Raw genomic sequence first — 43,822 nt, 5'->3', positions numbered from 1 at the left:
GCCGAGACGCCATCGATGGCGTCTCGGCCTGTAATGAAAAAAGGGGCCAAGGCCCCCTTCTCTGTTATTCCGCCTTGGCGGATGCGTCTTCGGTGCGATACAGGTGCACGTCCATCTGCGGGAACGGAATGCCGATGTTGTGGGCATCCAGCGCGCGCTTGAAGTTTTCCATCAGATCGAAGTACACGTTCCAGTATTCCGCGTTGGTGGTCCAGGAACGGGTCACGAAGTTCAGGGATGACGGCGCCATCTCGTTCAGACGCACGGTCACGCCTTTGGCGTGCATGATGCGCTTGTCGGCGGCGATCACATCGCCCAGCACCTTCTTCACCACGTCGATGTCGGCGTTGTAGGCCACGCCCACCACGATATCCACGCGGCGGTTCGGTTCACGGGAGTAGTTGATGATGTTGCCGGCGATGATTTTACCGTTCGGCACCACGATGGTCTTGTTGTCGGAAGTACGCAGGGTGGTGGAGAAAATCTGCACCTGATCGACGGTACCGGCCACGCCACCCAGATCGACATATTCACCCACGCGCAGTGGACGGAAGATCACCAGCAGCACGCCGGCGGCGAAGTTGGACAGTGAGCCTTGCAGCGCCAGGCCGACGGCCAAACCGGCGGCACCCAGCACGGCGATCACCGAGGTGGTCTGCACGCCGACGCGCCCCAGCACGGCGATGAAGGTGAACGCCAGCACGCCATAACGCACGATCGCCGACAGGAAGTCTGCCACCGTGGCGTCGATGCCGCGCAGTTTCATCACGCGGTTCAACGCATTGCCGACCACGCGGGCCACGATCGAACCGATGATCAGGATAACGATGGCGGCGACGATATTCACCGCGTACTGGATCAACAGATCCTGGTTCTTCACCAACCAGTCGCCGGCACCGTTGATGCCGTCTACTACATTCAAATCTTTCATTCGTGTCGTCCTAACTCAGTCCCTAACGGGAGAAACTCGCAAAAATACACTGGCCTCGGCAGCCAGTAGGAAACCACCGCCTAAGGGTAACCAACATTAAAGGCCCATGCCAACCATCAGCGTTAAAAATAGCCGAAACCGCCCGCCGCTTCTTCTATGCTGAGAACAGCGCGTTGGCCATTTCACGACAAGGGATCCGTTAATCATGCACATTCGCTCTTCGCTCAAACACTATTGGCAAGTGCGGCCCAGGCTGCTGTTTTCCGTCGGCGCCGGGCTGCTGTGCTTTCTGCTGCTGCCCGCCCAGCTCTCGCTACTGCAGCGCCTGATGATCGGCTGGAATACGCTGGCCTGGCTCTACCTGCTGTTTCTCTGGCGGCTGATGCTGATCAGCACGCCGCAGCACATTCGCCAGATCGCCCGGCGGCAGGACGAAAGCGCCAGCATGGTGCTGACGCTGGTCAGCCTCGGTTGCCTGGTCAGCTTGTTGGCGATCCTGTTTGAACTGAGCAGCGCCAAACAGGTGGCCGGCTCTCTGAAGACGCTGCATTTGCTGCTGACCGGCGCCACGCTGGTGGTCTCCTGGCTGTTGCTGCCGACCGCCTTCACCATGCACTATGCCCACCAATTTTATCGCCAGGGCGCGCAGCAGGATCCTTTGCCGCTGCTGTTCCCCGGCAACCTCACCGATCCGACCTATCTGGATTTCGCCTACTTCTCCTTCACCATCGCGGTGGCGTCGCAGACCGCCGATGTGGCGGTCGGGGCGGCGGAGGTGCGGAAGGTCACCCTGCTGCAGTCGGTGATCTCCTTCGCGTTCAACATGCTGATCCTGGGCCTGTCTATCAACGTCGGCGCCGGCCTGCTGGGCTGAAAACGAAAAAGGCTCCCCCGCAGGGAGCCTTTAACTCACAAACAAAGGAGGAAAAAACGTGGTTTTTCCTCCTTTGTGGTCATCAGCCGAAAATCAATTTATTGATTTTCCTTATTTTTTATATTTTGCCAACGGCAAGCCAGGCAACGCCATCAGGCTTGTCATAAACAAAAAGGCTCCCTGCTGGGAGCCTTTTGCATCGTGCAACAGGTGCCGAAGATTACAGAACGTCTACCGCGTTCAGATCTTTGAAGGCCTGCTCCAGACGCGTCACCATGCTGGTCTGCGCTGCGCGCAGCCATACGCGTGGATCGTAGTATTTCTTGTTCGGCTGATCGGCGCCTTTCGGGTTGCCCAGCTGGCCCTGCAGGTAAGCTTCGTTCGCTTTGTAGTACTGCAGGATGCCGTCCCAGGTTGCCCATTGGGTATCGGTGTCGATGTTCATCTTGATCACGCCGTAGCCCACAGACTCTTTGATCTCTGCGTCGGTAGAACCGGAACCGCCGTGGAACACGAAGTTCAGGCTGTTGTGCGGCAGGTTGAATTTCTTGGACACATAGTCCTGAGAATCACGCAGGATGGTCGGGGTCAGCTTGACGTTGCCTGGCTTGTACACGCCGTGCACGTTACCGAAGGAGGCAGCGATAGTGAAGCGCGGGCTGATGGCGTTCAGTTTTTCGTACGCGTAAGCCACGTCTTCCGGCTGGGTGTACAGAGCGGAAGCGTCCATATGGCTGTTGTCCACGCCATCTTCTTCACCGCCGGTGCAGCCCAGTTCGATTTCCAGCGTCATGCCGATTTTGGCCATGCGCTTCAGGTAGGCGCTGCAGATCTCGATGTTTTCTTCCAGAGATTCTTCAGACAGATCGATCATGTGGGAAGAGAACAGCGGTTTGCCGGTAGCGGCGAAGTGCTTCTCGCCGGCGTCCAGCAGGCCGTCCAGCCATGGCAGCAGTTTCTTCGCACAGTGGTCGGTGTGCAGGATCACCGGCACGCCGTAGTGTTCAGCCATCTGGTGAACGTGGTGTGCGCCAGAGATAGCGCCCAGAATCGCTGCGCCCTGAGGCACATCGGTCTTCACGCCTTTGCCGGCGATAAACGCGGCGCCGCCGTTGGAGAACTGAACGATAACCGGCGCGCGCACTTTAGCCGCGGCTTCCAGCACTGCGTTGATGGAGTCGGTACCCACACAGTTTACCGCTGGCAGCGCAAAGTTGTTCTCTTTAGCAACTGCGAAGACTTTCTGAACGTCATCACCCGTGATGACACCCGGTTTTACGAAATCAAAAATTTTAGACATGTTACTTTGTCCTGTTTCGTCGGCCGTAGATGGATGTAAATCGATGTTTTCACGCCGCGCAGCATTAGCCGCGCGGTATAAAACAAACGGGCGGCTTTCGCCTCCCGTTGTCTGAATTACTGCTTAGCGCGCTCTTCCAGCATCACGACTGCAGGCAGCGGTTTCCCTTCAACGAATTCCAGGAATGCGCCACCGCCGGTGGAGATGTAGGAAATTTTGTCAGCGATACCGAACAGATCGATGGCTGCCAGAGTGTCGCCGCCGCCAGCGATAGAGAAAGCGTCGCTATCGGCGATCGCGCGGGCGACAATTTCGGTGCCCTTACGGAAGTTAGGGAACTCGAATACGCCAACCGGGCCATTCCACAGAATGGTCTTGGCGTTCTTCAGGATAACGGCCAGACGCTCGGCAGAGACGTCGCCCATATCCAGAATTTGCTCGTTGTCCTGGATCTCGTTGGCCTGCTTCACGGTTGCGGTCGCGGTTTCGGAGAACTCGGTCGCGACGCGCACGTCGGTCGGAACCGGGATGTCGCAGGTTTCCAGCAGTTTTTGCGCGTTCGGGATCAGGTCAGGTTCGTACAGGGACTGGCCCACGTTGTTGCCCTGCGCCGCCACGAAGGTGTTGGCGATGCCGCCGCCGACGATCAGCTGATCGGCGATTTTGGACAGGGAATCCAGCACGGTCAGTTTGGTGGACACTTTAGAACCGCCCACGATGGCGACCATCGGACGGGCCGGGTTGCCCAGGGCCTTGCCCAGCGCTTCCAACTCGGCGGACAGCAGCGGGCCGGCACAGGCGACAGGCGCGAACTTGCCCACGCCGTGGGTGGAAGCCTGCGCGCGGTGCGCGGTGCCGAACGCGTCCATCACGTACACGTCGCACAGCGCCGCGTATTTCTTGGACAGGGTTTCGTCGTCTTTCTTCTCGCCCTTGTTGAAACGGACGTTTTCCAGCACCACCAGTTCGCCTTCGGCGACGTCGACGCCATCCAGATAATCTTTCGCCAGACGCACTGGAGATTTCAGGTGATCTTTCAGGTAGTTGACCACAGGCAGCAGGGAGAATTCTTCGTTGTACTCGCCTTCGGTAGGACGACCCAGGTGGGAGGTTACCATCACGCGGGCGCCTTGCTTCAGCGCAGCTTCGATAGTTGGCAGGGAAGCGCGGATACGCGCGTCGGAAGTCACTTTACCGTCTTTTACCGGCACGTTCAGATCGGAGCGGATCAGTACGCGTTTACCCGCCAGATCCAGATCGGTCATCTTAATTACAGACATGGTGAACCCTCTTTATTGAATCTCTATAAAATTGCCTGAGCAGCGCGCCCGTCACGCCGGCGCCGCCGTACTAGAAACCGCTGGCGGCCATTGCCCGTGTGGTATCCAACATCCGATTGGCAAAGCCCCATTCATTATCGCACCAGACCAAGGTTTTTATCAGGTGCTGCCCGCTGACCCGGGTCTGCGTACCGTCGACGATAGCGCTGTGCGGGTCATGGTTAAAATCGATCGAGACCAATGGTAATTCCGTGTAGTCAACTATACCACGAAATGATTCCCGTGCGGCCTTTTGCAACAGCTGGTTGACCTCTGCCACCTTCACCGCGGCGCTCACGCTGACGCTAAGATCGATAGCCGTCACGTTGATGGTCGGCACGCGCACCGAGATAGCCTCGAAGCGATCGCAAAACTGCGGGAAGATACGGGTGATGCCCGCGGCCAGCTTGGTGTCGACCGGAATGATCGACTGGCTCGCCGCGCGGGTGCGCCGCAAATCCGCGTGATACGCGTCGATCACCGGCTGATCGTTCATCGCCGAGTGAATGGTGGTCACGGTGCCGGATTCGATGCTGTAGGCGTCGTCCAGCAGCTTGATCACCGGAATAATGCAGTTGGTGGTGCACGAGGCGTTGGACACGATGCGATGTTCCGCCAGCAGCGTCTGATGGTTGACGCCGAACACGATGGTGGCGTCCAGATCGTTGCCGCCCGGATGGGCGAACAGCACTTTCTTCGCCCCTGCCGCCAGATGGGCTTCGCCATCCGCCCGGCTGCCGTACACGCCGCTGCAGTCCAGCACCACGTCGACGCCCAGCTCGCCCCAGGGCAACTGCTCCACCGCCGGCTGGTGCAACAGGCGAATCGCGTCGTCTCCGACGCTCAGCGTGTCGCACTCTTGCCGCACATCCCACGCAAAGCGGCCGTGGCTGGAATCATACTTCAACAGATGGGCCATGCCTTCGGCGTTCGCCAGCTCGTTGATCGCCACCACGGAGATTTCCGCCCGTCGTCCCGATTCGTACAGTGCGCGCAATACGCTGCGGCCGATGCGGCCAAAGCCGTTTATCGCTATGCGGATGGTCATGCTGCTCCTGAAAAAGGGCCGTCCCCGCCGGGCTGACTCACCGGCGCCGGGCCGGCGCTGACTGGTTGTCTCACTAACCCGCATAGAGTAGTGGATCGCACCGCCCGCTGTGAATCGCCGCGTTTGCATTATTCCCGCGCTTCAGCGGCTTTTCGCCGCCGTCACATCGGCATTTCTGTCGAAGAGTGCTTCAACTGAAACGCTTCAGCTGAGCATAAACCAAAGTTTTGGCAAAAGGAACAGGTGCAACAGTTCCACAAGTAACGGAGGGGAGTTTTACGAGCATAAGATGATCTGGCGCACATTTTTGGCCTCAAGGCCGCGGCGGATTTTCGCTCGCCGGCCCCGTTTCGCCGTAGTGCTCACGGAAATAGTCGCGCAAAAATTCGACCGTCACCCGCACTTTCGCCGACGTTGCCAGCCGGGAAACGTACACCGCCCAGATGTTGGCCGGCTGATAATACTCCGGCAGGATGTGCACCAATCTGCCGCTGTCGATGTTCTCTTTTACGTCCCAGGCGGAACGCAGCGCAACGCCCTGCCCGTCCAGACACCACTGGTGCACGATCTCGCCGTGGTTCGACGCCAGCGCCCCCGTCACCTTCACCGTCTCTTCGCCGCCCGGCCCCTGCAGCCGCCACAGCCCGAACGGGTGATCGCGTTCCTTGATCACCAAACAGGTGCGGCCCGCCAGCTCCGCCGGGTTTTTCGGCACGCCGTGGCGCTGCAGGTACGCCGGCGAAGCGCACAGGATGCGCTGATTGTCCGCCAGCTTGCGCGCAATCAGATTGGGAGCGATATCGTCGCCGATGCGGATATCCAGATCGAACCCTTCGCTGACCAGATCCACCAGCCGATCGGACACGTCGAGCCGCAGCTCCAGCTGCGGATACTCCCGCGCCAGCGCCGACAGCGCCGGCGCCACGAAACGCCGGCCGAAGCCGAAGCTGCTGACCACGCGCAGCATGCCCTGCGGCGCCTGGCGCACCTCGGACAGCTCGTCCATCATCTGATCGACGTCGTTGAGAATGCGCTGCGCCCATTCGTAGATGCGTTCGCCGTCTTCGGTGATCGCCACCCGCCGCGTGGTGCGGTGCAGCAACGACACGTCCAGCGCCTTTTCCAGCAACGCAATGCGTTTGCTGATGAAGGCCGGCGACACGCCCAGCTCTTCGGCGGCGGCGGCAAACCCGGCGCGGCGCGCCACCAGCACGAACACCCGCAGGTCACTCAGGATCGGCATATTGTTCATGATTCGTGTTTTATGTTTCACCGTTTTCGAGATTGATTAACAGTTAGTCAATTATAGGATAACAGTGTTGTCAATCTCCTCTACCTACAAATGAGACCTCTGTATGAGCAAAACATATAAAATTGCCGCTATCCCCGGGGACGGTATCGGGCGGGAAGTGTTGCCAGAAGGCATACGGGTATTGCAGGCGGCGGCGGCGCGCTGGGATCTGTCGCTGGAATTCGACACTTTCGAGTGGGCCAGCTGCGACTACTACCAGCACCACGGCCAGATGATGCCGGACGATTGGTTTGAGCAGCTCAAGGGCTTCGACGCCATCTACTTCGGCGCCGTCGGCTGGCCGGATACGGTGCCCGATCACATTTCGCTGTGGGGGTCGCTGCTGAAATTCCGCCGCGACTTCGAGCAGTACGTCAATCTGCGCCCGGTACGGCTGTTTCCCGGCGTGCCCTGCCCGCTGGCGAACAAACAGCCGGGCGATATCGATTTCTACGTGGTGCGCGAAAATACCGAAGGGGAATACTCCTCGCTCGGCGGGCGAATGTTCGAAGGCACCGATCGCGAGATGGTGATCCAGGAATCGGTCTTCACCCGTCAGGGCGTGGACCGCATCCTGAAGTACGCCTTCGAGCTGGCGCAGCAGCGCCCGCGCAAACGCCTGACCGCCGCCACCAAGTCCAACGGCATGGCCATCAGCATGCCGTACTGGGATGAGCGCGTGGCGGAGATGGCGCGCCAATACCCCGATATCGCCTGGGACAAGCAGCACATCGATATTCTGTGCGCGCGCTTCGTGCTGAACCCCGAACGCTTCGACGTGGTGGTGGCCTCCAACCTGTTCGGCGATATTTTGTCGGACCTCGGCCCGGCCTGCACCGGCACCATCGGCATTGCGCCGTCGGCCAACCTGAACCCGGAGCGCAACTTCCCGTCGCTGTTCGAACCGGTGCACGGCTCCGCGCCGGACATTTTCGGCAAGAACATCGCCAACCCGATCGCCATGATCTGGAGCGGCGCGATGATGCTGGACTTCCTCGGCGACGGCGATGCCCGTTACCGCCAGGCGCACGACGGCATCCTGCAAGCGATCGAGCGCATCATCGCCGACGGGCCGCGCACGCCGGATATGCGCGGCGATGCCTCCACTCAGCAAGTCGGCCAGGCGATCGCCGCCCTGCTGCAACGCTAAACGCCGCTGATTTTCCTGCGCAGGGCGCGTTTTCGCGCCCTGCTTTGCCACGTCCGCTTTTCCGCTTCGATCGCCGCCGCAAATCCGTTGAAAACCACCGCAGAAAGCACGCCAATATCCCGGTCAAGATCACAACAAATTGTTTACATACTGTGTTTTATCCTTTTACAGATGCCCCAATTGTGGCCCTCCTGTAATTTGTGCACACTCAAAAATGTTAATGAAGAGTAAAAATTTCCGGTGACGTTCCGCCGGGGCGTTTGCTCCTCGCGGTGTAACAAAACAAAGGGTTCAAACCAATAAGGCCCGGGCGCACCCTACGCTTCGCGCACCGGCCCACCACCGATAACAGGAGTTCACTCCCATGCAGAGCACCCCTAAAAAGGATGTCACGCTCATTGCCATCAGCCTGTGCAGTATTGCGCTGATCGCCATTTGCCTGATGCTCTTTCCGGCTCAATCCGCGCTTATCGCCAACACCATTTTCAACGGCGTCACTCGGCTGTTCGGCTCAACCATTCAAATTCTGGTGCTGATCGCCCTGCTGGTGGTGCTGTATCTGGCGTTGAGCAAATACGGCAACATCCGCCTCGGCGAAGGCAAACCGCAATACTCCACGCTGGCCTGGCTGTTCATGTTCATCTGCGCCGGCCTGGGCTCGTCCACCCTGTACTGGGGGGTGATGGAATGGGCGTATTACTACCAGACGCCGGGGCTGAACATCGCGCCGCGCACCCCGAAGGCGCTGGAATACAGCATCAGCTACTCCTTCTTCCACTGGGGCCTGAGCGCCTGGGCGACCTATGCCCTCGCCTCGCTGATCATGGCCTACCACTTCCACGTGCGTAAGAACAAAGGGCTCAGCCTGTCGGGGATCATTTCCGCCATCACCGGCGTGCGCGCCAACGGCCCGATCGGGCGGTTGGTGGATCTGATCTTCCTGGTCGCCACCGTCGGCGCCCTCACCATTTCACTGGTGCTGACGGCCTCCACCTTTACCCGTGGGCTGACGGCGCTGACCGGCATCCCGGACAATTTCGTGGTGCAGGCGACGGTGATCCTGCTGGCCGCGGTGATCTTCTGTCTCAGCTCTTACATCGGCATCGACGGCGGCATGCAGCGCCTGAGCAAAATGGTCGGCTGGGGTGCATTCGCCTTCGCCGGGCTGGTGCTGCTGGTCGGCCCGACCGAGTTCACCATCAACAACACCATCAACGCCATCGGCCTGACGGCGCAAAACTTCCTGCAGATGAGTCTGTTCACCGATCCGATGGGCGACGGCAGCTTCAGCCGCAGCTGGACGGTGTTCTACTGGCTGTGGTGGATCTCTTACACCCCGGGCGTGGCGATGTTCGTCACCCGCGTCTCGCGCGGCCGCAAGATTAAAGAGGTGATCTGGGCCTTGTTGCTCGGCAGCACCCTCGGTTGCTGGTTCTTCTTCGGCTCGTTGGAAAGCTACGCCATGCACCAGTTCATCAGCGGGCAGCTCAACGTGCCTGAGATCCTCAGCACCCAGGGTGGCGAAACCGCCGTGCAGATGCTGCTGACGGCGCTACCGCTCGGCAAGCTGTTCCTGGCCGCCTATCTGTTCATCATGATCATTTTCCTGGCCTCGCACATGGACGCGGTGGCCTACACCATGGCCGCCACCAGCACCCGCAACCTGCAGGAGGGGCAAGATCCCAGCCCGATGCTGCGCCTGTTCTGGTGCGTGGTGATCACCCTGATCCCGCTGTCGATCCTGTTTACCGGCGCCTCGCTGGACACCATGAAAACCACGGTGATCCTGACCGCGCTGCCGTTCCTGCTGGTGCTGCTGGTGAAAACCTACGGCTTTGCCCGCTGGCTGAAGCAGGACTACGCGGCCATCCCGGCGCACCTGATCGAAAGCAGCCCGCCGGCGCTGCCCGAGGCGCCGGCGGCCGCCGAACTCTCCGCTCCATCGTCGTATCAACCGCGCCCTATGGCGAAATGACAATAAGAAAAGAGGAAGGTTAACTTATGAGCACTCTGATCCCTGAATTTACCTTACCGAAAGATTTCTGCGCCGACGCCCGCGAGGCTTACACCATTCCGGCCCGGTTCTATACCCACCAGGCGGCGTTCGAGCACGAAAAAGAGCAGGTGTTCGCCACCAGCTGGATTTGCGTGGCGCACCGCAGCGAGCTCGCCGAACCGAACGACTACATCACCCGCGAGATCATCGGTGAAAACATTCTGGTGGTACGCGGCCGCGACAACGTGCTGCGCGCCTTTTACAACGTCTGCCCGCACCGCGGCCACCAGCTGTTGGCGGGCGACGGCCGGGCGAAAAACGTCATCACCTGCCCTTATCACGCCTGGGCGTTCAAGCTGGACGGCGAACTGGCGCACGCGCGCAACTGCGAAAACGTGCAGAACTTTGATAAGGAAAACTCGCACCTGATGCCGGTGCGGGTCGAAGAGTACGCCGGGTTTATTTACGTCAATCTGGACTCGCAGGCCGGCACGGTGGAAGACCAGCTGCCGGGCCTCGGCGCCAAAGTGCGCGAAGCCTGCCCGCAGGTCGACGACCTCAAGCTGGCGGCACGCTTCGTCACCCGCACCCCGGCCAACTGGAAGAACATCGTCGATAACTACCTCGAGTGCTACCACTGCGGCCCGGCGCACCCCGGCTTCGCCGACTCGGTGCAGGTCGACCGCTACTGGCACACCCTGCACGGCAACTGGACGCTGCAGTTCGGCTACGCCCGCCCTTCCGAGCAGTCGTTCAAGTTTGAAGAGGGTAAAGAAGCCAGCTTCCACGGCATCTGGCTGTGGCCGTGCACCATGTTCAACATGCCGCCGCTGGAAGGCATGATGACGGTGATCTATGAGTTCCCGGTCGATGCAGAAACCACCCTGCAGCACTACGACATCTACTTCACCAACGCCGATTTGAGCGACGAGCAGCTCAAACTGATCGACTGGTACCGCGACGTGTTCCGCCCGGAAGATTTGCGGCTGGTGGAGAGCGTGCAAAAAGGCCTCAAATCGCGCGGCTATCGCGGCCAGGGGCGCATCATGGCCGACGGCGCCGGCAGCGGCGTCAGCGAACACGGCATCGCCCACTTCCACAACCTGCTGGCGCAGGTTTATCAACCTTGATGCGACGGGGCCCACGGGCCCCCTCCCCCTGACTTGTGAGGTTCTTTGTGAATATTTCCGATCGGGCGCTATTCCGCCAACAGGCCTACATCAACGGCCAATGGCGCGACGCCGACAACCAGGAAACCCTGCCGGTGAGCGATCCCGCCACCGGCCAACTCATCGGCAGCGTGCCCAACATGGCGGTGGCCGAAACCCAACGGGCGATCGACGCCGCCCAGCAGGCGCTGGAAGGCTGGCGCGCGCTGCCGGCACAGCAACGCGCGCAGCTGCTGCGCCGCTGGTTCGAACTGATGCTGGAACACCAGCAGGATCTGGCCAGCCTGATGACGTTGGAGCAAGGCAAACCGCTGGCGGAGTCGCTGGGCGAGATCCGCTACGCCGCCTCTTTTATCGAATGGTTCGCCGAACAGGCCAAGCGCACCAATGGCGACATCATTCCCTCGCCGAGCAGCGATAAACGCCTGATGGTGCTGAAGCAGGGCATCGGCGTGTGCGCGGCGATCACGCCCTGGAACTTCCCGGCGGCGATGATCACCCGCAAGGCCGCGCCGGCGCTGGCGGCCGGCTGCACGCTGGTGGTCAAACCCGCCAACGAAACCCCTTACTCGGCGCTGGCGATGGCCGAGCTGGCCGAGCGCGCCGGCATTCCCGCCGGGGTGTTCAACGTGGTGACCGGCAACTCACAGGCGATCGGCGCCGAGCTGACCCGTCACCCGCTGGTGCGCAAGCTGAGCTTTACCGGCTCCACGCCGGTGGGCAGGCTGCTGATGCGCCAGAGCTCGGACACCATCAAGAAAGTGTCGCTGGAACTGGGCGGCAACGCGCCGTTCATCGTGTTTGACGATGCAGACATCGATGCCGCAGTGGAAGGCGCGCTGATCGCCAAATACCGCAACGCCGGGCAGACCTGCGTCTGCGTCAACCGGTTCTACGTGCAGCGTGGCGTTTACCCGCAGTTCGCCGAGAAGTTTGTCGCCCGCGTGGCGGCGCTGCAGGTCGGCAACGGCTTCGAACCCGGCGTGCAGATCGGCCCGCTGATCAACCGCAAGGCGCGCGACAAGGTGCTGGAGCTGCTCGATGACGCGCTGAGCAAAGGCGCTCAGGTGCTGACCGGCGCCACGCCGCACGCGCTGGGCGGCAATTTCTTCACGCCGACGGTGCTGGGCGACGTGCAGCCCGGCTCGCTGCTGCTGGAAGAGGAAATCTTCGGCCCGGTCGCGCCGCTGGTGGTGTTCGATGACGAAGCCGAGGCGATCCGTCAGGCCAACGACACCATCTACGGCTTGGCCGCCTACTTCTACACCCGCGATGCGGCGCGCATCTGGCGCGTTTCGGAACGGCTGGAGTACGGCATGGTCGGCATCAATACCGGGCTTATCTCCAACGAGGTGGCGCCTTTCGGCGGGGTGAAACAGTCGGGGCTGGGGCGCGAAGGCTCCGAATACGGCATCGAAGACTATCTGGAGCTCAAATACCTGTGCCAGGCGGTATAACTTTTTCATGCGCGGGGACGCCCGCGCTTTGGAGCCAATGAATGACCAGCTATCAGATGCTTGATGTTCGCGTCGTCGACATCGAAACCGTCACCGCACAGGTCAAGCGCTTTACCCTGGCGGATCCGCAAGGCCGCCCGCTGCCCGCCTTCAGCGGCGGCAGCCACATCATCGTGCAAATGCAGGACGGCGAGCAACGCTACAGCAATGCCTATTCGCTGCTGAGCTCACCGTTCGAGCTCGACCGTTACCAGATCGCCGTGCGCCGTGAGTCCCCTTCCAAAGGCGGTTCCGACTTCATGCACGATCGGCTGGCGATCGGCGATACGCTGACCATCAGCACCCCGAATAACCTGTTCGCGCTGGCGCCGGAGGCGCAGCATCACGTGCTGATCGCCGGCGGCATCGGCATCACGCCGTTTATGGCCCATCTGCACGAGCTGCAGCACAGCGGGCAACGCTATCATCTGCACTATTGCTTCCACAGCGAGGAACACAACGCCTTCCAGCAGCAGCTGACGCAAGCGCCGTTCGCAGACAACGTCAGTTGCCATGTCTCCAGCCTTAACGGCCGGTTGGATCTGGCGCGCACGCTGGCCGACGTGGAGCCCGGCACCCATATCTATGTCTGCGGCCCGGCGGCGCTGAACGAAGCGGTTTATCGGATCGCCGCCGAACGGGGCATCGACGCCGGTCGCTTGCACAGTGAAGCCTTCGCCGCCGAAGACACGGCGGGCGGCGCCTTTACGCTGGTGCTGGCTCGGTCGGGCATTGAGCTTGAAGTGGCGGAAGACATGACCATCCTGCAGGCGCTGGAAAACAGCAAGGCGGCCAGGGTCGAGTGCCTGTGCCGCGAAGGCATTTGCGGCACCTGCGAAACCCGCATCGTCGAGGGGGAAGCCGATCACCGCGATCAGTATCTCAGTGACGAAGAGCGCGCGGCGCAGCAAACCCTGTTGATCTGCTGCTCGCGCGCCAAAGGCAACCGGCTGGTACTGGATCTGTAAACGGAGCGCCCGCGCCTGCGGGCGTCCTGATTAGGCTTTCGGGAATATCCACAGATGCTCGGCCGGCAGGGAGAGCCGGCACAGCGCCCGATCGCGCGCCTCGTGGCCATAGGCACGCACCACGAAATCTTCGGCCACGGTGCGGAACAGGTATTCCCAGCGATCGCCGAGATACATGCTGGTCAGCAACGGCAGCTCAAGCTGGTTGCCCTGCGGATCTTCGCCCAACCGCACGCGCTCCACGCGGATCACCGCCGTGCCCTCCTGCCCGACCTGCACGCCTTCGCCCGCTTTGCCCCACAGCGCCCAATCCTTGCCTTCGATGCGCGCCCGATCGCCTTCCAGCGCGACGACCTTGCCCGGCAACCGGTTGTTGCTACCCATGAACTCGGCGGTGAACAGCGTGGTGGGCGAGCCGTACATCTCCTGTGGCGTGCCCTGCTGTTCGATTTTGCCGTTATTGAGCAGCAGGATGCGATCGGAGATGGCCATCGCCTCGTTCTGATCGTGAGTCACCATCAGCGCCGACAGGCCGAGCTTGATGATCAACTCGCGCAGGAATACCCGCGCCTCTTCGCGCAGTTTGGCGTCGAGGTTGGACAGCGGCTCATCCAACAGGATCACCGGCGGGTTGTAGACCAGCGCACGCCCGATCGCCACGCGCTGCTGCTGGCCGCCCGAGAGCTGGTGCGGATGGCGCTTGGCCAGATGCCCCAGCCCGAGCTGATCCAGCACCGCCTGTACCCGTTGGGCGATTTCCGCCGAGGCAGTCTTACGCAGCTTCAGCGGGTAGGCGACGTTCTCAAACACCGTTTTATGCGGCCACAGGGCGTAGGACTGAAACACCAGCCCCAGATTGCGCTCTTCGGCGGGAATTTCACTGCGTGCGCTGCCGTTGTACACCGCGCTGTTGCCGATGACGATCCGCCCCTGGCTCGGTTTCTCCAGCCCGGCTACCGCCCGCAGCAGCGTGGTTTTGCCGCTGCCCGACGGGCCCAGCAGCGAGACCACTTCGCCCCGTTTCAGATCCATCGACACCCCTTTCAGCACCGGGTTGTCGCCATAGGTCAAATGCAGATTCTCTACCGAAAGTTCAATCATGTAATTTCACTCCAAAGCGCAAGGCAATCCCCAGCCCCAGCACCACCAGCAGGATATTGATGAACGACAGCGCGGCGACGATATCGATAGCGCCCGCGGCCCACAGGGAAACCAGCATCGAGCCGATGGTTTCCGTGCCCGGAGACAGCAGATACACCCCGGTGGAATATTCGCGTTCAAAGATCAGGAACATCAGCAGCCAGGAGCCGATCAGGCCGTAGCGCGACAGCGGAATGGTGACGTGGCGGGTGATCTGACCGCGGCTGGCGCCGGCGCTGCGCGCCGCCTCCTCCAGCTCCGGCCCCACCTGCAGCAGCGTAGAAGAGATCAGCCGCAGGCCGTAAGCCATCCACACCACGGTGTACGCCAGCCAGACGCTGAAGATGGTGCTGCGCAGCGAACGCAGCCAGACGATCACGTTCTCGCGCAGCCACTCAGCCATCGGCAGCACTGACAGCCAGCCTTCCTTGAGCGATTTGTCCAGCCACATCGGCAGGAACAAGAACACCCATAGGAACGCCAGGCCGGCCAGCAGCCCCGGCACCGCGCGCGGCACCAGCACGCTGTAGTCGAGGAAGCGCGTGGCGCCATCCGGCTTGCGGTGCATGGCAATGCCGATAAACAGGTAGCACGCCACCGCCAGCGCCCCGCCGATCACCCCGATCGCCATCGAGTTGACGATGGCGCGCAGCAGGTTGGGCTGCGCCCAGATGGTGCGGAAGGTGTTGATCGACAGTTCGTCCCAGACCGACACGCCCACGCCCCAGTTGGAGATAAAGGCGCGCAGCACTACGCCGATCAGCGGCACGCCGATGGTCACGGTCAGCCAGAACATCACCACCGCGCCGGCCACCCAGCGCCATTTGCCCAGCGGCAGCGCGCGGGCCTGCGAGGCTTTGCCCTTGACGGTGACGAAGCGGTTGGCGGTACGCATCAGCCGGCGCTGCAGCATCACCAGCGGAATGGTGATGCAGATCAGCACCACCGCCACCGCCGCCATCAGGTGGTAAGACGGCGTGCCCAGCTTGTTGGTCAACTGGTACAGGTAGGTCGCCAGCACCAGGTTGCCTTCCGGATCCCCCAGCACCAGCATCAGACCGAACACTTCCAGCCCGAGGAAGAACAGCAGCACCCCGGCATACAGAATAGACGGCCGCACCATCGGCAGGCTGACGGCGGTCATCACCTGCAGCGGCGTGGCGCCGGCGGTGCGCGCCGCCTCTTCAACGTCCGAGCCCACGCTGCGCAGCGCCGAGGAGATGTACAGATACGCGTGGGGCACGTGCGTCAATCCGGCTATCACCACGATGCTGGCCATCGAATAGATATTCCACGGCACAAAGCCCAGCAGCGCCTCCGCCCACAGCGAGAAGAAGCCGACCGGCCCCGCCGCCACCACGTAACCGAAACCCAGCACCATCGGCGACACGAAGATCGGCACCAGAATCAGCGGTTCGATGATCCGCCGCCCCGGCAGATCGGTGCGCACCATCAGGAAGGCCAAAATGCCTCCGAGCGGGATGGCGATAATCACCAGGCCGAATGCCAGAATAAAGCCGCTTTTCAGCGCTTTGTAGAAATCCGGATCGGTAAAGATGAACTCGAAGGCCTCCAGGCTGAAGACCTTGGAGGGAGAGAAGAACGGTGCCGAGAGGAAGCTTTGAATGATGATAAACGACAGGGGGACATAGATAACCAGCGCGGTTATCAACACCACCAGGCCGCGCGGCAGGCTCTGCCACTTTCTGCGCCATGCTTGCATAAATGCTCCCTATGGTTGTAAACGACGACCAAAGGGCGCGCGCCCATGCGGCAGGCGCGCGTCCGAATACAGTCCCTATTATTTCGCCGCGGCGGCGCGCCATTGTTTGATGTAGTCGAGACGTTTGGCCGGCTGCAGATATTCCAGCAGGCTGTCATCGACCGGGATCGGCTTGAGCGCGTTACCCAACAGCTTGGTCATGCCATCGATGTCGTTCTTGCCTTCGATGTCGTTGCGGATCGAGGGAATATCCGCCTGATTGGCGAGAATATTTTGGCCTTTCTCCGACAGCACATAGTCGAACCACAGCTTGGCGGCGTTAGGGTTGGCGGCCTCTTTACTGATGAAACTCACGCGCGACAGCACCAGGGTATAGTCTTTCGGATAGACGATGCCAAGCGACGGATCGCTCTTGGCGCGGGCCTCGGCGTAGGAACCGAGGATATTGAAACCGATCAGGTTTTCACCGGAGGAGACGCGCTCCATCATGGTGCCGGTGGAGGATTGCACCGCCAGCCCGCCCTTGGCCACGTCGGCCAGCGTTTTGAAGTAGTTAGGATCGGCCTTGAAGTCCTGCACCGACAGCATGAAGCCGACGCCGGATTTTTCGATGTCGTACGTGGTGACTTTCTTCTTGAATTTGTCCGTCTGGCCGGCGATCAATTTAGCCAGCGCCGCGTGTGAATCCGGCACATCGCCTTGCGGGATCAGGCGTTTGTTATAGATAAACACCACCGGCTCATAGGTGGTGCCATACACCTTATCTTGCCATACCGCCCATTTCGGCAGCTGGGCCTGCTCGGGGGAGGCGTATTCCTGCGCGTAATCGCCCGCCAGTTTCAAAATGGTGTCCATCGACGAGCTCCACACCACGTCGCCGCTGGTACCGCCGGCCGCCTGCTCGCTGATAAAGCGGTTATACAGTTCGGTGCTGTTCATGTCGTTGTATTCGACCTTAATGCCCGGGTACAACGCCTCGAACCCCTGGATCAGCGGCGCTGCCGCCTTGGTGTCGGTGGTCGAGTAAATCACCACCTTGCCTTCTTTCTTCGCGCCGTCGACCCGTTTCTGATAGTCGGCGGGGTAGCCCGCCGGGAAGGCCGCATAGGCGGAAACGGAGCCCAGTAAGGTGATTGCAGCTACGGTCGCGCTGATTTTTTTCATCATCATCCATCCCCTGATCACATTTAATAAACCAAAAATTAACATATAGTTAATAAGTGTGACGAGGCAACGGCGTTGCTTTGTTATCTTTCGGTTTTGTGAGGTTGGACGTTTTTCAGTCAATAAAAAAGCCCGGCAGCGCGGGCTTTACGGCACTGCCTGTCGCAGACTATTCGGCCAGGCGAGAGCGCCGCAGCAGACGAATTCGCTGTACGATGGCGCCCCCCAGCAGCGTCAGCACAACCCCCGCCAACTGCACCAGCGGCAAGACACCGGCCCCCACCCCGCGATAATGTAAGTTAACTGCTACATCAGGTATAACTATTCCCCTCCTGGCGACATTGTTGGAATAATTTCCCTTTGCTAGCCTTCCCTAAGCCACTTAATTAACTGGACCGACTCATGGCCGAAATCACTGATTTTATGAAACTGGATATGCGTATTGGCGAAATTATTTCCGTGGAATTTAACGACAAGGCGTTAAAGCCCGCCTATAAGCTGCGCATTGATTTCGGCGAAGAAATTGGCATTAAAAACAGCTCGGCGCAATTATGCGAAAACTATCAGGAAGAGGATCTGCTTGGCAGAAAAGTCATCTCCGTCGTTAATTTCCCCGCCAGGCGGGTTGCCGGATTTAAATCTGAAGTGCTGGTGCTTGCCGCAGTCACCCGGGATCAAGGCACCGTCTTGCTGAAACCCGATGTCGACGTGGAGATTGGCAGCAAGATTTTATAACCGCCGCATCATTCGTGAAGCCACCGAGAAGTGCGACAGTTCCCCCTGCTTGATAACGTTAAGAAAGTGTACCAGGAACAACGTACAGCCTTTACCTCCGACGCCCCCTGCCGGCGCTCGGCCGAAAGATTTTGCCTGGCGTCTGGAATGCCGGCCTTTCGTGCTCTCGGTCGAGGAGGACGCCACCCGCAAACCGGTCGAAGACGGCCACGTTTCCTTCGCGTATGACTCCTTCAAACCGCATGTCGAAATCCCGCTGTCGATAGACAGGGTGGCGCACGCGGGCTAACGCACTGCCGGGCCGGCCGCCATGATCCCTCTGTGCGGCCAGTTCACGCCAGGATAAACAGCACTGGATTAATCAGGTTTTTGTCGCCGAATTATTATATCCTGCCGGACGAAAATTTTGCGGGCGCTCGCCGCCCCCTGCGCCTGCCCTTTGCAGTTACCCATTCCGCAGCAGGCCGTTTATTTCATGAATACAGGCAGTGCCATACCGTTATGACCAAGAATTTATCCCCGAAAGACATTATCGCCCTGGGCTTTATGACCTTCGCCCTGTTTGTCGGCGCCGGCAACATCATTTTCCCTCCGCTGGTGGGGCTGCAGTCCGGCGAACATTTGTGGCCGGCCGCCCTCGGGTTTATGGTGACCGCCGTCGCCTTGCCGGTGATCGCCGTGATCGCGCTGGCGCGCGTCGGCGGCAGCATCAACCTGCTGACCGGCCCCATCGGCCGCACCGCCGGCCTGCTGTTGGCGACCGTCTGCTATCTGGCTCTCGGCCCGCTGTTCGCCACGCCGCGAACCGCCAATGTCTCCTTCGCCCTTGGCATCGCGCCCTTCACCGGCGACGGCGCACTGCCGCAGTTCATCTACAGCCTACTGTTCTTTACCCTGGCGATGATCGTCTCGCTGTATCCCGGCCGGTTGCTCGATAACGTCGGCCATATTCTGGCGCCGCTGAAAATCCTGGCGCTGGCCGCGCTCGGCATCGCCGCCCTGGTTTGGCCCGCCGGTGAACCGGTCTCCGCCGTTGGCAGCTATCAGGCAGCGGCGTTTTCCACCGGCTTCGTGCAGGGTTATCAAACCATGGACACGCTGTCGGCGCTGATGTTCGGCTCGATTATCGTCACCGCCGCCCGCTCGCGTGGCGTCAGCGACAGCGGCCTGCTGCTGCGCTACACCCTATGGGCCAGCCTGATCGCCGGCGTCGGCCTAACGCTGGTTTATATCTGCATGTTCAAACTTGGCGCCGGCAGCGGCAGCCTGGTCGAGAGTGGCGCTCAGGATGGCGCGGCAATCCTGCACGCTTATGTGCAACACACCTTCGGCGATCTGGGCAGCGTCTTTATGGCGGTACTGATGTTCATCGCCTGCCTGGTGACGGCGGTCGGCATGACTTGCGCCTGCGCGGACTTCTTCTCTCGCTACCTGCCGCTCTCTTACCGCACGCTGGTGGTTATCCTCGCGCTCTTCGCCATGCTGGTCTCCAACATGGGGCTGGCCAACCTGATCCGCGTCTCGCTGCCGGTGCTGACGGCGATCTATCCACCCTGCATCGCGCTGGTGTTGCTCAGCTTCAGCCAGAACCGCTGGCGCAGCGCCAAGCGCGTGTTCGCGCCGGTGATCGCCACCAGCCTGGTGTTTGGCCTCGCCGACGGCCTGAAGGCCTCCAGCTTCAGCGGCCTGCTGCCGACCTGGTTCGATAAATTGCCGCTGGCCGAACAGGGTCTGGTCTGGCTGCAGCCTACGCTGCTGGTGCTGTTACTGGCGGCGGCTTACGACCGGTTGCGCAGCGCCGAAAGCGCCAACGCCACGTCGTAAGCGCGGGTTACGCCCATAAAAAAAGCCGGTCACGATGACCGGCTTTTTTATCGGCTTGCGCCAGGCCGCTTACTTCAGCAGCGCCTGCGCCTTCGCCACCACGTTGTCCACGGTGAAGCCGAACTCGGCGAACAGCTGCTCCGCCGGCGCCGACTCACCGAAGGTGGTCATGCCCACGATGGCGCCGTTCAGGCCCACGTACTTGTACCAGTAGTCCGCGATACCCGCTTCCACCGCCACGCGCGCCGTTACCGCCGCCGGCAACACCGACTCGCGGTACGCCGCATCCTGCTTGTCGAACGCGTCGGTCGACGGCATCGACACCACGCGCACCTTGCGGCCCGCTGCGGTCAGCGTGTCCGCCGCTTCCACCGTGATGCCCACTTCAGAGCCGGTGGCAATCAGGATGACGTCCGGCGTGCCCGCGCAGTCTTTCAGCACGTAGCCGCCGCGGTACACGTTCGCCAGCTGCTCTGCGGTGCGCGGCTGCTGGGTCAGGTTCTGGCGCGAGAACACCAGGGTGGTCGGGCCGTCGTTGCGCTCGATGCCGTACTGCCACGCCACCGCCGACTCCACCTGGTCACACGGACGCCAGGTGCTCATGTTCGGGGTCACGCGCAGGCTCGCCAGCTGCTCCACCGGCTGGTGGGTCGGGCCGTCTTCGCCCAGACCGATGGAGTCATGGGTGTAGACGAACACGTTGCGCAGCTTCATCAGCGCCGCCATGCGCACCGCGTTGCGGGCGTATTCCACGAACATCAGGAAGGTCGCCGAGTACGGCAGGAAGCCGCCGTGCAGCGCGATGCCGTTGGTGATGGCGGTCATGCCGAACTCGCGCACGCCGTAATGAATGTAGTTGCCCGCCGGGTCAACGTTCAGCGCTTTCGAGCCGGACCACATGGTCAGGTTGCTCGGCGCCAGGTCGGCGGAGCCGCCCAGGAACTCCGGCAGCACCTTGCCGAACGCTTCCAGCGCGTTCTGCGACGCCTTGCGGCTGGCGATGTTGGCCGGATTGGCCTGCAGTTTTTCCACGAACGCCTTGGCGTCGGCTTTCCAGTCGGCCGGCAGCTCGCCGTTCATGCGGCGCTTGAACTCGGCAGCCTGCTCCGGGAAGGCCTTGGCGTAGGCGGCGAACTTGTCGTTCCAGGCCGCTTCTTTGGCCTGACCGGCTTCCTTGGCGTCCCACTGGGCGTAGATGTCCTGCGGGATTTCAAAGGCGGCGTATTTCCAGCCCAGCGCTTCGCGGGTGGCGGCCACTTCGGCGGCGCCCAGCGCGGCGCCGTGCACGTCATGGGTGCCGGCCTTGTTCGGCGAACCGAAGCCGATAACGGTCTTGCACATCAGCAGCGACGGTTTGTCGGTCACCTTGCGGGCTTCTTCAATCGCGGCCTTGATGGCGTCCGGGTTGTGGCCGTCGACGTTGCGCACCACGTGCCAGCCGTAGGCTTCGAAGCGCAGGGCGGTGTCGTCAGTGAACCAGCCGTCGACGTGGCCGTCGATGGAGATGCCGTTGTCATCGTAGAAAGCGGTCAGCTTGCCGAGTTTGAGGGTACCGGCCAGGGAGCAGACTTCGTGCGAGATGCCTTCCATCATGCAGCCGTCGCCCATGAAGGCGTAGGTGTGGTGGTCAACGATGTCGTGGCCCGGGCGGTTGAACTGCGCCGCCAGGGTGCGTTCGGCGATGGCGAAGCCGACGGCGTTGGCGATGCCCTGGCCCAGCGGGCCGGTGGTGGTCTCAACGCCTGGGGTGTAGCCGTACTCCGGGTGCCCTGGGGTTTTGGAGTGCAGCTGACGGAATTTTTCCAGCTCGCGCATCGGCAGGTCGTAGCCGGTGAGGTGCAGGAGGCTGTAAATCAACATGGAGCCGTGGCCGTTGGAGAGCACGAAACGGTCGCGGTCAGCCCAGTGCGGGTTAGTCGGGTTGTGGTTGAGGTAGTCACGCCACAGGACTTCGGCGATGTCCGCCATGCCCATAGGGGCACCCGGGTGGCCGGAATTTGCTTTTTGTACGGCGTCCATGCTGAGTGCGCGGATGGCGTTGGCAAGCTCTTTACGAGAGGACATGTTTTACTCCAGGTCGGATAAAAAAAGCAGTCAAGTTCCCTATTTTCTCAGACTCCACATCACAACGGCAATCCCTAATGCCAAATGAGAGCGAGTTCACCACTTATTAGCACGATTGGACGCTTTTTCGGAATAACACTATTCTCGCCCCGTCTGGCGTACACTAGGCTCTTGCGACAAGATTTCCTCCAAGCAAAATGATTCTTTTACCTTGTTACCTTCACAGGAAGATGGCGTTATGAAGATCCGTACCTCTTTGATTGCGTTGGGCATTGCCACCTTGGCAACCGGCTGTCAAAACCTGAATACCGAAACCTTGATGCAGTCCGGCGCACAGGCGTTCCAGGCGGCGACCCTGAGCAACAACGACGTTAAGGCCCTGAGTGATAAATCCTGTGCCGAGATGGACAGCAAGGCACAAATCGCGCCGGCCGACAGCACCTACGCCAAGCGTCTCAACAAAATCGCCGCGGCGCTGGGCGACAACATCAACGGCACCCCGGCCAACTACAAGGTCTACGTGACCAAAGACGTCAACGCCTGGGCGATGGCCAACGGCTGCATCCGCGTCTACAGCGGCCTGATGGACATGATGAACGACAACGAAGTGGAAGGCGTGCTGGGCCATGAAATGGGCCACGTGGCGCTAGGCCACACCCGTAAAGCGATGCAGGTGGCTTACGGCACCGTGGCGCTGCGCACCGCGGCGTCCTCCGCCGGCGGCGTCATCGGCTCGCTGTCGCAGTCGCAGCTGGCGGATATCGGCGAGAAGCTGGTCAGCGCCCAGTTCTCGCAGAAGCAGGAAAGCGAAGCGGATGATTACTCGTTCGATCTGCTGAAAAAGCGCGGCATCGATCCGAACGGCCTGGCCACCAGCTTCGAGAAGTTGGCCCAGATGGAAGCCGGCCGCCAGAGCAGCCTGTTCGACGATCACCCGTCTTCTCAAGCGCGTGCGCAACATATTCGCGATCGCATCGCGGCAGAGAAATAACCACGAAAACGCCCGGCAACCGCCGGGCGTTTTTTATCGTATTAATACAGCGTTTTCTGCGGCGGCCCGGCGAAGGTCAGCGGCCCGACCTGCTTCATGTCCACCTCGACCACCGACGGCCCCGGGTAGTTGATCGCTTCGGCCAGCACGCCGTTGAACTGCGACGCCGCGTCCACCTTCCAGGCTTTCAGCCCCATCGCTTCGGCGATCTGGGTGAAGGCCGGCGTATGCAGCTCGTTGTAATACTGGCGCCCGGCGAAGTACTTGTCCTGAATGCCGCGCATCACGCCATAACCGCCGTCGTTCATGATCAGCAGGGTGATATTCACCTGTTCCTGCGCCATGGTCGCCAACTCGCCCAGGCCCAGCGCCAGACCACCGTCGCCCACCAGCCCCACCACCTTGCGCTGCGGGTTAGCGATCGCGGTGCCGATGGCCATCGGCAGCCCCATGCCAATGGCGCCCGCCAGCGAGTGAATGTTGCACAGCGGCGAGATCGCCCGGAACAGCCGGCTGCCCCAGACGCTGCCGGAGACGGTGATATCGCGCACCAACAGCCCATCCTGCGGCAGTGCGGCGTCGATGGCGTCATTGAGTTTGGCGTATTCGCCGGACTGCTGGCGCAGCGCGCTCTCCGCCTGCTGCACCGCCCCCGCGACCTCGGCATCCCACTCGGCGTTGACCTTCTCGCCGGGGGCCAGCCGCGCCGCCAGCGCCGCCAGCAGCGCCGCACAGTCGCCGTTGATCTGTTCATCGGCCAGATAGTTGCGGTTGGCCGCCGCCGGATCGATGTCTATCTGCACCAGCGGGCGCGGCAGCGGCAGCGTCCAGGTGCGGGTTTCATTACTGCGCAGGCGCGAACCGGCCACCAGCGTCAGGTCGCACTGCGTCAGGATCGCTTCGATGCTCGGTGAGTTATGGAACGCCCGCAGGCTGCGCGGATGGCTGTCCGGCAGAATGCCGCGCCCGTGGGTGCTGGAGATCACCGCCACGCCGGCGTCCGCCAGCTTGCGCACCGCGTCGCCGCAGGCCAAGGCGCCGCCGCCCAACCACAGCAGCGGACGCTTGGCCTGTTTCAGCCGCTGATGCAGCCGCTCCACCGCCGCATCGTCCGCCTTCGGCAGCGGCGCCGGCGCCAACGCTTCGGTCAGCACCGAACGGGAAACCAGGCTGCTTTGAATATCGATCGGGATCTCGACCGCCACCGGGCCGCAGGGCACGGTTTGCGCATCCAGGATCGCCCGTTGGATCACCGCCACCGCCTGCTCCGGCGAATTGACCCGGTAAGCGCGCTTGGAGCAGGCGCGCAGGAAGCCGAGCTGATCGCGGGTTTCATGAATAAAACCGGCGTCGGCGTCCAGATAGGCTTTTTCCACCTGGCCGGTGATATGCAGCAGCGGCGTGTTGGCGTTGAGCGCCTCAATCATCGCCCCCACCGCGTTGCCCGCGCCGGCGCCGGTGCTGGTCAAGGCTACGCCCAGGCCGGAGAAGCGCCCGTGCGCGTCGGCCATGGTGACCGCGCCCGCTTCGCCGCGCGCCGGCACGAAGCGAATTTTATCGCGCTGCCCCACCGCATCGGCGATCGGCAGATTATGAATCGAAATGATGCCGTACATCGCCGACACCGCGTACTGTTCCAGAGTCCGGGCTATCGCCTCGCCAACCGTGATTTTATCGCTCATCATCTGCCTTCTTAAGGTAGTCGTTATTAGGGTTATGCGTAGAGGTGTCGGCCTAGTCGCTCCAGCGGTTCACCTGATGGCTCAGCGCCAGATACACGCTTTTTTGCTGCATGTAGGCCTTGATGCCGTTCAGGCCCTTTTCGCGGCCCAGCCCGCTTTCTTTGAAACCGCCGAACGGCGTGGAAATCGAGAACGTTTTGTAGGTATTGACCCAGACGGTGCCGGTTTCCAGCCGCTCCGCCAGCGCCATCGCGCGAGGGAAGTCGCGGCTCCAGATGCCGGCCGCCAGGCCGTACACCGAGTCGTTGGCCTGTTCGATCAGCTGTTGCTCATCGTCAAACGGCAGCGCCACCAGCACCGGGCCGAAGATCTCTTCCTGGCAGACGCGGGCGTCGTTGTTCAAGCCTTCAATAATGGTCGGCAGGTAATAGCTACCGCTCGCCAGTTGCGGATCGGCCGGCGCTTCGCCGCCGATGATCACCCGGCCACCCTCCTGCCGCGCCAGCGCCACGTAGTCCGCCACGCTTTGCCGATGTTTGGCGCTGATCAGCGGGCCGAGATGCACGCCCGGCACCAGCGGGTTGCCGATACGCAGCCCCGCCGTCAGTTCGGTCAAGCGCGCCAGCAGCGGCTGATACAGCGAACGATGCACGAACAGCCGCGAACCGGCGATGCACGCCTGGCCGGCGGAGCTGAATATGCCGTAGCAGATGCCGCGCGCCGCCTGCTCCAGATCGGCGTCCTCCAGCACGATGGTCGGCGATTTCCCCCCCAATTCCAGCGAGGTGGGGATCAGCTTGTCGGCGGCGATGTGCGCCAAATGGCGCCCGGTACTGGTCCCGCCGGTAAAGGCGATCTTTTTCACCAGCGGGTGGCGCACCAACGCCTCGCCGCTCACCGAACCTTTGCCCGGCAGCACGCTGAGCAGCCCGGCCGGCAGGCCCGCCTGTTCGAACAGCTCGGCCAGCTTCAGCGCCATCAGCGGCGTGGCTTCGGCCGGTTTGAGCACCACCGCGTTGCCCGCCGCCAGCGCCGGCGCTACCTTCTGCATTTCACTGGCGATCGGCGAGTTCCACGGCGTAATGGCGGCGATCACCCCCATCGGTTGATACTGGCTGAGCGTCATCACCTCGGCGCTGCGCGGGGTCGGCAGCTCACCTTCCAACACCTCGCAGGCGGCCGCGAAGTAGCGCGCGGTCGCCGCCGCGCTGGCCACCAGCCCGCGGGTCTCCGCCAGCGGCTTGCCGTTGTCGCGGGTCTGCAGCTCAGCCAGCTGTTCCTGCTGCGCCAGAATCAGGTTGCTGACGCGGTAGAGGATCGAGGCGCGCTGGTGCGGCACCAACCCACGCCATTCCGGCGCGCGCCAGGCGCGTTCCGCCGCTTCCACCGCCTCGTTCACGTCCTCGACGTTCGCGGCACGCAGCCGCGCGTTGACGCTGCCGTCGGCCGGGAATACCGAAGCCATCTCTTCGCCACGCCCTTCACGCCAGCGCCCGGCGACAAAAATATTCAATCGTTCCATGCTCCGCTCCTGCCGTTCAGGCAATAAAACCGCCGTCCACCAGACGGCGGCAGGCTTGTACCGCGCTCAGCGCCGCCAGGGTTGATGTTTTGGGATTGCTCGCCAGCGGGGTGCCGCTCAGCTCGATATGAAATTCGCCAAAGTCGCCGCACACCTGTAGGCGATGGGTGTTGCGCCGGGTGGCGGGATCGACCTGCAGGCGCACCCGGGTGGCGTCCATCCCCAGGCCGTTGAGCGCAATGGTGGCCGCCACGTTGGCATTAGCCGGGAACAAACGCGCCGCTTCGCGCGCCGACCCTTCAAAAAACACCTGCGCTTCACGCACCGCATCGAGATCGATCAACTGTTCCGCCGGGCTGCCGCGCCAGCTGGCCGGACTTTTGCTGGCCTGATAGGTCACGCTCTCCAGCCCGCCTTCGCGCGCCGACGCCAGCCCATCCATCCCCGCCACCGCACCGGACAGCACGATCAGCTGCCCGTGATGGCGGCGGCAAACCTGCTGCAGCCGCTGTTGCAATGCGGCGTCCGCCAGCGCGCCGGTCGAAATCAGCGCCAGCGGCCAGCCACGCTGCAGCACCGCTTCGCCGAACTCCGCCACCGCCTGCTGGCTGGCGCACTCCAGCACCAGATCCGGCCGCTGCAAACACTGCTCGGGATGGGTCAACGCCTGCACCCGCCCGCCAAAGGCCTCGGCGATCGCCGCATGATGAGCCGCGCGCGCCAGGATCCAGCCAACCTCCACGCCTTCCGGCAAACGGGCGATCACTGCCTTCGCCATCGCGCCGTAGCCAATCATCATGATCTTCTTCATCTTTATCGGCCCCTGCTACACATGGCGGTTAAAGCCGCCGGATACGTCCAGCGCCGCGCCGGTGGTAAAGGAAGCCAGCGGCGAAGCGAGGAACAGCAGCGCCTGCGCCGGCTCCTGCGGCTTGCCCAGGCGCTTCATCGGGATGCCGCGCCGTTCGGCGATCGCCGCCGTCCACTGCTCCCAGCTATGCTCTTTATCGCTGCGCTCGTCGAAACGGCGGCGCCACTGGCCCGACTCCACCATCCCCAGCAAGATCGAGTTAACGCGAATGCCTTTGTCCACCAGCTCTTTCGACAGCGTCAGCGTCATGTTAAGCAGCGCGGCGCGCGCCGCCGAGGTGGCGATCATGTGTTCTTCCGGCTGCAGCGCCAGCAGCGAGTTCACGCAAGTGATAGACGCGATCGCCGATCGTTCCAGCGCCGGTAAGAACGCCTGCACCGGATTGATCACGCCGAACAGCTTCAGCTCGGCCTCATGCAGCCAGGCTTCACGCGGCGTCTGGTCAAAATGGGCGACGAAGCCCTGACCGGCGTTGTTGATCAGCAGATCCACGCCGCCGAAATGCGCCGTCACCTGGTCGGCGAACTGCGCCACCTGCTGCGCGTCCAGTACGTCGCAGCGCAGCGCCAGGATCTCCGCCTGCGGAAACTCCGCACGCAGGCTGGCTGCTGCGCCGGCCAGTTTGTCCGGATCGCGGCCGCAGAACGCCACCTTCGCCCCTTCGGCCAGCAGCAGTTTCAGGGTTTCGAAACCGATGCCCGACGAGCCGCCGGTCACCACCGCCACCCGATTCTCAAGCTGAAAATTCATCGTTGGATTGCTCCCGTAAAGTCCCGCAGATAGCGGTTGAAACACGCCGGCGCGTCGAGGTAACTGGCATGGCCGGCGGCGGCGATCAAACGCAGCGTCGCGTCCTGCTCACGCGCCAGCTCGGCCGCCTTCTCCGGTGGCGTAATGCGATCCTGTTCACCGCACCACACTTCCAGTGGGCCGCGATAGCGCGCCAGATAGCGGGCGATATCGTCATTGGCCAGCATCCAGGCGGCACTCAGAAAACCGTCGGGATCGAGCTGTTGCATGCCGTTGCGCACCCAGGCGATATCCTGCGGATCCGCCCCTTCACGCAGCAAGGCCGCCGCCCGCTGCTCGCCATAGCCCACCGGCCCCAGCGTCTCTATCATCTGTTGGCGCTGGCCGTACACCTGCCGACGTTTTTCCTCCGGCGCCGTGGCATAGCCCTGCGCCGGATCCGCCAACACCAATCCACATAACCCGTCCGGATAGCAGGCGGCATAGGCGCTGCCGATCAGCGCCCCCAGCGAATGGCCGACGATCAGCGGCTGCGCCAGCTGCAGCTCAGCAATCAGCGCCGCCAACGCCGCCGCATAACCGGCGGCATCGGCCTGAGGATCCGCCAACGGCAGACTGCCGCCGTAGCCCGGCGCGTCCCACGCCAACAGACGGTGGCCGTCCGTCAGGCCGTTATCGTTCAACTGCTTGATCCACGAGGCCGATCCGGAGCTGATGCCGTGCAGCAACACCACCGGCCGCCCCTGCCCGGCCTCGCGCCAGCTCAGGGTGTACGCCCCGCAGCGCGCCCGTTGGCGTTGCGCCAGGCCGTTCATCAGTTGCGCTTCACTTTGGACAGCGGATGATCCGCCGGATAGGTCGGGATCTCCGGCTTGGCGGTGCCGAGCATCACGCACATCAACGCCTCTTCCTCGCCGTGGTTGAACAGGCCGCGGTACACGCCCGCCGGCACCGAGATCAGATCGCGCTCTTTCAGCCTGGTTTCGTAATACTCTTCCCCATCCTGAATCATCAGCGTGATGCTGCCTTTCAGCATGAAGAACACTTCTTCCACGTCGTCGTGCAGGTGCAACGGGCCCTCGCACTTCGACGGCAACACCATGGTGGAGAAGGTGAAATTGCCCGCCGGAATGGTGTTGGCGTCGCTGGCCACGCCGGTAGCGCCGGTACCGATGTAGCGCATCTGCGCGCGGCGGTATTTCGGGTCAAAGTCGGCCTGGAATTTCAGCGCGTTCCAGTCGTATTTACGGCCTTCAAAACGGGCGATGCGCGACTCTACCCAGTTTTCCATCGACAGATCCTGCGGCTTGACGCCGGCTTTATTCTCAACCTGAGACATGTTGTCACTCCTCTGTTGAATCGATTGATTAATTCAGTACTTTCTCAGCAACGGCAGCAGAATGAGGCAGCCGATGAACGCCATCACCACCAGGAACAGCAGGCCGTTATCCATATTGCCGGTGGCGGCGATCAACGCCCCCATCAGCACCGGCGCCAGCGCGCCGGCAAAATTGCCCAACCCGTTGAAAATACCGCCGGCGGTGGCGCTGACCTTGCTGCTGGTCGCCTTCGCCAACAGCGCGAAAATATTCGGTGCGCCGGCGCCCCACATAAAGGTGCTGAAGGCCATGGCGGCGATCACGCTGTAAGTACCCTGCAGGTGCAGCACCACCGCCAGACCGAGTCCGGCGCCGCACAGCGACAGGAAGCAGGCCAGCGCGCGCCGATCCAGCTTGTCCGACAGCCAGGCGCCCAGCACTTCGCCGAGCAGCATGGCGATGAACGGCAGCGAAGAGAGGTAACCGGCATGCTCCAGATGAATGCCTTTGCCTTTGATCAGATAGCTCGGCAACCAGCCGTTCATGCCCCACAGGTAGGTCAGGAAGGCGATATTGAACAGGCAAATCATCCAAAAGTGCGGGCTGCGCAACAGCTCGCGGCGATGCTGTTTGCGTTCGGACACCGCCGGCTTGGCCGCCGCCGCCGGGCGCGCGACGTTCAGGTGACGCATGCCGAACAGCACCAGCAACATCACCGGCAGCGTCAAAAACGCCATAAAGAAGAAGGTGGTTTGCCAGTCGAAGGTATTGAGGATGTACAGGGTGACCGGGAAGCCGAGCGCGGCGCCCAGCGGCGTGCCGAGCAGCCACAGCATGGTGGCGCGCGCCTGCAGCTGCGGCGGGAAGGCCTGACGAATAATGGCGTAGGCCATCGGCAGCAGCGGCCCTTCGGCGATGCCGAGCAGAATGCGCAGCGTCATCATGGCGTGATAGGAACGCACCATCCCCATCAACACCATCAGCACGCCCCACACCACCATCATGCCAATCAATACTTTTACCGGGTTAAGCCGATCGCCGATGCCGCTGAGCAGCATCGAGGAGATGCCGTAGGAGAACAGAAACGCGCTCATCAGCAAGCCCAGCCGCGCCGGGTCAAAGCCGATCCCTAACGCCTGCTGAAACTCGGCGTCGGAAAACAGCGCCGCGATGCTGATCTTGTCGAAAAACGCCAGCAGCACGCAGGCAAACAGCGCGATCGGCACCGACCAGCGCACCCGCTGCTGCGGATTTTCGGCAACGGTTTCCCCCGCCCGTCCAGCGCGGGCGTCAATGTCTTGCGTAGTCATAAAACGCTCCCGAGGTTCGGGCGTTATTTCAACGCCATCAAAGAAAACTCCGCATCCGCCAGCTGCTGCGGATCCAGCACCCGGCCACTCGCCAGCCAACGCTTGCCGAGCTTGATGGTGCGCGCGTCGTTGAACGCTACCATCTGCACCAACTGCCGATCGGCGTTCAGCGTGAAGAACACCTGCGACTGCGGCGTGCGGCGCACCACATGGTGTACCCCGCCGCTCGGCACGCCGAGGATCTGGATATTGGCGTCGTATTGATCCGACCAAAGCCAGGCCACGTCGTCATACGGAGCGGCGAAGGCGTCGAGCATCGCGCAAGCGGTGCTGATGGCCTGATTTTGCGCGTAGGCCCAGGACTGCAGGCACAGGCCGAGCGTCGGATGGCGCGCCACGTCGCCGGCGGCGAAGATCGCCGGATGGCTGGTGCGCCCCTGGCCGTCGACCACGATGCCGGACTCGATCGCCAGCCCGGCGCTGCGCGCCAGTTCGAGATTCAGCTCGACGCCGATCCCCACCACCACCAGATCGAAGGCCTGCGGATCGCTGACTTCGCTGCCGATCCAGGCGGCGCCATCGCGATCTTCCAGCGAGATCTCGCCGCAGCCACACAGCACCGTGACGCCCTGCTGACGATGCAGTTCGAACAACGCCTGTGAGACGTCGGCGCCGACGCTACGCATGCACAGCGCAGGCTGGCGTTCAAACACCGTCACCTCGGCGCCGAGACGGCGCGCGGAAGCGGCGATCTCCAGCCCGATCCAACCGCCGCCGACGATCGCCAGGCGACGGCAGCCCTGCAAGCCCTGCCGCAACCGGGCCGCATCGTCCCAGGAACGCAGCGTCATCACGCGCGGGTGCTGCGCCCAGGCGGCGCTCGGCACACGCGGCCGTCCGCCGGTGGCGATCAGCAACTGCTCGAACTGCAGCCGTTGCCCGTCGCTGAGCGTGACGATTTGCTGTTCGGCATCGATGGACTCGGCGCGCAGCGGGCGACGCCAGTCGATATTCAGCGCCTCCACCGCCTGTTCGCTAAATAGCCGGCTGAGGGGCGCCGCGGCATCCAGCAGCGCCGCTTTCGACAGCGGCGGCCGCTCGTAAAAATCGTAGGGTTCGTCGCTGACAACCGTCAGCCGGCCGCTGTAACCGCGATCGCGCAGCGTCTTGGCCGCCCAGCCGCCGGCCTGGCCGCCACCGACGATGACGATGCCCGCGTGTTCCGGCCGGTTCATAACGCCTGCGCCTTTTTATGCTGGCGGCGCGTGTCGTGATCGATGCCGCCCTCTACCGCCCATTCGGTGAAGGAGACCAACGAATGCTCCAGCTCGCGCGGCTGCCAGTTTTCCGTCAGATAATCGTCGTTGGTGTAGTACTCGAACGCGCCACCGGTCGGGCTGTTGACGTACCAGAAATAGGCCGAGGAGATCGGGTGGCGGCCGGGGCCGATAAAGGTGCTCCACTTCTCTTTGTTCATGGCGATGCCGCCGCCGATCACTTCGTGGATATCGCGCACGGTGAATGCCACGTGGTTCAGGCCGCGTGGGCGGTTCGGCAGCTTCAGCAGGAACAGGTTATGGTGGCCGCCGCGCGCCTGAGTACGCAGGAAGACGGCGCGATCGATATAGCGATCGGAAACCTGGAAATCCAACAGCTCGCGATAGAAACGCTCGGTCGCCGCCAGGTCGTCAACGAAGAACACTACGTGGCCGATGTTGATAGGTTGCGCCTGCGAATAGACCGGGCTGGGTTGATCGATGCGGCGCACGTCGCCCCATTGGTTGATCGGCGTGACCGGCACCTCAACCGCCTGCTGGCGGCTGACGACGAAACGCAGCGTCATGCCGTTGGGGTCGAGGCATTCCAGCTCTTCTCCCACTTGACGGAAGCCGGGCATCAACGCCAAACGCGGCTGCAGGCGCGCCAGATCGGCGGGTGAGCCCACGCCCCAGGTCATGCGGCGCAGGGTAGAACCGCCTTCAAACGCCGCAGGCAGCGCCGCGCTTTGCAACGGGTGCAGGACAACCTGCGCCCCGCTCAGGGTGGTGAATTCGCGCTGCGGTTCGCCCCAATGTTGCGTGGCGGGCTGCAGGCCGAAGTCTTGCATGAATTTTTCGCAGGTTGGCAGATCTTCGACGCCAAACTCCAGTTTTTCGATTCCGATTACGCTCATTGTTCAGCCTCACGTTCTCGCTGCATACGGTTTTCAGGCATGAGTGAACCCCGGCCCCTGTTTGCTACGGGCCTTATCCCTGCCTGAGTAAAAGAGTCGGTCCTGCCGGTTAGCCGACGTTGGCCTGCGGCGGCGCGCCGAGGAAGCCGGAAATTTTCTCCGCCGCGTCGCGCACTTCCATGCGCAGCCGCTCGCGATCCGCTTTCGGGATCTCATCGGACGGCACCATGATGCTGACCACCGCCTCGACCCGCTGCTCGCGGTTGAAGATCGGGTAGACGATCGAGGAGATGCCGTGGCGGAAGAACGATTCGCCGATCACATAGCCGCGCGCTTTGTCTTGCTGCACCATCTGCCACAGCGTTTCGCGATCCGCCGGGGTGCCCGGCGCATTGCCCGGCAGCTGCGCGTCCGGATAAAGTTGTTCGAACTCGCTGCGGGTGGCGCTGGTCAACAGCATGCGACCCAGAGAGGTTTGGTGCACCGGCAAACGGGTGCCGACGCTGACCTGATTGATCTGCGAACCGGCGGCGCTGACGCGAGCGATGTAGATCACGTCGCGCCCGTCGCGGATCGCCAGATGACTGCTGCACTGGCTGCGATCGCGCAGCTGCTCGATCACCGGCTGGCCGGCCTGTGCCACGTCCAGCGACGCGATGTATTCGAAGCCGAGGCGCAGCACCTTGATGCCGAGCGCAAAGGTGTTGGTGCGCGGATTGCGCTCCAGGAAGCCCAGGTGCTCGAGCGTCTGCACCACGCGGTAGGCGGTGGCCTTCGGCATATCGACCAGGCGATGCAACTCGGCGAAGGTCATTTCCTTATGCTGCTCGCCAAACGCCAGCAGCAACTGCAACCCGCGATCCAGTCCCGGGATCAGATACTTACATGCTTGCTCGTCCGCCATATCTCGCTCCTGCGCTGTGCGCCAGCCCTGCGGGCCTCAGTTGAATACGAAGCCGCCGTTGACCGGCAGCAGTTGGCCGGTGACGAAATCCGCCAGCGACGACAGCAGATAAAGTACCGTACCGTTCACATCGTCCGGATGCTGCGCCCCGGCCAGCGCGCGCCCCTGCTCATACAGCTGATGGCGCTCGGCGGGCACATACTCGGTGGCCTCCACCCGCGTCAGGCCCGGTGCGATGGCGTTGACGCAGATGCCCTGCGGGCCCAGCTCGCGCGCCATCGAACGGGTCATTGCAATCACCGCGCCTTTACTGGCGACATAGGCCATCAGGCGCGGCGCGCCCCACAGCGCAGTGTCCGACGCCACGTTGACGATTTTGGCATGCGGGTTGCGTGCCAGCAGCGGCACCGCCGCCTGGCTCACCAGCCAGGTACCGCGCACGTTGACCTGCATCACGCGATCCCACAGATCGATATCGTATTCCATCATGGTTTTGCCACCGACGCCGGTCGCCAGCGCCGCGTTGTTCACCAGGCCGTCGATCCCGCCGCCAGCGGCGATCTTTTCGAACGCCGAACGGATCGAATCCGGTGACGCCAGGTCGATCGTCTGCGTTTCCACCCGAGCGCCCTGCTCGCGCAGCGCGGCACCGCTCGCGGCCAGCTCATCCGCCAAGATGTCGCACATCACCACCTGCGCGCCGGCGGCGGCGATGGCGGCGGCGAAGCTGTAACCCAGGCCGCGCGCCGCACCGGTGACCACGATACGTTTACCGTTCAACAGGCCGTTCACTGCGCCGCCTCCCGCTCGCGCAACGTCGCCAGCTGTTTCTGCGCCTCTTTCTGCATCAGGCGGCGCAGGCGTGAAAGACCGACGTCGTGCTGGTACAGGTATTCGCGGCCACGGGCGTTAGGTGCCATGTTCTCAAGCACGATGCGATCCTGCTCAAGCACGTCCCAATGCAATGATTCCAGGCGGTTGCGGTACATGAAGCGCCACATGTCGCGCTGCCAGTCCTTGACCTTACGGATGCGCCAGAAGAATACCCGGCAGTGATCCTTGTCTTCCGGCACCACCATGCCGATGATCCAGAAGTGACCACCCGGCCCAAAGCGCTTCTTGTACGGGATCGACAGGCGCATCCAATACGCGCCGCTGCTGCCGAATTCCACCCAGTCGAAGTTAACCCCGATCTGTCCGTTCTTTTTGAAGATAAACCCGCTGTCGGTCGGCTCCAGCCCCATATCCGCCTTGCGATCCCCTTCCGCCATCGAGTGCGAGGAGGAATGCAGATAGGTGCCGTGCATCGGATCCATCACGTTTTCCAACGCGTACTGGTAGTTGCAGTCCCAGCTGGCGGTGCACAGGAAGTGGCTGTACGACGCTTCGTCCGCCAGCTCTTGCGGGAAAGTCAGCTCCGCCGGCGCTTCATCCGCCGTCACGCCGAAATAGAGGAACACTGCGCCGTAGGCTTCTTTGGCCGGGTAAGAACGCAGGCATTTTTGCCCCACCAGCGGGCAGCGATCCACCGCCGGCACGTCTTTCACCGTCCCATCGCCGCCGACTTCCACCCCGTGATACCAGCAGGCGATGCGATCGCCGAGGTTCCACCCCATGGAAAGCCGCGCGCCACGGTGCGGGCAGCGGTCTTCCAGCGCGTGGATCTGGCCTTCACCGTCGCGCCACACCACGATTTGCTGTTCAAGGCGGGTGATGCCGACCGGGTTGTTGCCCACTTCCCAACTGGCCAGCACCGGATACCACATGCCGCGCAATCCCTGGTCAAGATAGTCCTGCAAGCTCTGTTCGGAGGATGTTGTGTTTGCTGTCATTGTCTTCTCCCGGATGTGGCTCAGAAACCGTTAACGTGAAGGAATTCGCGGAAGGTCGCCTCATTCCACGGTTGGCCGCTGCGATCGAACAGGCGGCGCTGATTCAGCGCGCTGACGATCTGCTCCAGCTCTTCCGCCCCCTGCTCGAAGATCGTTTCCAGCGCCGCCACCAGCGCGGTTTCGAAACCGTCCGGCACCCGGGCGCGGTTTTGCCAGATGACATTGCGGAACTGGCCCGGCTGATGGATTTGGCCGTTGCCGCCTTCGCGGGCCGGCGTCACCTGTTGGGTGTCCGGCAGCCAGGGATTGAAATCGGTGATGTGCTGCATGATTACTCCTCCGCGATAAAGGTGATCTGGATTTGGTTGTCGACCACCCGGGTGGGATAGGTTTGCAGATCGCGGCCGCCCGGCTCGCGCAGGCACTGGCCGGTGCGCACGTCAAACAGCGCTTCGTGCAGCGGGCACTCAACCTTGCCGTCGTCTACAAACCCCTGGCTGAGCAAGGCATAAGCATGCGGGCAAACGTCTTCCAGCGCGTAGTAGTTACCGTCGAGCAGGTACACCCCGATCTCTTTTCCTTCCACTTTGCCGGAGAAAGGAAAATCTTCTTTCACCTGAGACACTTCGCACACATTCTTCCAGCTCATTGCTTTTATCCTCTATCTGATTGTTTCATATATGAAACTCAGTTTCTTATTTAATACAGCCACTATAAGTGTGGCGAAACTTTCGTCAAGCGATCGGAACGGCAAATGTTAATGAAAGGTTGTTTAAAAATGACAAATGCGGGAAGGATCACGAAATCATGCACCGATATGAAAAACCTATGTCAGTTGTGCGCTCTCCCGCTAATTTATGGCAAAAAATGCGTTGATTCCGACGACGCATTGCGCGTAAAAGTGTTTTCTCACGGTCTTTCACACCCTATTTGATAACAATAAATTTACATCAATCGGCCTCATCCCCCGCGTTTGCGCGAAATGGCCTCCGCGGGTGAGTTTACTGCTGCCTGAATTCGTCAACCGCTCGCATTGAGGAACGCAACGTGCAACAACGTCAACGCTGGTTTGGGGTGATCGCCCTGCTGTTTCTGATCGTTATCGCCTATGCGGATCGGGTCAATATCGCCGTGATGTTGGTCAATCCCGACTTCCTGCAACACTTCCAGCTCGGTGGCGACCGCGCTCACCAGGGCACGCTGATGACGGTGTTTTTGCTCGGCTACGGCCTGTCCGCCATGTTGCTGACGCCGTTTCTGGAAACGCTGATGGGTTACCGCCGCGCGCTGACGCTGAGCGTGGTGCTGTGGGCGCTGCTCACCGCCGCCTCGCCGCTGGCGGGATCGCTGATGCTGCTGTGCGTGGTGCGCGCGCTGCTGGGCGTCAGCGAAGGGCCCCTGTTCTCGCTGAAGACCATGTACATCGGCGATCATTTCGCCGCCGACGAGCGCGGCAAACCCAACGCGGTCAGCACGCTGGGCGTCTCGTTGGGGCTGGTGATCGGGTTTCCGCTGGTGAGTTTTCTGATGGCGCACTTCGGTTGGGCAATGTCGTTTCACCTGCTGGCGCTGATCAACCTGCTGCTGGGCCTGGCGCTGGTGCGGCTGTTCGTTCATCCGCTCCCCGCACCCTCATCTTCACGCTCTGCCGATCCGCAACCCGGGCTGAGCCGCGTCTGGCATACCTTCGCACTGGCCTGGCGCACGCCGATGCTCGGCTGGATCTTGCTGATCGAGATCGCCACGCTCAGCTACCTATGGGGCTCCAGCGCCTGGCTTCCGGCATATCTGACCGATGAAAAAGGTTTTTCCATCAAGCAGATGGGCTGGATGGCCTCGCTGCCGTTCATCGTCAGCATCGCCTCCAAATACCTCGGCGGCGTGCTGCTCGATCGCATTCGCCCTTATCAGGCGCCGCTGATCTTCGTTTGCGGCGGCGCGGCGACCGCACTGTGCATTTATGGCGTGATGCACAGCCATCAGCTTGGCTGGATCGCCTTCTTCCTGCTGGCGGCCAACGCCTGTTGGGGCGCACAGGGCGCGGCGATCCCCACTCTGCTGCAGCATTATGCGCGGCCGGAGGCGGTCGGCAGCGCCTATGGGCTGATCAACGGCATCGGCAATCTGTTCTCGGCGTTTGTGCCGATGGCGATGGGCATAGTGATGGCCAGCCAGGGCAAGGTGTCTTCAGGCTTTGCAGTGCTGATTGCCTCGCAGCTGCTGACGTTGCTGGCGGGCGGCGCACTGTTTGGCCGCATGTTGCTGGCGCGGCAGGTGAAGCGGGCATAAACCCGTTTCCCTGCCCCGTGCGGCGGAAAACCGACAGCGTTGAGAGGGTGCTCATGGATCTGGACGCCAACAATCAGCAGACGGGGGACATCCCCCGTCGCTGGGTTGCCTTACCGTTCGGATTCGTAAGCCAAAATGGCCGCAACCTCCGTGTTACCCGATCGGATCCGCAGCTCACACAGCGTGCTGCGAGTTATCCATGCCAGTGATATTACCGTGGCACAAATAACCACCAATTTTAACAGGCTCCGTTTGTTCGGCATCATGCCTTCTTCTCCTTGCCTCGCGGCGGGTAAGAGGCTAACTTAACGTTGCTGGCGTTAGAGTAGGCCTCGGGTTGATGGATATCGACTCGGGGCTTTTCTCTTTGTACCTTTCACGCAGGCTCCAGATACAAAGATCCAGAGCACCCGCGCGCAGTATATTCATCCTCTCCGTTGTCCCGGTTCCTTTTCTCCGACTCAGTTTCATTTCTGCGCAAAATTGCGCAAAGGCGTTGCAACAGACTGAAAATCTCAGTGCGGATGGCGACAAATGAAATAAAAAAAGCGGCCCCCATACAATGGAAGCCGCTTTTTCAGCGAGGAGTGGTCTGGCGTCAGGCGTGTTTCTTGGCCGCCTGCAGGTACAGCATCTCCAGGCCCAGGGTCGCCGCGGCCAGCGCGGTGATCTCGGACTGGTCATAGGCCGGCGCCACTTCCACCACGTCCATGCCGACGATGTTCAGCGACTGCATGCCGCGTACCAGCTTCAGCGCGCGATCGGAAGTCAGGCCGCCGATCACCGGCGTGCCGGTGCCCGGTGCGAACGCCGGATCCAGGCAGTCGATGTCGAAGGTCAGGTACACCGGCATATCGCCGACGATGCCTTTGATCTGGGTCAGCAGGTCGTCCACGCTGCGATCGTTCACCTGCGCGGCGTCCAATACGGTAAAGCCGTTGTCATGATCGAACTCGGTACGAATACCGATCTGCACCGAGTGGTGCGGATCGATCAGGCCTTCATTCGGCGCATGGTAGAACATGGTGCCGTGGTCGAACTTGCTGCCGTTGGCGTAGGTATCGGTATGGGCGTCGAAGTGCACCAGCGCCAGCTTGCCGAAATGCTTGGCGTGCGCGCGCAGCAGCGGCAGGGTGACAAAGTGGTCGCCACCGAACGAGAGCATGCGCTTACCGGCCTTCAGCAGTTTCTCCGCGTGCGCCTGCAGCTTGTCGCTCATGTCCTGCGCATCGCCGAAGTTGAACACGATGTCGCCGCAGTCAACCACGTTCAGCCGATCGCGCAGATCGAAGCTCCACGGCCAACGGTTGCCTTCCCAGGCCAGGTTGGTGGATACCTGACGGATGGCCGCCGGGCCGTGACGGCCACCGGCGCGACCGGAGGTCGCCATGTCAAACGGAATGCCGGTGATGACCCACTCTGCATCGCTGTCGTAAGGCATGAAATTCAGCGGAAAGCGCAGGAAACCAAAGGCGTTGGACACTAATGAATTATCGGACTGATGGCCTAAGGTGCTCATAGTAAACCCTCGTAGTTCAACAAGTTGCCGGGCGCAGACGCCGGGCCGTTACAAAAAAAAATCCCTCCCGCGTCGTTAGCCCGACGAGAAAGGGATTGATACCCTGGATAATTGGAGTTGCATCAAGACGGCCAGGGCGGGAATCCCCAGGAGCTTACTCAAGTAAGTAACTGGGGTGAACGCACGCAGCCAACACAGAGGCAACTTCAAGTATGACGGGTAATTCGATGTTTGTTTCGGTGCTACCGATGCAGCAGATTATGGCCGCATTTTGTTCATGCTTCAAGGGGGCCGACATCGCCCCCCTGAAGAGGGCGGTTACTCGTCTTCCAGATACGTGTAGCCGTACAGACCGGCCTCAAACTCTTCCAGGAACTGCGCCTGCAGCTCGCTGTCCAGATCGGTTTCTTTGACCTGATCGCGGAACTTGGCCAGCAGCGCGCTCGGATCGAGCTGCACGTACTCCAGCATGTCCGCCACGGTGTCGCCCTCGTCGGACAGCTCGGTCTCGACGCTGCCGTCCGGGAACACGTAAACGTCAACCGAGGCGGTGTCGCCGAACAGGTTGTGCATATTGCCGAGGATTTCCTGGTACGCACCGACCATGAAGAAGCCCAACGCCGGCGGATTCTCCGGATCGTACGGCGGCATCGGCATGGTGGTCGCCACGCCGTCGCCGTCAACGTAATGGTCGATGGTGCCATCGGAGTCGCAGGTGATGTCGAGCAGCACCGCGCGGCCTTCCGGCGGCTTATCCAGCCCTTCCAGCGGCAGCACCGGGAACAGCTGATCGATGCCCCAGGCATCCGGCATCGACTGGAACAGCGAGAAGTTGACGTAGAACTTGTCCGCCATGCGCTCTTGCAGTTCGTCGATGATAGGACGGTGCGCACGGTTGCTCGGATCGAGCTGCTGCTGGATCTTGTTGCAGATGTTCAGATACAGCTGCTCGGCCCAGGCGCGCTTGGTCAAGTCCAGCATGCCGTGCGCGTATTGGGTATGCACGTCGTGCAGATCCATCTGGCTGTCATGCAGCCATTCGCGCAGCGAGCGGCGGTTCTCCGGCTCGTTCATTTCCAGCCAGGTTTCCCACATGCTTTCCAGCGCGCGCGGCGCGTCGGCTTCCGGCGGCTGCGGTTCGCTGAACTCGTTGCGCTCGACGCCGATCACGTTGGAGACCAGCACCGTGTGGTGCGCGGTTACGGCGCGGCCGGACTCGGTGATCACCGTCGGGTGCGGCAGGCCGTGTTCGTTACAGGCGTCGCCGATGCCCCAAATCACGTTGTTGGCATATTCGTTCAGGCCGTAGTTCACCGAGCAATCGGACTGCGAGCGGGTGCCTTCGTAGTCGACGCCCAAGCCGCCGCCCACGTCGAAGCACTGAATGTTGACGCCCAGCTTGTGCAGCTCAACGTAGAAGCGCGCCGATTCGCGCACGCCGGTGGCGATGTCGCGAATGTTGGCCAGTTGCGAACCCAGGTGGAAGTGCAGCAGCTGCAGGCTGTCGAGGCGGCCCGCTTCACGCAGGGTTTCCACCAGCTTCAGCACCTGCACCGCCGCCAGGCCGAACTTGGATTTTTCGCCGCCGCTCGACTGCCATTTGCCGGAGCCTTGGGACGCCAGACGCGCACGCACGCCCAGGCGCGGTATGACGTTCAGCCGCTCGGCTTCTTCCAGCACCAGGTTGATCTCGGACATCTTCTCGATCACCAGGTACACCTTGTGCCCCAGCTTTTCCCCGATCAACGCCAGGCGAATGTATTCACGATCTTTATAGCCGTTACAGACGATCACCGAACGGGTCATGCCGGCATGCGCCAGCACCGCCATCAGCTCGGCCTTGGAGCCGGCTTCCAGCCCCAGCGGTTCGCCGGAGTTCACCAGCGATTCAATCACGCGGCGGTGTTGGTTCACCTTGATCGGATACACCAGGAAATAACCGCCCTGGTAGCCGAAGGACTCACGCGCGCGTTTGAACGCGGCGTTGATAGAGCGCAGGCGATGCTGAAGGATCTGCGGGAAGCAGAACAGCGCCGGCAGACGTTGGCCGTCTTTCTGGCGCGTTTTCACCAGTTCTGCCAGATCGACGCGCGCCTGCGGGACATCCGGGTCCGGGCACACGCTGATATGGCCCAGCTCGTTGACGTCATAGTAATTGTTGCCCCAGTAGGCGACGTTATAAGTACGCAGCATCTTGCTGGCATTACGATCATTCATGGCAACCTCCTGCATGGAGCGCAAAGATAAAGACTCGCCCGCAACCGGCGGGCGGTGAATCAACAGATCATCAGACATGGTTCGCCTCACATTCCGCACTGACGAAACCGTCAGCCACTATCGCAGCTACAACCCGCGAGAACAACCCAACAAGCCGCGCCGGCGGCAGCGAAGAGAACTGCCGTTCGCGGTCAGCGATCGGTTTATCACTCATATAATTGTAAGACACCCTGTTCAAACCTCGTGAATCGGGCCAAGAAACATCCCACAGGAAGGCTGCAGGCTACCCTTGTTCAGTTCTTCAGACGACCGTTAGCCGGCCCGAGAATCCTGAGTAGCGGCCAAGTGTTTATCGCACCTGGTAAGTGACAGAGAGACAAGACGGGAAATAGCAGAAGAATGTGCGCCAGAACGGCACTGCTGTTGGGAACCAACAACCGGTAGACAACGGATCATTAATCCAACCACCTCCACGCGCGCCGTTCACAGTGAACGACCCAGCCTCTAAAATAGTGTAAGAACGTGACCGTTCGATGAAGCGGCGGCGCCACGGCGAACGCCCGCGACGGATAATAGCGCAACGCCGGCGAATGCAAAGCGGAAGTTTATCACACCTTCCCCAGCGCCAATCGCCGTACTGTGCAGCAAATGAACCGCGCGCGCAGTTTATACCGGTAAGAAGGTGAAAAAGCAAAATGAAAATTCGCCGAAAACTGTTTCAAGCGATGAAAATGGCGCCAACCCGTTTGCGTAAAAGAGCGAAAGCGCAAAAAATTACTGGCAATCTGGCTAAACCCTGACCTAAAATAGACGTCCAGATGTTAATCCATCTATACTGGTTAACTGATAAACTGCTTAACGGCTTTGCCTGAGGGGCGTTGCAGGATGCATCTCGCGCCATCAGCGGAAGACCCTTCGCTTTGATGCCGGATCTCCAGCGCTGTGCAGTAATTTCTAACCCGTCTTATGCAAGGTAAAGAACACAATGGCTAAACACCTCTTCACGTCCGAATCCGTCTCCGAAGGACATCCCGATAAAATCGCCGATCAGATCTCCGATGCCGTCCTCGACGCCATCCTGGAACAAGATCCGAAGGCGCGCGTCGCCTGCGAAACCTACGTGAAAACCGGCATGGTGCTGGTCGGCGGTGAAATCACCACCAGCGCCTGGGTCGATATCGAAGAGATCACCCGCAAGACCGTGCGCGAGATCGGCTACGTTCATTCGGACATGGGCTTTGACGCCAACTCCTGCGCAGTATTGAGCGCCATCGGTAAACAATCCCCGGACATCAATCAGGGCGTTGACCGTACCGATCCTCTCGAGCAGGGCGCCGGCGATCAGGGCTTGATGTTTGGCTACGCCACCAACGAAACCGACGTGCTGATGCCGGCCCCGGTGACCTACGCGCACCGTCTGGTGCAGCGCCAGTCCGAAGTGCGGAAAAACGGCACCCTGTCGTGGCTGCGTCCGGATGCGAAGAGCCAGGTGACCTTCCAGTACGACGACGGCAAAATCGTCGGCATCGACGCCGTGGTACTGTCCACCCAGCACTCAGAAGACATCTCGCTGAAAGATCTGCAAGAAGCGGTGATGGAAGAGATCATCAAACCGGTCCTGCCGGCGGAATGGCTGACGGCGGGCACCAAATACCACATCAACCCGACCGGCCGTTTCGTTATCGGCGGCCCGATGGGCGACTGCGGCCTGACCGGCCGTAAGATCATCGTCGACACCTACGGCGGCATGGCTCGCCACGGCGGCGGCGCCTTCTCCGGTAAGGATCCGTCCAAGGTTGACCGTTCCGCGGCTTACGCGGCGCGCTACGTGGCGAAAAACATCGTTGCCGCCGGCCTGGCCGATCGCTGCGAGATTCAGGTGTCTTACGCTATCGGCGTAGCGGAACCGACCTCCATCATGGTGGAAACCTTCGGTACCGAGAAAGTGCCAACCGAACAGCTGACGCTGCTGGTGCGCGAATTCTTCGATCTGCGCCCATATGGCCTGATCCAGATGATGGATCTGCTGCAACCGATCTACCGCGAAACCGCTGCCTACGGCCACTTCGGCCGCGAGCACTTCCCGTGGGAAGCGACCGACAAAGCCGCACTGCTGCGCGATGCCGCCGGCCTGAAATAAGCCCCGACATCAACATGAAAACGGCGAGCCTGGGCTCGCCGTTTTTTTTGAGCAGATGGGTGCTCCTGGATCAACGCATCGACTGCCGGCAAGCGGAGGCAAAGCCCCCGC

39 protein-coding genes are annotated in these 43,822 nt (G+C 61.7%); 12 read left to right on the top strand and 27 right to left on the bottom strand.

Annotation, left to right across the window (positions count from 1 at the left end):
- Positions 1-64: 64 nt before the first annotated feature.
- Entirely contained in the window at positions 65-931 is an 867-nt protein-coding gene (gene mscS / locus FUU19_RS17220; protein WP_019455618.1) for a small-conductance mechanosensitive channel MscS, read from the bottom strand.
- A gap of 205 nt (positions 932-1,136) precedes the next feature.
- Here mscS and FUU19_RS17215 point away from each other — a divergent pair, with 205 nt between their 5' ends.
- Entirely contained in the window at positions 1,137-1,805 is a 669-nt protein-coding gene (locus FUU19_RS17215) for a DUF1345 domain-containing protein (RefSeq protein ID WP_123892579.1), read from the top strand.
- A 220-nt stretch (positions 1,806-2,025) separates the two neighbouring features.
- Here the strand turns inward: FUU19_RS17215 and fbaA are convergent, their stop codons facing one another.
- From fbaA to FUU19_RS17195, 4 genes are all read right to left on the bottom strand, one after another.
- Entirely contained in the window at positions 2,026-3,105 is a 1,080-nt protein-coding gene (gene fbaA, locus FUU19_RS17210; RefSeq protein ID WP_025304179.1) for a class II fructose-bisphosphate aldolase, read from the bottom strand.
- Positions 3,106-3,221: 116 nt separating this feature from the next.
- Positions 3,222-4,385: a phosphoglycerate kinase gene (gene pgk, locus FUU19_RS17205; protein ID WP_025160206.1), complete on the bottom strand. Its 1,164-nt coding sequence runs from the start codon at positions 4,383-4,385 to the stop codon at positions 3,222-3,224.
- 70 nt (positions 4,386-4,455) lie between these two features.
- The gene (epd, locus tag FUU19_RS17200) at positions 4,456-5,472 is read right to left on the bottom strand and encodes an erythrose-4-phosphate dehydrogenase (protein ID WP_004931582.1); all 1,017 of its coding nucleotides are present in this window, start codon (positions 5,470-5,472) and stop codon (positions 4,456-4,458) included.
- Between the two features lie 313 nt (positions 5,473-5,785).
- Complete coding sequence (locus FUU19_RS17195) at positions 5,786-6,745, bottom strand: LysR substrate-binding domain-containing protein (protein ID WP_288398006.1); 960 nt, start codon at positions 6,743-6,745, stop codon at positions 5,786-5,788.
- 82 nt (positions 6,746-6,827) lie between these two features.
- Here FUU19_RS17195 and FUU19_RS17190 point away from each other — a divergent pair, with 82 nt between their 5' ends.
- The 5 genes from FUU19_RS17190 (at position 6,828) to FUU19_RS17170 (ending at position 13,542) form a co-directional block, all read left to right on the top strand.
- Positions 6,828-7,913, top strand: a complete 1,086-nt coding sequence (locus FUU19_RS17190; RefSeq protein WP_197788007.1) for a tartrate dehydrogenase — start codon at positions 6,828-6,830, stop codon at positions 7,911-7,913.
- 364 nt (positions 7,914-8,277) lie between these two features.
- Entirely contained in the window at positions 8,278-9,888 is a 1,611-nt protein-coding gene (locus FUU19_RS17185) for a BCCT family transporter (protein ID WP_197834352.1), read from the top strand.
- Positions 9,889-9,914: 26 nt separating this feature from the next.
- Positions 9,915-11,039, top strand: a complete 1,125-nt coding sequence (locus FUU19_RS17180) for an aromatic ring-hydroxylating oxygenase subunit alpha (protein WP_033635879.1) — start codon at positions 9,915-9,917, stop codon at positions 11,037-11,039.
- A 47-nt stretch (positions 11,040-11,086) separates the two neighbouring features.
- Positions 11,087-12,535 (top strand): NAD-dependent succinate-semialdehyde dehydrogenase, encoded by a 1,449-nt coding sequence (locus tag FUU19_RS17175; protein ID WP_230490950.1) that lies wholly within the window; start codon positions 11,087-11,089, stop codon positions 12,533-12,535.
- 41 nt (positions 12,536-12,576) lie between these two features.
- Entirely contained in the window at positions 12,577-13,542 is a 966-nt protein-coding gene (locus tag FUU19_RS17170) for a PDR/VanB family oxidoreductase (protein WP_202670395.1), read from the top strand.
- Between the two features lie 30 nt (positions 13,543-13,572).
- Here the strand turns inward: FUU19_RS17170 and FUU19_RS17165 are convergent, their stop codons facing one another.
- The 3 genes from FUU19_RS17165 to FUU19_RS17155 form a co-directional block, all read right to left on the bottom strand.
- On the bottom strand, positions 13,573-14,643 hold the full coding sequence (locus FUU19_RS17165; RefSeq protein ID WP_025304186.1) for an ABC transporter ATP-binding protein: 1,071 nt from the start codon (positions 14,641-14,643) through the stop codon (positions 13,573-13,575).
- A complete protein-coding gene (locus FUU19_RS17160; RefSeq protein WP_025304187.1) occupies positions 14,636-16,405 on the bottom strand; it encodes an ABC transporter permease in 1,770 nt (589 codons plus the stop codon). Before FUU19_RS17160 ends, FUU19_RS17165 begins: the two co-directional genes overlap by 8 nt.
- Positions 16,406-16,483: 78 nt before the next feature.
- A complete protein-coding gene (locus FUU19_RS17155) occupies positions 16,484-17,572 on the bottom strand; it encodes an ABC transporter substrate-binding protein (RefSeq protein ID WP_141966731.1) in 1,089 nt (362 codons plus the stop codon).
- 399 nt (positions 17,573-17,971) lie between these two features.
- Here FUU19_RS17155 and FUU19_RS17150 point away from each other — a divergent pair, with 399 nt between their 5' ends.
- From FUU19_RS17150 to brnQ, 3 genes are all read left to right on the top strand, one after another.
- Entirely contained in the window at positions 17,972-18,304 is a 333-nt protein-coding gene (locus FUU19_RS17150; protein ID WP_141966728.1) for a tRNA-binding protein, read from the top strand.
- Between the two features lie 160 nt (positions 18,305-18,464).
- Positions 18,465-18,593, top strand: coding sequence for a hypothetical protein (locus FUU19_RS24695; RefSeq protein WP_255703203.1), 129 nt, complete (start codon positions 18,465-18,467; stop codon positions 18,591-18,593).
- Positions 18,594-18,805: 212 nt separating this feature from the next.
- Positions 18,806-20,128, top strand: a complete 1,323-nt coding sequence (gene brnQ / locus FUU19_RS17145; protein WP_230490948.1) for a branched-chain amino acid transport system II carrier protein — start codon at positions 18,806-18,808, stop codon at positions 20,126-20,128.
- A 69-nt stretch (positions 20,129-20,197) separates the two neighbouring features.
- Here brnQ and tkt read toward each other — a convergent pair whose 3' ends face one another.
- The gene (gene tkt, locus FUU19_RS17140) at positions 20,198-22,192 is read right to left on the bottom strand and encodes a transketolase (protein ID WP_230507263.1); all 1,995 of its coding nucleotides are present in this window, start codon (positions 22,190-22,192) and stop codon (positions 20,198-20,200) included.
- Between the two features lie 238 nt (positions 22,193-22,430).
- Here tkt and loiP point away from each other — a divergent pair, with 238 nt between their 5' ends.
- Entirely contained in the window at positions 22,431-23,183 is a 753-nt protein-coding gene (gene loiP / locus FUU19_RS17135; RefSeq protein WP_019456034.1) for a metalloprotease LoiP, read from the top strand.
- Between the two features lie 41 nt (positions 23,184-23,224).
- Here the strand turns inward: loiP and FUU19_RS17130 are convergent, their stop codons facing one another.
- The 14 genes from FUU19_RS17130 to FUU19_RS17065 form a co-directional block, all read right to left on the bottom strand.
- Positions 23,225-24,865 carry a thiamine pyrophosphate-binding protein gene (locus tag FUU19_RS17130; protein ID WP_230490376.1) on the bottom strand — a complete coding sequence of 547 codons (1,641 nt, stop codon included), beginning with the start codon at positions 24,863-24,865 and terminating at the stop codon, positions 23,225-23,227.
- Between the two features lie 52 nt (positions 24,866-24,917).
- Entirely contained in the window at positions 24,918-26,387 is a 1,470-nt protein-coding gene (locus FUU19_RS17125) for an aldehyde dehydrogenase (protein ID WP_230490375.1), read from the bottom strand.
- A gap of 16 nt (positions 26,388-26,403) precedes the next feature.
- Positions 26,404-27,198, bottom strand: a complete 795-nt coding sequence (locus tag FUU19_RS17120) for an aspartate dehydrogenase (RefSeq protein ID WP_230490374.1) — start codon at positions 27,196-27,198, stop codon at positions 26,404-26,406.
- A 15-nt stretch (positions 27,199-27,213) separates the two neighbouring features.
- Positions 27,214-28,008: an SDR family oxidoreductase gene (locus FUU19_RS17115; RefSeq protein ID WP_230490373.1), complete on the bottom strand. Its 795-nt coding sequence runs from the start codon at positions 28,006-28,008 to the stop codon at positions 27,214-27,216.
- Positions 28,005-28,823 carry an alpha/beta fold hydrolase gene (locus tag FUU19_RS17110; RefSeq protein WP_230490372.1) on the bottom strand — a complete coding sequence of 273 codons (819 nt, stop codon included), beginning with the start codon at positions 28,821-28,823 and terminating at the stop codon, positions 28,005-28,007. The genes FUU19_RS17115 and FUU19_RS17110 overlap by 4 nt, the downstream gene beginning before the upstream one ends.
- Positions 28,823-29,347, bottom strand: a complete 525-nt coding sequence (locus FUU19_RS17105; RefSeq protein WP_004937634.1) for a cupin domain-containing protein — start codon at positions 29,345-29,347, stop codon at positions 28,823-28,825. Before FUU19_RS17105 ends, FUU19_RS17110 begins: the two co-directional genes overlap by 1 nt.
- A gap of 33 nt (positions 29,348-29,380) precedes the next feature.
- Positions 29,381-30,637, bottom strand: a complete 1,257-nt coding sequence (locus tag FUU19_RS17100) for an MFS transporter (RefSeq protein ID WP_230490371.1) — start codon at positions 30,635-30,637, stop codon at positions 29,381-29,383.
- 23 nt (positions 30,638-30,660) lie between these two features.
- Positions 30,661-31,872: an NAD(P)/FAD-dependent oxidoreductase gene (locus tag FUU19_RS17095; protein ID WP_141966709.1), complete on the bottom strand. Its 1,212-nt coding sequence runs from the start codon at positions 31,870-31,872 to the stop codon at positions 30,661-30,663.
- Entirely contained in the window at positions 31,869-32,810 is a 942-nt protein-coding gene (locus tag FUU19_RS17090) for a VOC family protein (RefSeq protein WP_197833801.1), read from the bottom strand. The genes FUU19_RS17095 and FUU19_RS17090 overlap by 4 nt, the downstream gene beginning before the upstream one ends.
- Before the next feature lie 109 nt (positions 32,811-32,919).
- Entirely contained in the window at positions 32,920-33,714 is a 795-nt protein-coding gene (locus tag FUU19_RS17085; RefSeq protein ID WP_004937625.1) for an IclR family transcriptional regulator, read from the bottom strand.
- Positions 33,715-33,750: 36 nt separating this feature from the next.
- Positions 33,751-34,506 carry an SDR family oxidoreductase gene (locus FUU19_RS17080; RefSeq protein WP_147823240.1) on the bottom strand — a complete coding sequence of 252 codons (756 nt, stop codon included), beginning with the start codon at positions 34,504-34,506 and terminating at the stop codon, positions 33,751-33,753.
- Positions 34,503-35,546 (bottom strand): aromatic ring-hydroxylating oxygenase subunit alpha, encoded by a 1,044-nt coding sequence (locus FUU19_RS17075; protein WP_043141261.1) that lies wholly within the window; start codon positions 35,544-35,546, stop codon positions 34,503-34,505. Before FUU19_RS17075 ends, FUU19_RS17080 begins: the two co-directional genes overlap by 4 nt.
- 20 nt (positions 35,547-35,566) lie before the next feature.
- Positions 35,567-35,875 (bottom strand): recombinase-like helix-turn-helix domain-containing protein, encoded by a 309-nt coding sequence (locus FUU19_RS17070; RefSeq protein ID WP_073534198.1) that lies wholly within the window; start codon positions 35,873-35,875, stop codon positions 35,567-35,569.
- 2 nt (positions 35,876-35,877) lie between these two features.
- Positions 35,878-36,195, bottom strand: a complete 318-nt coding sequence (locus FUU19_RS17065; protein WP_004937614.1) for a non-heme iron oxygenase ferredoxin subunit — start codon at positions 36,193-36,195, stop codon at positions 35,878-35,880.
- 398 nt (positions 36,196-36,593) lie between these two features.
- Here FUU19_RS17065 and FUU19_RS17060 point away from each other — a divergent pair, with 398 nt between their 5' ends.
- A complete protein-coding gene (locus tag FUU19_RS17060; RefSeq protein ID WP_230490370.1) occupies positions 36,594-37,835 on the top strand; it encodes an MFS transporter in 1,242 nt (413 codons plus the stop codon).
- A 110-nt stretch (positions 37,836-37,945) separates the two neighbouring features.
- Here FUU19_RS17060 and FUU19_RS17055 read toward each other — a convergent pair whose 3' ends face one another.
- The 4 genes from FUU19_RS17055 to FUU19_RS24815 all read right to left on the bottom strand — a co-directional run bounded on the left by FUU19_RS17055 (position 37,946) and on the right by FUU19_RS24815 (position 42,027).
- The gene (locus FUU19_RS17055) at positions 37,946-38,098 is read right to left on the bottom strand and encodes a Hok/Gef family protein (protein WP_033638576.1); all 153 of its coding nucleotides are present in this window, start codon (positions 38,096-38,098) and stop codon (positions 37,946-37,948) included.
- A 335-nt stretch (positions 38,099-38,433) separates the two neighbouring features.
- Positions 38,434-39,354 (bottom strand): agmatinase, encoded by a 921-nt coding sequence (speB, locus tag FUU19_RS17050; RefSeq protein ID WP_004937606.1) that lies wholly within the window; start codon positions 39,352-39,354, stop codon positions 38,434-38,436.
- Positions 39,355-39,672: 318 nt separating this feature from the next.
- A complete protein-coding gene (gene speA, locus FUU19_RS17045) occupies positions 39,673-41,649 on the bottom strand; it encodes a biosynthetic arginine decarboxylase (RefSeq protein ID WP_121976765.1) in 1,977 nt (658 codons plus the stop codon).
- A gap of 234 nt (positions 41,650-41,883) precedes the next feature.
- Positions 41,884-42,027: a hypothetical protein gene (locus tag FUU19_RS24815; protein ID WP_464017219.1), complete on the bottom strand. Its 144-nt coding sequence runs from the start codon at positions 42,025-42,027 to the stop codon at positions 41,884-41,886.
- A gap of 529 nt (positions 42,028-42,556) precedes the next feature.
- Here FUU19_RS24815 and metK point away from each other — a divergent pair.
- Positions 42,557-43,711, top strand: coding sequence for a methionine adenosyltransferase (gene metK / locus FUU19_RS17040; RefSeq protein WP_197811726.1), 1,155 nt, complete (start codon positions 42,557-42,559; stop codon positions 43,709-43,711).
- The last annotated feature ends 111 nt before the right edge of the window (positions 43,712-43,822 follow it).

This window comes from Serratia montpellierensis (assembly GCF_020858655.1).
In the GTDB taxonomy this organism is placed as follows: domain Bacteria; phylum Pseudomonadota; class Gammaproteobacteria; order Enterobacterales; family Enterobacteriaceae; genus Serratia; species Serratia montpellierensis.
Note: the sequence above shows the minus strand (reverse complement) of the source record. Positions and strands in the feature narration are given on the sequence as shown.

Coding starts and splice junctions, on each gene's coding strand:
- mscS (WP_019455618.1), bottom strand. CDS start 931: ATGAAAGATTTGAATGTAGTAGACGGCATCAACGGTGCCGGCGACTGG.
- FUU19_RS17215 (WP_123892579.1), top strand. CDS start 1,137: ATGCACATTCGCTCTTCGCTCAAACACTATTGGCAAGTGCGGCCCAGG.
- fbaA (WP_025304179.1), bottom strand. CDS start 3,105: ATGTCTAAAATTTTTGATTTCGTAAAACCGGGTGTCATCACGGGTGAT.
- pgk (WP_025160206.1), bottom strand. CDS start 4,385: ATGTCTGTAATTAAGATGACCGATCTGGATCTGGCGGGTAAACGCGTA.
- epd (WP_004931582.1), bottom strand. CDS start 5,472: ATGACCATCCGCATAGCGATAAACGGCTTTGGCCGCATCGGCCGCAGC.
- FUU19_RS17190 (WP_197788007.1), top strand. CDS start 6,828: ATGAGCAAAACATATAAAATTGCCGCTATCCCCGGGGACGGTATCGGG.
- FUU19_RS17185 (WP_197834352.1), top strand. CDS start 8,278: ATGCAGAGCACCCCTAAAAAGGATGTCACGCTCATTGCCATCAGCCTG.
- FUU19_RS17180 (WP_033635879.1), top strand. CDS start 9,915: ATGAGCACTCTGATCCCTGAATTTACCTTACCGAAAGATTTCTGCGCC.
- FUU19_RS17170 (WP_202670395.1), top strand. CDS start 12,577: ATGACCAGCTATCAGATGCTTGATGTTCGCGTCGTCGACATCGAAACC.
- FUU19_RS17165 (WP_025304186.1), bottom strand. CDS start 14,643: ATGATTGAACTTTCGGTAGAGAATCTGCATTTGACCTATGGCGACAAC.
- FUU19_RS17160 (WP_025304187.1), bottom strand. CDS start 16,405: ATGCAAGCATGGCGCAGAAAGTGGCAGAGCCTGCCGCGCGGCCTGGTG.
- FUU19_RS17155 (WP_141966731.1), bottom strand. CDS start 17,572: ATGATGAAAAAAATCAGCGCGACCGTAGCTGCAATCACCTTACTGGGC.
- FUU19_RS17150 (WP_141966728.1), top strand. CDS start 17,972: ATGGCCGAAATCACTGATTTTATGAAACTGGATATGCGTATTGGCGAA.
- brnQ (WP_230490948.1), top strand. CDS start 18,806: ATGACCAAGAATTTATCCCCGAAAGACATTATCGCCCTGGGCTTTATG.
- tkt (WP_230507263.1), bottom strand. CDS start 22,192: ATGTCCTCTCGTAAAGAGCTTGCCAACGCCATCCGCGCACTCAGCATG.
- loiP (WP_019456034.1), top strand. CDS start 22,431: ATGAAGATCCGTACCTCTTTGATTGCGTTGGGCATTGCCACCTTGGCA.
- FUU19_RS17130 (WP_230490376.1), bottom strand. CDS start 24,865: ATGAGCGATAAAATCACGGTTGGCGAGGCGATAGCCCGGACTCTGGAA.
- FUU19_RS17125 (WP_230490375.1), bottom strand. CDS start 26,387: ATGGAACGATTGAATATTTTTGTCGCCGGGCGCTGGCGTGAAGGGCGT.
- FUU19_RS17120 (WP_230490374.1), bottom strand. CDS start 27,198: ATGAAGAAGATCATGATGATTGGCTACGGCGCGATGGCGAAGGCAGTG.
- FUU19_RS17115 (WP_230490373.1), bottom strand. CDS start 28,008: ATGAATTTTCAGCTTGAGAATCGGGTGGCGGTGGTGACCGGCGGCTCG.
- FUU19_RS17110 (WP_230490372.1), bottom strand. CDS start 28,823: ATGAACGGCCTGGCGCAACGCCAACGGGCGCGCTGCGGGGCGTACACC.
- FUU19_RS17105 (WP_004937634.1), bottom strand. CDS start 29,347: ATGTCTCAGGTTGAGAATAAAGCCGGCGTCAAGCCGCAGGATCTGTCG.
- FUU19_RS17100 (WP_230490371.1), bottom strand. CDS start 30,637: ATGACTACGCAAGACATTGACGCCCGCGCTGGACGGGCGGGGGAAACC.
- FUU19_RS17095 (WP_141966709.1), bottom strand. CDS start 31,872: ATGAACCGGCCGGAACACGCGGGCATCGTCATCGTCGGTGGCGGCCAG.
- FUU19_RS17090 (WP_197833801.1), bottom strand. CDS start 32,810: ATGAGCGTAATCGGAATCGAAAAACTGGAGTTTGGCGTCGAAGATCTG.
- FUU19_RS17085 (WP_004937625.1), bottom strand. CDS start 33,714: ATGGCGGACGAGCAAGCATGTAAGTATCTGATCCCGGGACTGGATCGC.
- FUU19_RS17075 (WP_043141261.1), bottom strand. CDS start 35,546: ATGACAGCAAACACAACATCCTCCGAACAGAGCTTGCAGGACTATCTT.
- FUU19_RS17070 (WP_073534198.1), bottom strand. CDS start 35,875: ATGCAGCACATCACCGATTTCAATCCCTGGCTGCCGGACACCCAACAG.
- FUU19_RS17065 (WP_004937614.1), bottom strand. CDS start 36,195: ATGAGCTGGAAGAATGTGTGCGAAGTGTCTCAGGTGAAAGAAGATTTT.
- FUU19_RS17055 (WP_033638576.1), bottom strand. CDS start 38,098: ATGCCGAACAAACGGAGCCTGTTAAAATTGGTGGTTATTTGTGCCACG.
- speB (WP_004937606.1), bottom strand. CDS start 39,354: ATGAGCACCTTAGGCCATCAGTCCGATAATTCATTAGTGTCCAACGCC.
- speA (WP_121976765.1), bottom strand. CDS start 41,649: ATGTCTGATGATCTGTTGATTCACCGCCCGCCGGTTGCGGGCGAGTCT.
- FUU19_RS24815 (WP_464017219.1), bottom strand. CDS start 42,027: ATGATCCGTTGTCTACCGGTTGTTGGTTCCCAACAGCAGTGCCGTTCT.
- metK (WP_197811726.1), top strand. CDS start 42,557: ATGGCTAAACACCTCTTCACGTCCGAATCCGTCTCCGAAGGACATCCC.